Genomic DNA, 57,671 nt, shown 5'->3' on the forward strand with positions numbered 1-57,671 from the left:
TGGCCAAGATCGCACAGCAGCAGGACCGGGCGTTCCCGTTCCTCTTCATAGAGCTTGGTGTGGGGTGCCTGACGCCGTGCCGTTACGCGCCAATCGATGCTGCGGATATCGTCTCCCGGCTGGTACTGGCGGACTTCCGCGAAGGCCATGCCGCGGCCCCGTTGAGGGGACCGTTGCAGGCCCGCCTGCCGGGTGCGTACCGGCCGGGCGGAAGGTAGCTTCAGGGCCCTGGCATCCGCTTGCAGGCGGATCAGGTCGGGCAGACTGATATGTGTTACAGCGTCGATGTTGGCCATGGTGGCGTGGTCAATCTGTCGGGTCAGGAGTGAACATCAGGCGGTTACCGGCACCCTGTCGATCAGTCGCTGGATGACCGTATCGGCCGTCATGCCTTCGGCTTCCGCCTCGAAGGTCAACAGGATGCGGTGGCGAAGGACATCGAAGGCCATAGCCCGGACATCGTCCGGAGTCACGTAGTCACGACCATCCAGCCAGGCCAGCGCCCGTGAGCAGCGATCGAGGGCAATGGTGCCCCTTGGACTGGCGCCGAACGCCGTCCAACGTGCCAGTTCCGGGTCCAGACTAGCGGCATCCCGACTGGCCAGCACCAGAGCCAGAAGGTACTGCTCGACCGGTTCGGCCATGTAGATATCCGCCACTTCGCCCCGGGCCTCGAACACCTGCTCAGCGGTCAGTTGTATGTTTGCCTGCGGCTGGCCCTGGCGATAGTCATTGCGCGCCAGGTGCAGGATGGCTTTTTCGGCATCCGCGGACGGGTAATGAATCACCACGTGCATGAGGAATCGGTCGAGCTGGGCTTCGGGCAGCGGGTAGGTACCTTCCTGCTCAATGGGGTTCTGGGTGGCCATGACCATAAACAGGCGGTCGAGTGGGAAAGTGCGCAGGCCCACACTGACCTGGCGTTCTCCCATGGCTTCCAGCAATGCCGACTGGACTTTGGCCGGCGCCCGGTTGATTTCATCGGCCAGTACGAGGTTGTGGAAGATGGGCCCCCTCTGAAACTCAAACTGGCCCGTTTCGGCCCGGTATATCTCGCTGCCCGTCACATCGGAGGGCAAAAGATCCGGTGTGAACTGGATCCGGTGAAAGTCGCCGTCCAGATGATCGGCGAGCGCCTTGATCGCGGTGGTCTTTGCCAGACCGGGGGCACCCTCTACCAGCAGGTGTCCATCCGCAAGGAGCGCAATCAACAGCCGGTCCACCAGTTTTTCCTGCCCGATTATCCTTTTTGCCAACTGCGATCTGAGCTCACCGAACGTATTCTGTAACGACATTGGAAGTGACTGCTCCCACTCTTTTTGGGTTCATCAAAAGAACGTGTTTCGTCCGTAAGTAGTTGCCGCAGTTTTGGTGTCTGGCCGGCAAAAATCAAGGGTTTGACTATGCTTATGTGACGATACGACGATTACGTTTATTTCACACTAACCGAGGTCGACCATGAATGCGCTGACAGTGGCCAGCAAGGATCAGTTTTTTGAACAACTGGCTGATGCGTTCGCCCAGAAGATTGCCAAAACAGAGGCAAAGAAAATCAGCGAATTTGCGAAACAGCATTACGCCCATATTCCTCTCGAAGAGCTCGTTAGTCGACGATTTTCGGATACCTACGGTGCGGTGCTGGCCGCCTGGCAGTTTCTCCAGAAGCGAAGTGCCGAGGAATCCCCGGTCTCGGTGTTTAACCCGGACCTTGAAAGTGATGGTTGGCAGTCCACCCATACCGTCATTTTCATCCTGCACCCGAACATTCCCTTTCTGATCGATTCCCTGCGGATCGCGATCAACCAGCGGGAGATCGGTACCCACTCCATCCAGCACTCGATCCTGCAGGTGGAGAGGACTCAGGAAGGCAAACTGAGCAAGCTGCTCTCCAGCAGGAAAACCAACAAGGAGGCCGAGTACGAAGCCTTCATCGTACTCGAGATTGACCGTCACAGCGATCCGGCGGACCTGAGAGACCTTGAGGAAGCGCTTCAGACTGTCCTGCACGAGGTGCGGATCGCGGTGGCGGACTTCCCGGTTGTGACCAACAAGGTGACGGAAATCCTGGAGGAGCTGGACGACACCACGGCGGGCATCAGTGAGGAGGAAAAGGAGGAGGCGCGGTCCTTCCTGAACTGGCTGGTGCAGGATCATTTTACCTTCCTGGGTTATGACGAGTACGACTTTGCCAAGGACAAAAGCGGCATGGTGGTGCGACGGGTCGAGAACTCCGAGCTGGGTATCCTCAGGGTCAATAACGAACGACCGGACAGGGTCCGGTTGAACGAGTTGCCCCAGCGGACTCGCCATGAAATGACCCGCACCGACGACATCTTTATCTTCGCCAAGTCGGCACAGCGGTCCCGGGTGCACCGCCCGGCCTACCCGGATTACATCGCGGTGAAGAAGTTCAACAGCAAGGGCGAAGTGGTCGGCGAACGTCGTTTCCTCGGCCTCTACACGGCCCGGGTATACAACGAGCGCCCCGACGAGATTCCCTTGCTGAGGCGGAAGTACCAGAGTGTCATGAAGCGCTCGGGCTTTCTCCGGGACGATTACGCGGGCAAGGAACTGGAACAGATTCTGACGCTGTACCCGCGGGACGAACTGTTCCAGATCGAGAGCAATGAGTTGCTGAAGGTTGCCAAGAGCATCCTCTACATTCAGGAACGTCGGCGGATCGAGCTCTTTCTGCGGGAGGATGTCTATGGGCAGTTCGTGACCTGCCTCGCTTTCTTTCCCCGGGATATCTACAACACCGAGTTACGGCTCAAGGTCGAGCAGGTGCTGTTGGACCGGCTGGAAGCGGAAGACATTGAATTCGTGACCCATTTCTCCGAGTCGGTACTCGCCCGTGTGCAGTTCACGGTCCGGGTTCCCCAGGTGGAAAACCGCCAGCTTCCGATTTCCGAGATTCGGGAGAAGGTAATTGAGATGGCCCAGTCCTGGCGTGACGGACTGTACGAGGCGCTCAGCGAAGCCTACGGTGAAGAGGAGGGGAACGAGTTACACCGGCTCTGGGCCAGCGGTTTCCCGGCCAGTTACACAGATATGTTCTCACCGCGCCGTGCGGCCATTGACCTGGAGCATATCTCCCAGTCGGCCCGCTCCAATGATCTGGCGATGAGCTTCTATCGGGCGCTGGAAGAAAATGAGAGCACACTGCATTTCAAACTCTTCTTCCCCGACGAGCCGCTGCCCCTGTCCGATGTGATGCCGATTTTCGACAATCTCGGCTTCCGGGTGTTGGGTGAGCACCCGTTTGAGGTGGTGGACCGTCACGACAAGACGGTATGGATTCACGACTTCACCCTGCAGGCCCACACCGGGCGCGTGGTGGATATCCATCGTATCCGGCCGATCTTTGAAGATCTGTTCCGGCGTATCTGGTACGGCGAGGCCGAAAACGATGCCTTCAACCGGATGCTGCTGTCCTCTTACATGAGCTGGCGCGAGATTGCGTTGCTCAGGACCTATGCCCGTTACATGAGGCAGATCCGCTTCTCCAACAGTCAGACGTTTATCTCAAACACCCTGGTCAATCATGTTGATCTGACCCGGATGCTGCTGGATTACTTCGAAGTGCGATTCAATCCAGAGCGCTATCAGAGTGGCGGCAAGAGTGGAGCGGCCCAGCAGAAGCTGGAAATCGAGTTCAATGCCGGCCTGGACGAGGTGGAAAACCTCAGTGAAGACCGGGTCCTGAGGCTGTATCTGGAATTGATGCAGGCGACCCTTCGTACCAACTATTACCAGCCTGACGATCAGGGCGCCAACAAGTCCTATATCAGCGTCAAGTTCGATCCATCACGGATCCCGGACATGCCGTTACCCATGCCGATGTTCGAGATTTTCGTGTACTCGCCACGGGTTGAGGGCGTGCACCTGAGGGGCGGAAAGGTCGCCCGCGGGGGGCTGCGCTGGTCGGATCGGTTCGAGGATTATCGCACGGAGATCCTCGGGCTGGTGAAAGCGCAGCAGGTCAAGAACGCCGTGATTGTCCCGGTGGGGGCCAAGGGTGGCTTTGTCGCCAAACGCCTGCCAGATCCTTCTGATCGCGAAGCCTTCCAGGCCGAGGGTATCGAAGCCTACAAGACCTTTATCCGAGGGTTGCTGGATATCACCGATAACCTCGTGGAGGCCGGCATCCAGCCCCCCGAACGGGTCGTGCGGCACGATGAGGACGACCACTACCTGGTGGTTGCAGCGGATAAGGGTACGGCAACGTTCTCGGATATCGCCAACGGCCTGTCCGCTGAATACGGTTTCTGGATGGGTGACGCCTTTGCATCCGGCGGTAGCAACGGCTACGACCACAAGAAAATGGGCATCACGGCGCGTGGCGCCTGGGTGTCTGTCGAGCGACATTTCCGAGAGTTGGGTGTGAACCCTGCGCTGGATGAGTTCACGGCGATTGGTATCGGTGACATGGCCGGTGACGTGTTCGGCAACGGCATGCTGTGCTCCGAAAAGACCAAGCTCGTTGCGGCGTTTAACCACGTCCACATTTTCATTGACCCGACGCCGGATCCGGAACGGAGCTTCAAGGAACGGAAACGGTTGTTCGAGCTGCCCCGTTCCTCCTGGACCGACTACGACACCAAGCTGATCTCGAAAGGGGGTGGCGTTTTCAGTCGCAACGCCAAGTCGATTCCGCTCAGTCCGGAAATGAAGAAGCTGCTGGGGATCAAGTCGGACCGGGTTCCCCCAAACATGCTGATTTCCCATATCCTCAAGGCGCAGGTGGACCTGCTCTGGGTCGGTGGTATCGGCACCTACGTGAAGGGCGTCAGCGAAACCCATGCGGACGTCGGTGACAAGGCCAACGATAGCTTGCGGATTAACGGCGCCGAGCTGCGCTGCAAAGTGGTCGGTGAGGGCGGAAACCTGGGGCTTACCCAGCTCGGGCGTATTGAGTTCGCCCTGAGGGGCGGGCGCCTGAACACCGACTTCATCGACAACTCGGGCGGCGTTGACTGCTCGGACCATGAAGTTAACATGAAGATCCTGCTGAACCAGGCTGTTGCCATGGGGGATCTGACCGGCAAGCAACGCAATCTCATGCTGGAAGAAATGACCGACGAAGTTGCCGCGCTGGTGCTGAAGAACAACTACCGCCAAACCCAGGCGATCAGTATTGCCAGTGAGGACGCGGCGGTCCGGCTTGAAGAGTACCGCCGGCTGATGAACACCTTCGAAACCGAGGGCAAGCTCAACCGAGCGCTTGAATTCCTGCCCGACGATGAAACCCTGTCGGAGCGCAAGCTGGACAAGAAGGGGCTGACGCGCCCGGAATTGTCGGTGCTGATTTCCTATGTGAAAGGCGACCTGAAGCAAACGCTGATCGACAGCACATTGCCAGATGAGCCCCTCCTCGCCGGGGAGATGTATAAGGTCTTTCCTCGCGGGTTGACCCAGAAGTTCGCCAAGGAACTGGGCGAGCACCAGTTGAGACGCGAGATCATTGCGACCCAGATTGCCAACGACATGGTCAATCACATGGGTATCACTTTTGTCGAGAGGCTGAGCCAGTCCACAGGAGCCGACCCGGCTTCGATCGCCCTGGCCTGGATAATTGCCCGGGATGTGTTTCGGATCGATAACTGGTGGGACCGGATCGAGGAGCAGGACTTTAACGTTCCTGCCCAACTGCAGATGTCGCTGATGCAGGATCTGATGCGGCTGATGCGTCGTTCGGTCCGCTGGCTGCTGCGTAACCGTCGGGCCGAACTCAGCATCCAGAACCATATCGAACGGTTTGCGGACAGTGTCTGGGCAATCACGGCCAATCTGCCGGAATATCTCGGCGAGCAGGCTCGCACGGCCTGGGAAAAACGCCACATGGCACTTGTCGAGGCCGGTTTGTCCAAAGAGCTGGCATCGGTGGTGTCAGGTACCGACTACCTGTATTCATCGCTGGGCATCATTGAGGCCCAGGAAGCGACTGGAATGCCCCTGAAAACGGTAGCCAATCTCTATTATGAGGTCGGAGACCGGCTTGACCTGAACTGGTTCGCGCAAGCGATTGCTTCGCTCACTCCTGCGTCTCACTGGCAGGCACTGGCGAGGGAAAGTTTCCGTGAGGATCTCGAGTGGCAGCAACGGGCCTTGACCACCGGCGTGCTCCGGCTGGCGGAAAAAGCGGAAGATCTTCCGGCCTGCGTGGACGCCTGGCTGAACCGGCACACGGGAATGGTCCATCGGTGGAAATCCATGCTCGCGGAGCTCAAGGGTGTACGCGAACCCGAGTATGCGATGTTCTCCGTCGCACTGAGGGAATTGCTCGATCTGGCCCAGAGCACAACGCACTTGGGTCATCTTGAAGTCGAGCCTGAGACCAACTGAGTATTGATTTGTGTCAAGGATTACCGTTCAATCACAGGCTCCAAGCCATTGAGTGGGGGACATTTTGATGGGTCAGCTTGACCACCTTCTTGAAAAAAACCGGGAATGGGCCGACGGGATCAAAGCCGAAGACCCGAAGTTTTTTGATCGTCTGTCCAGCCAGCAGGCGCCTGACTACCTCTGGATTGGGTGTGCCGACAGCCGCGTGCCGGCCAACCAGATCGTGGACCTGATGCCGGGGGAGTTGTTTGTTCATCGGAACGTGGCCAACGTGGTTGTTCACACTGATTTCAACTGCCTCTCGGTGCTGCAGTTTGCGGTCGAGGTGCTGAAGGTCAAGCATGTGATGGTCGTCGGCCATTACGGTTGTGGTGGGGTGCGGGCCGCTCTGCTGAATGAGGGCTTTGGACTGATCAGCAACTGGCTGCGCCATGTCCAGGATGTTCGGGACCGGCACCAGTCAGTGCTTGATGACATCACCAGCGAACAGGATCGTGTTGACCGCCTGTGTGAGCTGAACGTTGTGGAGCAGGTTGGGCACGTGTGTCAGAACAGCATCGTGCAGGAAGCCTGGAAACGCGGGCAGCCTCTGACGGTACACGGGTTTGTTTACGATCTTGCGGACGGCATCCTGCGGGACATGGGGTTGTCCATCTCCAACGAGCAAGACCGTGAACGCATCCAGCAGAACAGTGTTGAGGAACTGGTGCTAAGGCCGGTCCGGGCCGGGCGCCAGAAAAAGGCATAGCGTCAATTGTAAAATGGCGTAAAAAATCGTGAAGGCCGTCACTTCTGAACCCGTGGCGTCATCACAGTTGGTCACCTCCCGTTTTGGTACATTGGTACCTGCAGTAAGCGAGGAGGTTGACCATGAAAGAACTGATGCAAAAAGCGCTGATTGCCCTGGCAAAGCGGAAGCCCGATAACCTCGAATCAGATGTCCGGACCGATGACCGCAAGGCATCCGGCCCTCGCCATGGCGAAGAATGGGGTATGTCTCCTGAGGACGCACTGCGGGTCGGAACCGTCGCTCGATACAAGTAACGCTCTCACAGTCGTTTCCTCCCGATCGGCCCTTTGATGCAGCCATTTCCGGCGAGACTCAGGGGCTGATTCCGGTTAGAGTATCCCGTTTCAAGAACCAGTCCCGGGATTTTTCTGCCAATGTCCGCCATGCCCAATTCCCATGAAGCCCTGATCCGGAACCGTTCCCGATTGAACGGCCGTGTTGCCCTGCTCGGCGCCAGCACCCCGGCGCTGCTGGCGGAGCTTCCATCCGGCGGCATGGCAATGAGTGAGCACGCCGGGCAGGCGGCTGCGCTGGCGACGCAAAATCACTGGCAGGTATGCTTTGGTTATGACGACCCTGAGCTGACGGCGTCAGGCTTTGACACGGTGGTGGTGTTCCTGCCGAAAGCCCGGGCAGAACTGGACCTGAGGCTGTCGCTGGCTCGGTGGCTGGCGGCACCCGGCGCCAGCCTGATCGTTATCGGCGAGAAGAAAGAAGGCATTGCCGGAGCCGTGAAGCAATTCAAGGCAATCGCCCCGGCAGCCACGAAAGTCGATAGCGCCCGGCATTGTCAGGTTTGGGCGGCCTCGGACCTCGCCCCCCTGCCGGATTTTGATCTGGCGGAGTGGATGGCGTGGAACACGGTCAGTCTCGCCGGCTGTTCAATCGATGTGTGCGGGCTACCTGGCATCTTCAGCCAGGGTGAGTTGGATGATGGAACGGCGCTATTGCTCGAAACCCTGGTCAGCTCGCCGCTCAAGGCTGAACGGTTGCTGGATTTTGCCTGTGGAGCAGGCGTGATTGGCGCATGGTATCAGGCCTGGCAGCGCGCGCAGGGGAATGCCCCGAGCATTGTGGATGGCGTGGACGTGCAGTCTCAGGCGGTGATTTGTGCCCGGGCGACCTATGAGCGCACCGGTGCCCAGGGGAACATCATGGCCTCGGATGGTCTGTCACAAGTGGAAGGGTTCTGGCCTGCTATCGTGACCAACCCGCCGTTTCATACCGGCGTGAAAACAGACACGTCGATGACAGAGAATTTCCTGCGCGAGGTCTCTCGCCACCTGAAGTCGCGGGGAGAGCTGAGGTTGGTTGCGAACAGTTTTTTGCCCTACGAATCCCTGATCAAGCGTTTTATTGGTCCGGTGGAGCGTCTTTATGAGGATCGACGTTTTACCGTTTACCGGGCGGTACGACGCTGAGCCGGTGCCTCTTCGTTTCTCGGGACGCTTAACGAAAAAAGCCCCTGGGGTGAGGGGCAAAAGGTTCGCGTCCAAAACAACGGAGCCAACCGGAAAAGGGATGTTGCGTGAACAGGTCCTAATCTAGGGATAATTTCTAGAATAATCAGCCTAGAATGTCGCGATTGTGAAAATCTTCGTTTTGGATGCCTGAAATGACAACTGCAGTGCTCGAATATCCAGAGGGGCGGCTCAGTCTGTCCCGTCCGGGTGGCGACCCGTCACTCCGGGCCTGGGATGCGGCGGATGAATTGTTGCTGGAGGAGGTTTTCCGGCGAGTGGATGCCGGCACTGAACCAAAAGTGCTTGTCGTTGATGATCAGTTTGGTGCCCTGGCTCTCGGCCTTCACCGGTACCAGCCGGACTTTCTCGCCGACAGCGCCACCCTTTTGGAAGCCCTGGCGCACAATGCCCGGATGAATCCCGGGGTATCTGCCAAGGCCACTGTCATGAGCTGGCTCGAGCCGCCAGAGACCAGCTACGACGCGGTTGTCCTGAGAATCCCCCGTCATGCGGATTACCTTGCCTGGCTCCTGCGTTGGGTAAATGGCGTTCTCAAGGATGACGGTCTGTTGTTCGCTGGCGGTATGATCAAGCACCTGCCCGACCGCAGCGTGGAAGTATTTGCCCAGGCCGTGGAGACGGAAATCGTGTGTCCCGCCCGGAAAAAAGCCCGGGTGGTGGTTTGTCGGCGGGGGGCGGCTGGGCTCGACCCCTGGCCGGGGACCTGGAAGGGCTACGGTCCCGACGACCTTGGTTTCACGGTTGCTGCACTGCCGGCGGTGTTTGCCCGGGAGAGGCTGGATATCGGCACACGGTTGTTGTTGCCCCATGTGAAAGCAACTGTGTCCGGTCTGGTATCAAATGCCCGGGTTCTGGACCTGGCCTGTGGCAACGGTGTCGTTGGTTTGAGTGCGTTGGCGGTGCGGCCGGAGATGGCGGTCACTTTCACTGATGTATCGAGCCAGGCCGTGCTCAGTGCTCGTCGTAACGTTTCCGCAGCATTTCCTGACAGTCCGGCAAGCTTCGAGCATGCGGATGGCATCGCCGGCTCCGCCGGGCTGTTCGATCTGATCCTGCTGAATCCACCTTTCCACGAGGGTGGGGTGGTTGGAGATCACGTTGCGCTTCGCCTGTTCGCCCAGGCAGCGAAACACCTTTCTCCCGGTGGTCGGCTTCTCATGGTCGGAAACCGTCATCTTGGCTACCATCGAAGTTTGCGCAGGTTTTTCCCGCAGGTTCGCCAACTGGACGCGAGCCCGAAGTTTGTCGTTCTGGAAGCAGGGCTTCAGTAGCGGGTCTCGTTCAGGGACTCATGGGCGGCTGATCGTAGCCCATGCGAGCGAGGGTATCGACGATGGTTTGGGTCTGGCTGTCGATTTCGATGTTGACCTCATCGCCCTCGGTTGCCTTGCCAAAGGTCGTTGCCCGAAGTGTCTCTGGTATCAGGTGCACGTTAAACCGGTTGCCCTGAACTTCGCCAATGGTAAGGCTGGCACCGTTGATGGCAATGTAGCCTTTGGGGAAAATATAGCGGGTCCACTCGTCGGGAACTTCAAACCAGAGCGTGACGTTATTTTCCGGTCGCAGGATTTCCACAATGGTTGCCGTGGTGTGAATGTGGCCAGACAGAAGGTGACCGCCGATTTCGTCGCCGATCCTTGCCGCCCGCTCGAAGTTTATTTCATCACCGGGTTCAAGCCTGCCGAGCGTGGTCAGCCGCAGGGTTTCCTGCATCGCGTCGAAGTACAGGGCGTTGCCGTCCTGGCGGGTGACAGTCAGGCAGGTGCCATTGATGGCGACTGAGGCCCCGATGGTAACTCCGCCCACCTTGTCGTCCGGCAACCGGATCACGAAGGTGTTCAGCCCGGGGGCCGTGGTGATCTCCTCGACGGTTGCTATGCCTTGAACAATACCTGTGAACATTTTCGGACCTCTTGCCGTAAGTGCCTGGTTACCTGCGGGGTGGGGCCAAGGATAGCGGGCGGTTACGCCATTGCCAAGTTGGTCCGATCGCGACTGCGGTTGTGACGCTGGCTCAAGAATGGCGGTAGACTGTCGATAACCAAATAGAGCCGCACGTTAGGGCTATTTTACCGCCCATTTTCCGGACAGTTGAGTATGGCTGAAAATCAGAGGACCGCACCGCCCGTTACAGACTCTGGCCAAGGGGCCGTATTGCGTCCGGGCCGGGCTGCCGATCCTCTACCATCGACGGTAAAGGATCCCGCCCAGTCTGCTACGCCCCCGGCAATGCCCGCCGGCGCTCCTGCACAGCCTTCTATCAAAGAGACGCCGCCAGTAGAGACCGCTCCCACTGACGACGAGAGTGCCGTCGATTCCGGCGATTCGGGGCACGGTGAGGCGTCGGATGACGGGGTCGAGCAGACAGTGGCCTATTCCAGGCAGCGCCAGCTCAGGCTGATGCTGCGCCAATGCGACCGGATCCTGCTGATGGACTTCGATCAACTGGCCATGACTGACTGGCCGGATAACTATACCCTGGCCGTTGCTCGCAGGCGGCGGGATCTCTGGCTGTTCACTGCGTTGGTGGCGGCCCTCGTATTCCTGAGCGGTCTGACCGGGTTTGTCCCGGCCTGGGTGGCCGGTACCGGCTTTGGTGCGTTCGTTATTATCCTTTTACTGGGTATTCCTTCGGTACGGCGTATCTATGCATCAAGTCCCTCCTATCTGGAGGTAGTGATGAAGCGTCAGCGTATGCTCCGGGATGCGCGAGCCCATGCTGCTCACCTGGAGGCCAGTGACGGCCTGATCTGGCAGTGTGCCCGCATGGCGGATTTCAATCCGGCTCTGAAGAACACCCGTTTCAGCAATTTGCTCCGGTTGTCCGAGCAACGGGTGTTGGCTCGCCGCCTGACACGGCGGGAGCATGTGCGCATGTATCTGATCTATCTGTTAGAGGCCGAAAAGGCCTACGAGCGCGTGCAGAAAGCGTTTTTCGAGGGGAATCAGCAGGCAATTGATCGTGGCTGGCAGGGTGTGGCCGCAGAGCCGGAGCCGAGAACTTGACATAAGTTGACTTCAAACGTATGTTTCAAACAGACGTTTGCTAGAGGCTTTGATAATAAAATGGCGCAGTCTGATACCGTTGACCGGATTCTTGATGCAGCCGAAGAGCTGTTTGCCGACCGAGGTTTTTCGGAGACCTCGCTTCGCATGATCACCAGTAAGGCTAAAGTAAACCTGGCCGCTGTCAATTACCACTTTGGCTCAAAGAATGCGCTCATCCATGCCGTATTCGCCCGTTTCCTGACACCGTTTTCAGCCACGCTGGAAAAAGCCTTTGATGAACTGGAGGACAGGTGTGAAGGGCAGCCGCCGACACTGAACCAGACTCTTTGGGCGTTGACCGAAAGCGCAGTCCGCATGCCGCAGCGCAACGAGAAGGGAATTTCCATCTTCATGCGCCTGCTCGGGCTAGCCTACACCCAGTCCCAGGGTCATTTGAGAAAGTTTCTCGAACAGGAATACGGCGATCCCTTCAGCCGGTTCATGCGCCTGCTTAAGGAAGCAACGCCTCAGTTGTCCGCAGTAGACCGGTACTGGCGTATTCAGTTCATGCTGGGTGCCACCGCCTTTACCATGTCCAGCAGCGACGCCCTCCGGGATATTCTGCAGAACAAATTGGGTGTGGAAACCACGGTGCAGGAAATTGCAGCCCGACTGGTGCCGTTCCTCGCTGCGGGCATGCAAGCCGAAGACACGATGCTGATCCCTCCCTCCGGAAGCAAGGTCTCGGTTGCCTGAGTTCTGTGCAGTCGGTTAGGCTTCCTTCTGGCACCAGCCCGAAGGGAGCTTAACCGGTTTGAGTTTCGACAGTACTACCGCCCCGCAAATCCATATCAGTCTGGATCGTCAGGTCCTGACCCTGGTCAATCGTACCGGCAAGCTGCTGGCCGAGTATCCGATCTCAACAGCCGTTAACGGCCCCGGTGAGCAGGACGGCAGCGGTTGCACGCCCCGTGGTGAACACTACATTCGCGCCAAGATCGGCGACAACCAGCCCATCTACACAGTATTCCGTGGCCGTCGGCCCACAGGTGAAATCCATTCCCCGGAACTGGCTGGCCAGAATCCGGGTCGGGACTGGATTCTGAGCCGAATCCTCTGGCTCTGCGGTCGCGAATCCGGTAAAAACCGCGGCCCCGGGGTCGATACTTTCCGCCGCTTCATATACATTCACGGCACGCCGGAGACCGAGCCCATGGGCGTACCCATGTCTCACGGCTGCGTTCGAATGCGCAATGTCCATGTCATTGACCTGTTTGAACGGGTAAGTGTCGGCACCACCGTTATCATCTATTAAGCCAGATTGAGCAGAGGGATCCGATGATCGGAGACGTAACAGCCATGGTTAACGGCTGGATTCAGAGTTTTGATCTGCTGTCCCAGGGTTGGCGTGTAGGGATTGTGGTTTTCGGGCTGGTCTTTGGCACGGCGACCGTCGCCTACATCGTCAGCCAGATAATCGGGGCATTGGAACACAAGTTCAGCAACACGAAGAACCTCTGGGACGATGCGGTTCTCCACGCCGCCCGCAAGCCCGCGGTGGCCTTCGTCTGGTTGCAGGGCGTTTACTGGGCGGCGGAAGTTGCTCACCGCTACTCGGACGCTCAGATCTTCAAGGCCAACGAGACGATCGTTGAGGTGGGCTTTATCTGGGTTTTCGTCTGGACGCTGCTCCGGCTCATCAAGGAGGGCGAGAAAATCCTGGTCTCCCCCCTGAAAATGAAAACGCCGATGGATTACACGACGGTGAATGCGGTGAGCAAGCTGTCTCGGGCCGTTGTTATCATCACCGCTGTACTGATCGCCATGCAGACCCTTGGCTACAGTGTCTCCGGGGTATTGGCATTCGGCGGCCTCGGCGGTGTTGCGGTCGGCTTTGCTGCCAAGGACCTGTTGGCGAACTTCTTCGGGGGGTTCATTATTCACCTCGATCGCCCTTTCAAGGTCGGCGACTGGGTCCGGTCTCCGGACCGGAACATTGAGGGGACCGTAGAGCACATCGGCTGGCGCCTGACGACGGTCCGAACGTTCGACCAGAGACCGCTGTATGTCCCCAATGCTGCGTTTACCACCATTGCCGTGGAAAACCCCTCCAGAATGAGCAATCGCCGTATCAGTGAAACTATTGGCATCCGCTACGCGGATGTCAGTCAGATGGCCGATATTGTCCGGGACATCAGGTCCATGCTGGAGAACAACGAAGAAATCGATACCAAGCAGACATTGATTGTGAACTTTGTGGCCTTCAACGCCTCTTCTCTGGATATCATGGTTTACACCTTCACCAAAACCACCCAGTGGGTCCATTTCCACGAGGTGAAGCAGAGCGTCCTGCTCAAGATCAGCGAGATTATCGAGGGGTACGGTGCCGAGGTGGCATTCCCGACACGGACCTTGCATTTGCCGGAGGGCGTCCGGTTGGCGGGGGCCAAAGAGGGCAATGACGACGGAGGCGACGACCAGGCTGAGAATAATGAGCCGGTGGCGCAGCGCAAAGCATCTGGGCGGTCACGCCAGACAGCGCGAGTCGGCGATCAGGAAGAAGCGGGAGACGCAGAATGAGCAAGGCAGCGGAGCAGTATCCTGTCGGGATCATTGGTGGCACCGGACTGACCACTCTCTCGGGGCTGGAGATCACCGGAGAGCGGCCCGTGGAAACGGTCTGGGGAGCCCCTTCGGCGCCCCTGGTTGAAGGCTCTCTGGGCGATCAGCCCGTGGTGTTTCTCTCCCGACACGGCAACCCGCACCGGATTCCGCCGCATCAGGTGAACTATCGCGCCAATCTGCAAGCGCTCTACGAAGCGGGCGTTCGCACCGTGGTGGGCGTGAATGCCGTTGGCGGTATTCATCCGGATATGGGGCCCGCGCACGTCGTGATTCCCGATCAGATCATCGACTATACCTGGGGTCGCCCGAGTACCTTCTTCGAGGGTGACCTTGAGGAAGTGACCCACATTGATTTCACCTGGCCCTACGATGCGGACGCACGCGAGACTCTGGTCGCGGCGGCGGCCTCGCTGGGTGTGTCATTCTCGGACTTTGGTGTGTATGGCGCAACGCAGGGGCCGCGGCTGGAGACGGCTGCTGAAATTCGACGAATGGAGCGTGATGGCTGCGACCTCGTGGGCATGACAGGAATGCCTGAGGCCGTTCTGGCAGCGGAGTTGGGGATGCGTTATGTCTGTCTGGGCCTGGTGGTGAACTGGGCCGCGGGCAAATCCGACCACATCATCACCATGGCCGAGATCGAAGAGGCCATCGACAAGGGCATGTCCAGCGTCAAGGGCATGCTTGAGATGTCGATGGCCGGCCTTGGAAAGCTTACTCCGACGCCTCAATCTTTTTAAAGAACACCAGCACGCCGATCGTGGGGGAGTCCAGGAAATGGATTTCCTCACTGCGCATGCGCCGGGTTTCCCGAATCCAGGTCAGCAATTCCACCGGTGGCGCCGACACGGTTGATTGCACGTCTCCCCCGGTTGCCAGTGATCCCAGATCGCTGCTTCCTGCACCGGTTCCATTGACGGTCCCGGCTGCTGGATCCGCTTGATTTCCTTCATCGGGTAGGGCTGACACGGACTGTGGTGCGTCGTTCTTTGAAAGTTGCCAGTGATTCAGATGCACACCCACATGCAGGTAGCGCTGGCGATCAATGGTGATGGTTCCTTCGATCTCACGGGTATTGGCTCCGTCCAGCCAGTCTCCGACAGCCACCCGCAGCGGCTGGCCCTCGTAGTCCGGGGGGAAAGCCTCGTACCAACCCGCTTCTACCAGTACCCGGTAACGACCACTGCGTTCGAGTCGCTGGGCAGCGCCGTGCAGGTACAACTCGCCTTTGGGTGCCAGGTCCAGTGAGGTTTCTGCTGTGCCATCCAGGCCTACCGCTCGGAGGATCTCTTCTGTGTCAGGTGTTGGCTCGACCTTCCGGTCGGCCATTCGCTCATTGACCGCTTCGGGTTGGACGATGCGTTCAAGAACCACCAGTTCCGCCCGATAGTAGTCGTCGGGGATGGTGCCAGTGTTGGTGCCCGCCTCCTGCGACTGTGCCGTCAGCGAAAATGTCAGCAGCAGGGCCGTGATTACTGTGCGTGCCGCAGAGCGGGCGCCGCAATTACCGTCATTCTGCAAGGGTATTACTCCAAGTGTGAATCGGGCGTTCATGAGGCGTTTGCAGCCGTTTTCGCGGGTGCCAGTTCGCCAAGCATTTCGGAAATGCCGTCGAGTTTACCACCGGTGGACGCGTCCTTCAGCCGAAAACGGAAGCTGTTGGCCCCTTCCAGTCGGTACTGGTCCGGTGAGGATTGCACTTTTTTAACCAGAACCAACGGGTCAACGGGCGTCGATCCGCCAAACTCGAGCCTTGCCCACTCCTTGCCGGCATCGACCTGCACAATGCCAAGCCCTTCGGCCTGCAGTCGCAACTCGGTCTGACGCATCAGGTTCTTGGTAGGTTCCGGTAACAATCCGAAGCGGTCAATCATCTCAACCTGAAGTTCTTTTAATGCTGCTTTGTTGTCGACGCTGGCAATACGCTTGTACAGCATCAGCCGGTTATGGACATCAGGCAGGTAGTCTTCGGGAACCAGCGCCGGAATCCGCAGGTTCATTTCCGTGCCGTGACTCAGTGGCAGGTCCGCATTCGGGGTCCGACCTTCACGGATGGCCTTCACCGCCTCGTCCAGCAGTTGCATGTAGAGCGTAAATCCGATGCTTTCAATCTGCCCGCTTTGCTCCTCGCCCAGCAGTTCCCCCGCGCCCCGGATCTCCAGATCATGGGTAGCGAGCATAAAGCCTGCGCCCAGGTCCTGGGATTCGGCAATGGCGTCCAGCCGCTTTTTCGCATCGGAGCTGATGGATCTCGGTGGAGGTGTCAGCAGGTAGGCGTAAGCCTGGTGGTGGGATCTGCCAACCCGGCCCCGGAGTTGATGCAGTTGGGCGAGGCCAAACTTGTCCGCGCGCTCGATGATGATGGTGTTGGCACTGGGGATGTCGATGCCGGTCTCGATGATGGTGCTGCACACCAGCACATTAAAGCGCTTGTGGTAGAAGTCCGACATGATCTGTTCGAGCACCCGCTCCCGCAGCTGGCCGTGGGCCACACCGACGCGGGCCTCGGGTATCAGACGACGCAGATCCTCAGCGGTCTTTTCGATGGTAGCAACATCGTTATGCAGGAAGTACACCTGACCGCCCCGGAGGATCTCCCGCAGGATGGCTTCCTTGACCATGGCGTCGTCCCGCTGGCGGACGAAGGTCTTCACTGACAGGCGTCGGGCCGGCGGGGTGGCAATGATCGACAGGTCCCGCAGGTGCCCCATGGCCATGTTCAGGGTGCGCGGGATTGGCGTGGCGGTCAGGGCCAGCATGTCGACTTCTGCCCGCAATGCTTTCAGTTTTTCTTTTTGCTGAACACCGAACCGGTGCTCCTCGTCGATAATCACCAGGCCGAGATTCTTGAACCTGACATCGCCCTGCAGCAGTTTGTGGGTGCCGATGACGATGTCCGCTTTGCCCGCTTCAATGGCCTCCAGAGCCTTGCTGGTCTGGCCGGAGCTGCGAAAACGACTGAGCAGCTCGACGTTGACGGCGGTATCGGAGAACCGGTCTCGGAATGACTCGTAGTGCTGCTGGGCCAGCAGTGTTGTCGGGACCAGTACAGCTACCTGCTTGCCGGAATAGGTGGCCATGAAGGCTGCCCGCATAGCGACCTCGGTCTTGCCGAAGCCAACGTCGCCGCACACCAGCCGGTCCATCGGGCGTTCGCTGGTCATGTCCTCGAAGACCGCCTGGATTGCGACTTCCTGGTCGGGCGTTTCCTCGAACGGGAAGTCCGCTGCAAAGGCCCGGTATGCCTCTTTCGGATCGTCAAAGCTGAAGCCCTTGCGGGCCTCGCGACGGGCGTAGACATCAAGAAGTTCCGCCGCGGTATCGCGAATTTTCTCCAGTGCTTTCTGTTTGGCGTGACTCCAGCGCTCGTTTCCAAGCTTGTGCAGTGGCGCATGGTCGGTATCGTTTCCGGCATAGCGGGAGATCAGGTGAAGGCTGGAGACCGGCACATAGAGGTTCGAGCCGCCGGCGTATTCCAGCTTCAGGAATTCGTTGGACTCGCCCTCGACGGTGATGGTCTCAAGGCCCTGGTACCGGCCAACGCCATGATCAATGTGCACCACCGGGGCACCAATTCGCAGTTCAGACAGATCCCGATACCCGGCGTCGTCCGCTTCGGTCGGTTTCTGCCGGCGCCGGCGCTGAAGAACCCGCTCGCCGAACAGGGCGGTCTCGGTAATCAGGGCAATGTGCCGTTCCGGAAGTGCCAGGCCTTGTTCCATCGGGGCAATGGTGATGCCCAGCGTGCACTGTTCGTCGTCCAGGAACGCCTGCCAGTTTTCACGGGTAACGGGCTTGAGCTGGTGGTCGCCGAGATTCTCAATCAGCGCTTCGCGGCGTCCTGATGATTCCGCACAGATCAGCACGCGGCCGGTGAACTCATTCAGGTAGCGTTTGAGTCGGCCCGCAGGGTCTGCCGCCCGTCCGTCCATGGCAACGTCCGGAAGACGTTCACTGGCGCAGTTTTCAGCGCCTGCGCCGGTTGCCGGCTCTTCCTGGGTAGTGACCCTTGGGAAGGCTTTCAGGTGGCCAAAGAGTTCATCCTGCTGCAGGAACAGGCGGGTCGGCGGCAGGATCGGCCGCATCCGGTCGTGGCGTCGGTCCTCATAGCGGTTGCGGGTTTCGGAGTCGAAGAGGCTAACCGCTTCGTTCAGGCTCTCGGCCGTAAAGACCTGGGTCTTGCCGGGCAGGTAGTCAAACAAGGTCGCCGTATCGTCGAAAAACAGCGGCAGGTAGTACTCGATACCCGGTGGTGTGATGGCGTTCGATACGTCTTTGTAGATGGGCGCATCTTTGTCGGCATCGGGAAACTGCTCAAACCAGCGGTTACGGAAGCCGGAACGGGCCTCCTTGTGCCACGGAAACTCGAAGGCCGGCAGCAGTTCTATTTGCTCGATTCGGTCGATGGACCTTTGGGTTTCCGGATCGAAAGTGCGCAGGGTTTCAATTTCGTCATCAAACAGGTCGATGCGATAGGGCAGGTTGGAGCCCATCGGATAGATGTCGAGAATTGCGCCTCGGACCGCATATTCGCCGTGCTCATAGACGTTCTCCGCATGGCGATAGCCGGCGGCTTCGAGTTGCAGGCGCCAGGTGTCGATATCCAGCGACTGGCCCACCTCGAGCAGTAAGGTGTTGCCCTGCAGGTAATTGACCGGCGGCAGTCTGTGCATCAGGGTCCGAGCCGGCACAACGAGCACGCCGTGACGGGTGGACGGCAGGCGGTGCAGGGTGCGAATGCGCCGCGAGGTGATGTCCTGATGAGGCGAGAACAGGTCGTAGGGCAGGGTTTCCCAATCGGGCAGCGACAGCAATTCCAGGCCGTCCCCGGTGATGGCAGCGCCTTCCTCGTCGGCCGGCAGGCCCAGGAAGAATCGCATTGCCTGCTCAAGTCGGATGGCATCGCTGGTGCTGCGAGTAATGACAAGCGTCAGTCCTCGGTGGGCACGGGCACTTTCGCAAATAGCCAAGGCGTCGCTGCTGCCATACAATTGTCCCCACGTACGGTGATCTGAGGGTTTATCCGGAAAGGCCGGAGCAATCAGCGCTTGGGGTGTTCTTGGTGTGGATGCACCTTGGCTCATGGGCAGTCAAGTTCTCCTGCTTTGGGTGACCGGGAGACGGCGAGGCGCGTATTCTAACGCCCGCGCGAAGTGGTGTCATGGTTGCGATGCCGGCCACGGGTTTCGGTTTTGGCGCTCGGCAGGTTGCTGTCGGTTGTGTTTACGAAGGTGTAATTAGTCCGTATTTGCCGTTCCGGTGTTTAAGTTGGATAATGTGCGCCCAAATTTCTTACCAGTGCTATACAGAGGTCCCAGCCGTGAGTCACGAACAGATCAATCAGCACCTGTCTAACTGGACGGAAAGAGAGTCTACTGCGGAAACCATGATTCCGTTGATTGGCCGTCTCTACCGCAAGAATAACGTGGTCACGTCCGTTTATGGTCGCGCCATTATCAACCAGTCCGTGATCGATATCATCCGTGCCCATCGCTTTGTTCGCCAGGTCGAAGACAGTGAGCTGTCCGTTCATGACACCCTGCCTATCCTGCAGGCCATGGATACCCTGGAACTGGGTCGTGCGCACGTTGATATTGGCAAGCTGGCGGTCAAGTTCAAAGAGGAGGGCGGCGATCTCGTCGAGTTCCTCAAGCGCGAAATCGGTCCGGTTGTAGGTCAGTACGCGGCCCAGTCCGAAGAAGACGCGAACAATGACACCAAGGACGTGGTGCTGTACGGCTTTGGGCGTATCGGCCGTCTGCTCGCCCGGATCCTGATCGAGAAGGCCGGCGGTGGCAACAATCTGCGTCTGCGGGCCATCGTGGTACGCAATGGTGGCGCCGAGAACGACCTGGAGAAGCGTGCCAGCCTCCTGCGCCGCGACTCTGTGCATGGGCCTTTTGATGGCACCATTACCGTCAACGAAGAAGAGTCGGCGCTGATCGCCAACGGCAACTACATCAAAGTGATCTACTCTGACGGTCCGGACAAGGTGGATTACACTCAGTATGGCATCAACAACGCCATCGTTATCGACAACACGGGCAAATGGCGCGACGAGGCCGGCCTGGGGCTGCACCTGAAGTCCAAAGGTGTGAGTCGGGTCATTCTGACCGCGCCGGGCAAGGGCGATATCAAGAACATCGTCTATGGCATCAACAACGACTGGATCACCGACGACGACAAGATTCTTTCCGCGGCGTCCTGCACGACCAACGCCATTACCCCGGTACTGAAGGCGATTGACGACGAATACGGTATTGAGGACGGCCACGTTGAGACGGTTCACTCCTACACCAACGACCAGAACCTCATCGATAACTACCACAAGGGCAGCCGTCGCGGCCGCAGTGCGCCCCTGAACATGGTTATCACCGAAACCGGCGCCGCCAAGGCGGTTGCCAAGGCGCTGCCCGAGCTCAAGGGCAAGCTGACCGGCAACGCGATCCGGGTTCCGACCCCGAACGTTTCCATGGCGATCCTCAACCTCAACCTGAAGAAGGATGTCGACGTTGAGGGTGTGAACGAGTACCTGCGCGACATGGCGCTGCATTCAGAGCTGCAGAAGCAAATTGACTTCGTGAACTCTCCGGAAGTGGTCTCCACCGACTTCGTCGGTTCCCGTCATGCGGGTGTGGTTGATGCCCAGGCGACCATCGCCGGTGGCAAGCGTCTCATCCTGTACGTATGGTACGACAACGAATTCGGTTATAGCGCCCAGGTCGTCCGTGTCGTGAACCAGATGGCGGGTGTGACTTACCCGATCTTCCCGAAACGTGCACGCGACTGATCGAAACGCGCTTTAGTTAGTGCGTAACGTCTGCAAAAACCCCGGTAACGAAAGTTGCCGGGGTTTTTGTTTGTGGAAACTGTGGCCTGCGGGGGTTTACGTTCGGGCACAAACCCGTTCCGGTTTCTGGTGGAAATAGGTTTCCTTAATCTCTATAATTGGCGCGATTTTGGGTATGTCTGGCACCCAGTTTCTCATCTTTTCCTGCATCGAAAGTCGGGCCGCTTTCAGGCGGTAACCGCTTTCGTTACTTTGGGGCGACCGTCTGGTGCAAACCGGAGAGGAAACCTGGGTCGCAGGGGCCGGGCGTTACTAATCCATAGAATAGTTTCTGATGATTGGATGAGGCTAATGATCAAGATCAAGAAAGGCCTGGATCTTCCCATCAGCGGCGCTCCCGAACAGACCATTACAGAGGGCAAACCCGTTCGCCACGTGGCGTTGATCGGTTTTGACTACAACGGCATGAAGCCGACGATGGCTGTGAAAGAAGGGGACCGCGTCAAGCGCGGCACGCTGCTGTTCACGGACAAGAAGACCGAAGGCGTTCGTTATACATCACCCGCTGCCGGCGTGGTGAAAGAAATCAACCGCGGTGAGCGTCGCGTGTTTCAGTCGGTTGTCATTGAAATCGATGGTGACGAGGCTGAGACCTTTGCCCGATACAACGACGCTGATCTTGCCGGTCTGGAGCGCCAGCAGGTAGTCGACAACCTGGTAGAATCCGGTCTGTGGACTGCGTTCAAGACCCGCCCCTACAGCAAAGTCCCTGTTATCGACAGCGCTCCCCATTCCATTTTCGTGTCGGTGATGGACACCAATCCGCTGGCTGCGGACCCGACCGTCATCATCGGTGAGAACAGCAAGGCGTTCGAGCAGGGGCTGACGATTCTGTCCAAGCTGACCGCAGGCAAGGTGTTCGTGACCGGTAAACCCGGTTCCGATGTCGCTGTTCCCAAGGCCGATAACATTGAAGTGCACCAGTTCGATGGTGTGCATCCGGCGGGGAACGTCGGCACCCACATTCATCACCTGGATCCGGTGTCCGGCAGCAAGACTGTCTGGTCCATCAATTACCAGGACGTGATCGACATCGCCAAGCTGTTCGAGACCGGTGAAGTGCCGGTTGAGCGCATTGTTGCCATTGCTGGCCCGAAGGCGCAAAAGCCGCGTCTGGTTCGCACCCGTCTCGGCGCCAGCCTGCCAGAACTGCTGGATGGCGAAGTTGCCACCGACTGCGAAGTCCGCGCTATCTCCGGTTCTGTCTTCGGCGGTCGCCGGGGGGACGGTCCCTGTGCATACCTGGGGCGCTTTGCCAACCAGGTGTCGGTGCTGGAAGAGGGCACCAAGCGTGAATTCATGGGCTGGCTCTCTCCGGGTCCCAACAAGTTCTCGGTGCTCAACATCTATCTGTCCAAGCTGACTGGCGGCAAACTGTTCAATTTCACCACCACCACCAACGGCAGCGAGCGCGCCATGGTGCCGGTTGGTGCCTATGAACAGATCATGCCTCTGGACATCCTCCCGACCCAGCTGCTCCGTTCGCTGATTGTTGGCGATACCGAAATGGCGCAGAAGCTCGGTGCCCTGGAGCTGGATGAAGAGGATCTGGCGCTGTGCACCTTCGTGTGCCCGGGTAAATATGAATACGGTCCGATTCTCCGCGAGAATCTGACCCGAATCGAGATCGAGGGCTAATACGATGGCTATCAGACAGTTTCTCGATGGAATCGAGCATCATTTTGAAAAAGGTGGCAAGTACGAGCGCTGGTATGCCTTGTACGAGGCCGTTGATACCATCTTCTACACACCGGGCAAGGTGACATCCACCACGGCCCACGTGCGCGACGGTGTTGACCTCAAGCGCATTATGATCACGGTGTGGTTGTGTACCTTCCCGGCGATGTTCTTCGGTATGTGGAACATCGGTTTTCAGGCCAACAGCTTCCTGGCGTCCAATCCGGATGCACTGGTTGGCGACGGCGGCCTGCGTACAGCCTTTATTCAGGCTCTGGCGGTCACAGGAGCCGGAGCGGGCCTCTGGGACAACTTCGTTTATGGTATGGCCTATTTCGTGCCTATCTACTTTGTGACGTTTGTTGTCGGTGGCTTCTGGGAGGTGCTGTTTGCCACCGTGCGTCGCCACGAGGTCAACGAAGGCTTTTTTGTCACATCGGTCCTGTTCGCGCTGATCTGCCCGCCCACCATTCCTTTGTGGCAGGTGGCCCTGGGTATTACCTTCGGTGTAGTGATTGGCAAGGAAGTTTTCGGCGGTACCGGCAAGAACTTCCTGAACCCGGCGCTGACCGGTCGTGCGTTCCTGTACTTCGCCTATCCTGCTCAGATTTCCGGTGATACCGTCTGGACTGCGGTTGACGGTTTCAGTGGTGCGACAGCATTGAGCTGGGCTGCCAGTGGTGGCCTGGACGCGCTGAAAGAGCAGATTGGCTGGATGCACGCGTTCATGGGCACCATTCAGGGCTCCATGGGTGAAACCTCCACGCTGGCGGTGCTGATCGGCGGTATCATCCTGTTGGTTATGAAAATTGCCAGCTACCGCATCGTTGGGGGTGTGCTGATTGGCATGATAGCGACCTCCCTTCTGTTCAACCTGGTCGGTTCGGACACTAACCCGATGTTTGCCATTCCGGCGCACTGGCACCTTGTCATGGGCGGCTTTGCCTTTGGCATGATGTTCATGGCCACCGATCCGGTCTCAGCGGCGATGACCAACACCGGCCGCTGGTGTTTCGGCATTCTGGTTGGCGTGATGACTGTGCTCATCCGTGTAGTTAACCCGGCGTTCCCGGAAGGCATCATGCTCGCCATCCTGTTCGCCAACCTGTTCGCGCCGCTGATGGATCACTACGTGGTTCAGGCCAACATCAAACGGAGGCTTGCTCGTGGCTAAAGCTAAAGAAACCGTCTCCAGAACGCTGATCGTTGCTCTGGTGTTGAGTATCGTGTTCTCCGTTGTGGTGTCCACCGCAGCGGTAATGCTCAAGCCGGCCCAGATCCAGAACCAGAACCTGGACATCAAGACCAACATCCTGTCGTCGGCCGGTATGCTGCCGCAGGGGTCGAGTGCACAGGAAATCGAAGAGCTGTTCGAGCGTTTCGAGGTTCGTCTGGTTGACCTGGATACCGGTGAGTACGTCGAACCGTCAGTGGTCGGCGTCAAGGACCCGATGAAGTACGACATGTACAAGGCCGCCTCGGATCCGGAGCTGTCCACGGACATCCCCTCCTCCGAAGATAAGGCCGGCATCAAGCGTCGCCCGAACATCGCCAAGGTCTATACCATGAGTGAAGATGGTAAGGTGACTCGTGTGGTGCTACCGATTCACGGTTACGGCCTGTGGTCTACCCTGTATGGTTTCATCTCGCTGGAAGGTGACCTGAATACTGTTGAAGGCCTGGGCTTCTATGCCCACGCGGAGACACCGGGTCTGGGTGGTGAAGTCGACAACCCACGCTGGAAAAAGCAGTGGGTAGGCAAGGAAGTCTATGATGGCGAGCTGACCGAGCCCCAGATTCGTCTGGTCAAAGGCGGCGTCAGCGCGGATGCAGCGGACAAAGAGCACAAGGTCGATGCACTCTCCGGTGCGACCCTGACCAGCCGTGGTGTTCAGCAGCTGGTTAACTACTGGATGAGTGACCGGGGCTATGCGCCGTTCCTGCAAAAACTTCGTGAAGGGGAGGTCTGATCATGGCAGATGCATCAGCCAAACAGGTTCTCTTCGAACCAATTTTTAGTAACAACCCCATTGCCTTGCAGATCCTCGGGATCTGTTCGGCGCTGGCCGTCACCACCAGCATGAACGTGACCATCGTCATGTGTCTTGCGGTTATTTCCGTAACGGCGTTCTCCAACCTGGCGGTGTCCCTGGTGCGGTCCCAGATTCCGGGCAGCATCCGGATCATCGTCCAGATGACGATCATCGCGTCGCTGGTGATTGTGGTTGATCAGATCCTTAAGGCCTACGCTTACGAGATCAGTAAGCAGTTGTCGGTCTTCGTTGGCCTGATCATTACCAACTGTATCGTTATGGGGCGGGCCGAAGGCTTTGCGATGAAGAATGGTCCATGGCTGAGCTTCCTCGACGGTATCGGTAACGGTCTGGGTTACTCCGTTCTTCTTCTGTTCGTGGCGTTCTTCCGGGAACTGCTGGGTGCCGGCTCTCTGTTTGGTGTGTCCCTGATGCCGACCGTAAACGAGGGTGGCTGGTACATTCCGAACGGTCTGCTGCTGCTCCCGCCGAGCGCGTTCTTCATCATTGGCCTGGCGATCTGGGGGCTTCGCACCTGGAAGCCGGAGCAGGTTGAAGACGCGGATTACAAGATGTCTCGCCACACCGCCAAGGAGGCCTTCTGATGGAACACTATATCAGTTTGATCGTTAAGGCCGTTTTCGTAGAGAACATGGCACTGGCCTTCTTCCTGGGGATGTGTACCTTCCTGGCGATCTCCAAGAAAATCGAGGCTGCTACCGGTCTCGGCATAGCCGTTGTGGTCGTGCTGACCGTCACCGTGCCGGTGAACAACCTGCTGTATAACAGCATCCTGCGTGAGGGCGCGCTGGATTGGGCTGGTCTGCCGAACGTTGATCTGAGCTTTCTCGGCTTGCTGACGTACATTGGTGTAATCGCGGCCATTGTCCAGATCATGGAAATGGTTCTGGACAAGTATATCCCGGCTCTCTACGCCGCCCTGGGTGTGTTCCTGCCCCTGATCACCGTGAACTGCGCCATTCTGGGTGCGTCACTGTTCATGGTCGAGCGGGACTATACCTTCGGCGAAAGCCTGGTGTACGGCTTTGGCGCCGGCCTGGGCTGGGCGCTGGCCATCATTGCGCTGGCCGGTATCCGCGAGAAGTTGAAGTACAGCGATGTTCCGGAAGGTCTTCGTGGCCTGGGTATCACCTTCATTACCGTAGGTCTGATGTCCCTGGGCTTCATGTCCTTTTCCGGCATCTCTCTGTAACTCACCCGGTGATTCGGTTTAACGAAAAGGCGAGACCATGAATACAGAAATTATTCTCGGCGTGGTCATGTTCACCGTTATCGTTCTGGCGCTGGTCGCAGTAATTCTTGCGGCCCGCTCCAGGCTGGTAAGCACCGGTGATGTGACTATTGAGATCAATGACGATCCCGAACACACCATGAAGACCGGTGCGGGCGGGAAACTGCTGGGTACCCTGGCCAACCAGGGCATCTTCCTGTCCTCAGCGTGTGGCGGCGGTGGTACCTGCGCCCAGTGCAAGTGTAAGGTTCTAGAGGGTGGCGGTGCGATGCTGCCTACGGAAAAGACGCACTTCACCAATCGCGAAGAAAAGGAAGGCTGGCGCCTGTCCTGCCAGGTTCCTGTAAAGCAGGACATGAAAATCGAGGTTCCTGAAGAGTTCTTCGGCGTCAAGAAGTGGGAATGCGAGGTTATCTCGAACCACAACGTGGCCACCTTCATCAAGGAGCTGGTGCTCAAGCTGCCTGAGGGCGAGGAAGTTGATTTCCGTGCTGGCGGCTACGTACAGCTTGAATGTCCTCCTTACGATATCAGCTTCAAGGATTTCGATATCGAAGAAGAGTTCCACGAGGATTGGGACAAGCACGACATCTGGCGCTACCGGGGTGTGAACAAGGAGGAGACCATTCGGGCTTACTCCATGGCGAACTATCCGGAAGAGAAAGGCGTACTCAAGTTTAATATCCGTATTGCCACGCCGCCTCCCGGTACTGATCATCCCCCCGGAATCATGTCGACCTACGTCTTCAACATGAAGCCGGGTGACAAGGTGACGGTGATGGGGCCGTTCGGTGAGTTCTTCGCCAAGAAGACCGACGCCGAGATGGTGTTCATCGGCGGTGGTGCCGGCATGGCACCCATGCGGTCGCACATCTTCGACCAGCTGAAGCGCCTGAATTCCAAGCGCAAGATCAGCTTCTGGTACGGTGCACGGAGCGTCCGCGAGATGTTCTACGTGGAAGACTTCGACATGCTCCAGGAAGAGAATGACAACTTCGAGTGGCATGTGGCGCTTTCGGACGCGCTTCCGGAAGACAACTGGGAAGGCCCGACTGGCTTCATCCACAACGTGCTTTACGAGAAGTACCTGAAGGACCACCCGGCTCCGGAAGACTGTGAGTTCTACATGTGCGGTCCCCCAATCATGAACGCATCCGTGATCAAGATGCTGAAAGATCTGGGTGTTGAAGACGAAAACATCATGCTGGATGACTTCGGGGGTTAATCAGCTCAGATGACATCCTGCATGCTTCGACCCGTCAGGGTAGCCCTGGCCAGCATTGTATTGGTGCTGGCCGCGGCCGCTCTGGCGGGTTGTTCGTTTGAGCCCGAAGAAAAGGTCTGGGAAATCTCCGGCCCGATATTTGGCACAAGTTATCACATCAATGTCTTATTGACCGAAGACCAGTCGCGGTTGGAGACTCTGGCAGCAGGGATCGAGACCGAGCTGGAGAAGGTTGATGCCTCCATGTCTACGTGGCGGGCGGATTCCGAGCTGTCGAAGTTCAATAGTGTGGACGACCAATCGACGTGGATTCCAATATCGGAGCCACTGCTTGAGGTCCTGAAGCGCGCTGACGAAGTGTCAGCGCTGACCGACGGAGCCTTCGATGTTACCGTCGGTCCGGTGGTGAATCTGTGGGGGTTTGGCCCGGAGGCGCGCCCCGAGCATGTGCCGTCCGATCAGGAACTGGAAGCCGTCCTGGCCGCGACTGGTCACGATAAGCTTGAGTTGAGGGAGTCGCCGCCGGCGGTACGAACCTCGGTACCCCAGTACATCGATTTGTCGGCTATTGCCAAAGGCTACGGGGTTGACGTCGTTTCCCGTTACCTCGACAGTGAAGGCATCGAAGCGTATCTGGTGGAAATTGGCGGTGAAGTCCGGGTTCGCGGACGTAAACCGGGCGGTGACGCCTGGCGCCTGGCGATAGAGCAGCCGATGTCGGAAGGGAGGCAGGTGAACCGCGTTATCGCGCTGGAGAACCGCGCCATGGCAACGTCTGGTGACTATCGTAACTATTACGAATCGGATGGTCGGCGTTATTCCCATACAATAGACCCGAAAACGGGTAAGCCGATAGCCCATAATCTGGCGTCGGTTACGGTAATCGCTGATAACTGCATGACAGCCGACGCCTTGGCGACCGGCTTTAACGTGATGGGTTACGAGCGGGCGGAAGCGCTTGCCACCAGGGAGAACATCCCGGCCTATTTCATCATTCGGACGGAAGACGGCTTTGAAACGCATCAGACGCCGGCGTTTTCGTCATTTGTTACTCAGTAAAGGGAGGGCAACATGGGTACCTTTCTTCTTGTTTTGTTTATCGTGGTCCTGCTGGTTGCGGCCATGTCCATCGGTGTGATTTTGGGTCGTAAACCGATCAGCGGTACCTGCGGCGGGATTGGAGCGCTGGGTATCAGTCAGTCCTGCGACATCTGCGGTGGCAACACCCAGAAATGCGAGGAGGAGAATCAGCGTGGCGCCAGCGAGGGCAAAACTGCTGACAGCCTTGCTTACGACGCCAGCGAGACCGGCAAGCACTGATACACGTTCAATAACTAAAAAATACCTTTCCACGACGTAGATAAGGAGTCACTGCGCGCATGGCAGAACATCATTACGACGTCGTCGTTATCGGCGCTGGGCCTTCCGGTGAAGGTGCGGCGATGAATGCGACGAAACACGGTAAACGTGTCGCTATCATCGAAGACAAGCCCACCGTCGGCGGTAACTGCACCCATTGGGGCACCATTCCTTCCAAGGCCCTGCGCCACTCGGTCAAGCAGATCATCACATTCAATACCAATCAGATGTTCCGCGATATCGGAGAGCCTCGCTGGTTCTCGTTCCCACGGGTACTTCAGAACGCCCAGAAGGTGATCGGAAAGCAGGTAAAGCTGAGAACCCAGTTTTACTCGCGGAACCGGGTAGATCTGATCAACGGTCGTGCCTCATTTCTCGATAGTCACCGGCTGGAAATCCGGGGCAACAAATCGGTTGAGACCCTGCATTTCAAGCAGGCGATCATTGCAACCGGCTCCCGCCCGTATCTGCCGCCTGACGTTGATTTCCGCCACCACCGGATTTACAACTCCGATACCATCCTGAACCTGTCCCACACACCACGGACGCTGATTATTTACGGTGCCGGTGTTATCGGATCGGAGTATGCCTCAATATTTGCCGGCCTGGGGGTCAAGGTTGATCTGATCAACCCGGGAAGCCGGTTGTTGTCCTTCCTGGATGATGAAATCTCCGATGCGCTCAGCTACCACCTGCGAAATAACGGTGTGCTCGTGCGGCACAACGAGCAGTACGAGAAGGTGGACGGCGATGATCACGGCGTCGTTCTGTCCCTGCAGTCGGGCAAGAAAATCAGGGCAGATGCCTTCCTCTGGTGTAATGGCCGCAGCGGCAACACCGAATCGCTCGGGCTCGACAACATTGGTCTGGTGCCAAATGGCCGTGGGCAATTGGCCGTGGATGAGCATTACCGGACCGAAGTGGAGAATGTCTACGCGGCGGGTGATGTGATCGGCTGGCCGAGCCTGGCCAGCGCCGCCTACGACCAGGGGCGGTCTGCGTCCTCAGACATCGTAAAGGACGAATATTTCCGGTTTGTCTCGGACGTACCCACCGGTATCTACACGATCCCGGAGATCAGTTCCGTTGGTAAAACCGAGCGTGAGTTGACCGAGGCCAAGGTTCCCTACGAAGTCGGCCAGGCCTTTTTCAAGGACCTGGCGCGGGCTCAGATCACCGGGGAAGCTGTCGGCATGCTGAAAATTCTGTTCCACCGTGAGAGCCGTGAAATCCTGGGCATCCACTGTTTCGGGGACCAGGCAGCAGAGATCGTTCACATCGGCCAGGCCATCATGAACCAGAAAGGGGATGCCAATTCCCTGAACTACTTCATCAATACTACGTTCAACTATCCGACTATGGCAGAAGCCTATCGGGTCGCGGCGCTGAACGGCCTGAACCGGATCTTCTGATCCGGGGTCAGCCTGCGGAGAGCGCTTCGCCGCCCGATAGGTTGTCTGCTTTAGAGGAGGGCAGGGATAGCAGCGCCCTGGCGCGGTTATCAAAGAATATCCGGGTGCTGGTCGGATAATCGGTGATGATACTGTCCACGCCCATCTCCTCCAGTTGCAGCATGTCGTGGATCCGGTTGACCGTCCAGGTAGAGACGTGCAGCTCCTTGCGGTGTGCATTTGCCACCAGTTCCTTCGAGCACAGCTTCCAGTTCAGGCACAGGTAGTCACAGCCGAGTCTCGTGGCGATATTCAGCGGCCGAGGGAACTTGCGCTCGGCCACCAGCCCGATCCGGATGCGCTTGTTCCGGCGCCGGATCTGCTTCAGGAACCAGGTGTCTGAAGAGGTTATGGCGGCCGTCTCGTAGAGGTCCCGGCGCTGGATGATCTCGGTGACACGGTTGCACAGGATATTCAGGCGGTGCCGGCTATCTTTTTTGACCTCGAGCTGGAGGTGCTGCAGATCATCGAACTGATCCAGCAGATCCTCGAGGGTGGGGATTCCGATCTTCCGGGGCCAGGAGCTGGTGTTGCGCCGGGCGTCCATATCCGCCAGCTCAGCAGCGGTGTAGCTGCTGACATCGCCTTTCTGGCCGGTAGTGCGGTCCACCGACAGATCGTGCACCAGCACCGGTTTACCATCTTTTGACAGGACCAGGTCCAGCTCAAAGTGGCGAATTCCGTGCCGGTAGGCATGGACGAAACCGGGCAGGGTATTTTCCGGAGCTTCTCCCTTGGCTCCTCTGTGTCCGTACACAATCATTCTGTGGCTTCACCTTTAAGGCGTTGGTAAATGGCTTGTCGTTTCTTCCAGGTGTCGTGGCAGAGCCGGATGTCCTCTAGGTAGGCGGGCAACTCGTTCATCAGAAGGGCCTGGGGTCCGTCTACCAGGGCTTTCTCGGGTTTGGGGTGGAAGTCCACCAGAACCATATTGGCCCCCGCAATGACTCCCTGCGCGGTGGCATGCATGACATCCAGCACGCCGTCCGGTGATTTCTCCCGACTGCCCACTGAGTGGGACGGATCAACGCACACTGGCATCCGGGTCAAGCGTTTCACTGCTGGCACATGGGCGAAGTCGACCATGTTCCGGTGGGGCTGGCCGGCTTCGGTTTTCATCCCCCTCAGGCAGAAAATGACGTTGGCGTTGCCTTCGCTTGCCAGGTATTCGGCGGCATTCAGGGATTCGTTCAGGGTAATCCCGAACCCACGCTTGAGCAGGACCGGGTAGGTGCTCTGGCGGCCGATTGCCTTGAGAAGTTCAAAATTCTGGGTGTTTCGCGTGCCAACCTGCAGCATGACTCCGGTCGGACGTCCGAGCTTTTCGAGGCAGGTATCGATTTCCTCAATATGGCTCTCATGGGTGATCTCCATGGCGACCACCTTGATGCCATGCTTGCCCGCTTTCTCGAAAACCCAGGGCAGGCAGCCTTTTCCGTGCCCCTGGAACGAGTAAGGATTGGTACGAGGCTTGTAGGCCCCCATCCGGGTACAGACTTCGCCATTGTCCTCCAAAGCCTGCATCATCATTTCCACATGCTCCGGAACATCGACTGCACACAGACCCGCAAACACGTTCAGGTTGGACTGACTGAACTCGACGCCATTGTAGGTAAAGCCGCTTTGGCGGCGATCATCCCGGTGGCGTCCGAGTATGCGGTAGTCATCGGAAATCCGGATCGCACGTTCGACGGCGGGCAGGGCCTCTATTTCTTCCTTGTCGAGGGATTTGGTATCCCCCAGCAGGTAGATCTCGGTCAGGCGCTGGCTGGCGCCCTGGATTTCATGGACCCGAACAGACACCCCCGGCAGGTTTTCCAGATAGTGCATGGTCTGGCGATAGGCATCGTCGTCCAGCGAGGTGTTGGGGTGAAGAATGGCTAACATGCTTTCTCCTTGTCTTAACCGGAACTCTCCGCCCGGTGCCGCGCCTGCATGTACTCCCGGTGATTAAGATGCAGCAGGTCTGCCATGCGGCGTATCAGGTGTTCTTCGTACTTGTCGATGCGGCCGTCCGCAAACGCCACCCGCCAGATACTCTCGAGCAGCACCTGCTTGGCATGCTGATTCAGGTGCTCATTGATCTGGCCGGTGAACTCGTACATGGAGGTCGCGTCTTCGGCATGGTCGAGGGCATCCTCAAGGATCGCCTCTGCCTCCTCCCGAGTTACCTGGTGCGCCTTTACTGCGCAGTCCACGATGGTCTGCAGTTCCCGCTCGTCCTCATTCTGGTCGATCCGGGAAAGCTGCACCATCAGCGCCGTGGCTGCAACCGCGAGCTGATGCGGGTCAGGTTCGGATGCTCCCGTCTCCGGGCCGGCAAACAACTTTTTCAGATGCTCTATCATGATGGGACAGCAAGGCTCCGTTCACATTGAATTCAGGCCGCTTTGGCCAACTGCCGGACGCGGTGTTCCAGTTCAATTTGGTCGGCGGTGAAGCGCCGGATACCGTCCGCGAGCTTCTCGGTTGCCATCGCGTCTTCGTTGGATTCCCAGCGGAACAGGCGCTCGTTGATGATGCCGGGCCGGTCCGGTGAGCTGGCACCCTCAGCCGACAGTTTGCGAGTCAGGTTGGTATTGTCGTCCTGCAGTTCCTGCAGGAGAGTCGGGCTGATCGTCAATCGATCACACCCTGCAAGCATTTCGATTTCGCCGATGTTGCGGAAACTCGCTCCCATGACCACTGTGCCGTAACCGTTGGCCTTGTAGTAATCGTAGATCCGAGAGACTGAAAGGACGCCCGGGTCTTCGGCAGCGGGGAAGCTGTCACGGCCGCTGTTGGCCAGGTGCCAATCCAGTATCCGGCCAACAAATGGCGAGATCAGGAAGGCGCCGGCCTGGGCGCAGGCAGCCGCCTGGATGAAGGAAAACAGCAGGGTCAGGTTACAGCGAATGCCTTCCTTTTCCAGTTGCTCGGCGGCACGAATACCTTCCCAGGTGGAAGCGATCTTGATCAGCACCCGGCTGGTATCGACGCCCTGCCTGTCGTAGAGGTCAACCAGACGGCGGGCCCGCTCCAGCGTGCCGGCCGTGTCGAAGGACAGCCGTGCGTCTACTTCGGTGGAGACCACGCCCGGAATCAGATTCAGGATCTCCCGTCCGGCCAGTACTGCCAGCGTATCGGTAGCGACGGTGAGCTGTTCGGCGTCGGAGCCGCCATGACGACGGGCTTCCGTAACTGCCTTGTCCAGCATGGGCCTGTAGGCATCGGATGCGGCCGCTTTCAGCAGCAAAGAAGGGTTGGTGGTGGCATCTTCCGGCCGCCACTTGGCAATGGCGTCGAGGTCGCCGGTATCGGCCACCACGGTAGTCATTGTCTTCAGTTGTTCAAGCTTGTTCGTCATTCGTCCTGTCGTCCCGGCTGATCTGTTATTGATGCATCCGACTCCCGGATGCTGGCTCTATGCCTACAATAACGGGCCGCTCTGACAGGAACAAGACAACAAAAGGTCTGGGGTTGATTAAGCTTCGGCAATGGCAGAGCGTTCCGGTTCCCTGACCTTCTCGAGCGCTGTCTGTATGACTTCCAGTCCGGCCCCGGGTTTGTGGGCATTTTCGCTGATGTAGCGCCGGAACTGACGGCCTCCGGGCACACCGTGGAACAGACCGAGCAGGTGGCGTGACATATGGGTGAGAAATACGCCGCGCTCAAGTTCACTCTCGATAAAGGGATACATGGCCCTGAGCGCCTCATGGCGAGAACGGCTTGGCGCGGCATCACCAAAGAACTCCGCGTCAACGCCCGCCAGTAGCCAGGGGTTGTGATAGGCCTCCCGGCCCAGCATCACGCCGTCAGTACGTTCAAGGTGCTCGTGACACTCGTCAAAGGTCTTGATGCCCCCGTTGATAATGATTTCGAGCTCCGGGTACGTTTCTTTCAGGCGGTAGACCCAGTCGTACTTGAGCGGTGGGATATCGCGATTCTCCTTGGGGCTCAGGCCTTCAAGGATCGCAATCCGGGCATGAACGATGAAAGTCCGGCAGCCTGCTGCCGCGACTTTTTCAATGAACTCGCAAAGGTCATCCCAGGATTCCCGGCCGTCAATACCGATGCGATGCTTGACCGTTACCGGAAGGCTGGTTGCTTCGATCATCGCACTCACGCCCTCGGCCACCTTGTCAGGGTGGCCCATCAGACATGCGCCAATCATGTTGTTCTGCACCCGGTCGCTGGGGCAGCCGACGTTCAAGTTTACCTCGTTAAATCCAAACTGCTCGGCCAGTTTCGCACAATGAGCGAGTTCGCCGGCATTGCTGCCACCCAGTTGCAGTGCCAATGGGTATTCCGCCGGATCGTGACGCAGGAACCGTTCGGTGTCGCCGTGGATCAGGGCGCCGGTAGTCACCATTTCCGTGTAGAGCAGGGTGTTGCGGCTCAGCAAGCGGGCCAGATACCGGTAATGACTTGTGGTCCAATCCATCATCGGGGCCACGCAGAAGCGGCGTGAGGGGCCGGAATTGTGAATAGCGCCGTCCAGTGATGGCGTTGCTGACATGTTGGTAACCTGTTTTCAGCTGATAAACAATATCTTGGGGGTTATTACGGTGATAATGCCTGTGTAGTTTAACAGGCTTGACCGACAGATTTCCGTAGGGCTTTGGCGAAACTGCCAGCTCTTGATCTTTATGAATCCCCGTTATGGTTCCCTCAACTACTATGAAGACGTATTTTCATAAGGGGCGAATCAAAATCGAGACAACCATGAATAACAATTGGCTTATCGGTGTTGACTTGGGTGGCACCAAAACCGAGGTCATCTTGATGGACCGGCAGAGTAAGGAACATTTCAGGAACCGCGTCCCCACCCCCGCAGATGATTACTCCGCTACTCTCGAAACCATACGCGTGCTGGTGCAGGAAGCCGAAGCCCAGGCAGGCTCAACCGCAATCCCCGTAGGCATGGGCATACCTGGCAGCGTTTCCGGTATTACCGGCTGCATAAAGAACAGCAACTCCACCTGGTTAAACGGTCAACCGATGCAGGAGCACCTCTGCAACCTATTGCAGCGGCCCGTCACCCTCACCAACGACGCCAACTGCCTGGCTCTCTCAGAGGCCACTGACGGAGCAGGGAAGAGCCACCACACCGTATTTGCAGCCATACTGGGAACGGGCTGTGGGGCAGGCATCAGCGTGAACGGCCAGATACTCACTGGCCCCAACGGCGTAGCCGGGGAGTGGGGGCATAACCCACTGGCCTGGACCTCACAGGCTGAACTGGAACAACGCCCATGCTTCTGCGGTCGCCGTGGCTGCAACGAAACCTTCGTCTCCGGAACGGGGCTATCGCTCACCCACCGACTGATCACCGGAAAACACCAGCCCGCCCGAAACCTCGTCGATCAGGCTCACAACGGGGACCATCAAGCCTGCGAAACAATGAACCAGTACCTGGAACACCTGGCTCGCGGCCTGGCGGCTGTGATCAATGTGTTGGACCCGGGCATTATTGTGCTGGGTGGGGGGATGAGTAACGCCGAGCCAATATACGAGGACTTGCCAGGTCGACTGTCTAAATATGTGTTCGGTGGCGAGTGCACAACCCCTATCAAGCGGGCGGTTCATGGGGATTCCAGTGGAGTTCGGGGAGCCGCTTGGTTGGGAGGGGAAAACCTTAGCTAAGTCTGGGAGACCTCCCTGAGCAACTTTGATCAATAACAAAAAAGGAAAAGTAACCTTGACCAAGTCCATTTTCATTACCGGAGCAGGTGCCGGAATCGGCCGGGAAACCGCACGTCTGTTCGCTTCAAAAGGCTGGTTTGTTGGCGCAGGGGATCTCGATCAACCGGCGCTTAACGACCTTCAGGCTGAACTGGGTGAGAGTGTATGCTCCATTCATGTTATGGATGTAACCGATGAAAAGGATGTCATTGGCGCCCTGTCGAAATTCGCAGATTGCACCGGTGGCACCATTGACGCGTTGCACAATAACGCGGGTATCTTAAGAGTTGGCCGCTTTGAATGCATTGATATCGCGGATCACAGGGCGGTGATTGAGATCAATGTGATTGGCCTGATGAATGTTTTGCAGGCAGCCTTCCCCTATTTGAAAGCCACGCCGGGTTCAGTGGTCGTTAATATGAGTTCGGCCTCGGCGGCTTATGGGACACCGGATTTCGCCTCATACTCGGCCAGTAAGCACGCCGTACGCGCCCTCACCGAGGCACTGGATATCGAATGGGAAGCGCATGGAATCCGGGTCTGCGATATTATGCCGCCGTTTGTCAAAACCGGTATGGTCGAAGCCAACGCCGGTGCGTCGCAGCTCTTCAGCAGCCTCGGCATCAACCTCAAGCCCGAGGACGTTGCCAGAGAGGTGTGGGAGCAGGTGCGTTCCCCGCGCCTGCATCGGCCCGTCTCGGCCCAATTCAAGGCACTCTGGCCGGTCGCGCGCTCGGCTCCGGCCTCGGTTACACGGGCGGTCCTGAAGAAGCTGCGTCAGGGCTGATGCTTCCGGTTTGTTTATGGGACGGGTGGCTGTCCATTTGTTATGCTGCATAGCTTGCTAATCACGGGGCGGCGCGAGCGTGGCTCCTGACTGCCTAGGAGTTCGCATTCATGCCGGTAATGGTTCAGGCGCTTGTTCCGGTTTTCGTCCTGATTTTGCTTGGCCACCTGTTTCGGCGCTGGGACTTTCCTGGCGGTGATTTCTGGCCCCGTGCAGAGCGCTTTACCTACTACGTTCTATTTCCTGCCATGCTGGTGTTCAAGCTGGGGCAGGCGCGGTTGCCGGCCTCCGCATACACCGACATTGCGCTCCTGATCTGCGCCATGCTGGTGGCCATGACGCTGGCGCTGAGCATTGCCCAGTGGTTCTGGAAATGGAGTGGGCCGGTGTTTTCCTCGGTTTTCCAGGGTGCTATCCGGTTCAATTCCTACGTTGGCCTTGCCGCCGGTGGCATGTTGCTGGGAGATGAGGGCCTGTCCCTCGCTGCCATTGCCGTCGCCATTATGGTGCCGTTGCTCAACCTCCTTTGCATCCTGATGTTTTCCTTGGTTGCCAGTCAGGATCGGGCCCGGTTCGGGCCGGTGATGAAGGCCATTGTCACCAATCCGCTAATTGTCGGATCGGTGATCGGTGTGGTCTGGAGCTTTTTCGAAATCGGATTCCACCCCCTGGTGGCGGGCATCCTGGCACCGCTCAGCAACCTGGCTCTGCCCATGGGGTTGATGACGGTGGGGGCAGGGTTGCAGATGAAGGCGCTCCGGGGGGCGTCGATGCCGTTCCTGGTGTCATCTGTTCTCAAGCTGTTCGCCTTTCCCCTGATGGCGGCGGGACTGGCCCTGATGCTGGGGCTGGACGGGTTGCTGGTGCAGGTGGTTATCTTGCTGGCGACGCTGCCCACCGCCACTTCAGCCTACATTCTGGCAAGGCAACTGGGTGGTGATGCGCCCCTGATGGCGGGCATCATCAGCGGCCAGACGCTGTTCGCCATGGCGTCCATTCCGCTAATGCTCGGTATTCTCTGGTAAACACTTCAACACGGCGTCGGCAATGCTGAGCTGGAAGTCCTGGTAACCCTTCGCGCTGACTTGAATGTCAGTCGCCAAGGGGTCCCAGGTGCTGAAGGTCACATCCAGGCCCCGCGTGATGGACGTCCACCACTGTTGGTTAAACTGCGGCTCGGTCAGCAGGCACGGATGCGTTGCTTCACGCAATTTGGTCTGAACCTGCGCCACGTGTCGGGCGCCGGGTGACAGCTCCGGATTGAGAGTGAGTACGTCGGCAAGCGGCAGTTCGTAGTGCTCGGCAAAGCGGGTGAATGCACTGTGGTAGGCGAACAGGCTGAGGTCATGTGCCGGTGCCAGCTTTTCCCGGATGGTGGCTTCCGTCTCGGCCAGACTCGCTTCGAAACGAGCCAGGTTTTTGTCCAGAATCTCCTGGTTAGCGCCGTCGAGCCCGGCAAGGGCCTGGTGGATCTGTTTCGCCATGTCCAGCGCCAGCATGGGGTCGAGCCAGATATGTGGGTCCTCACCGTCACCATGCTCGTGGGCATGGGTCTCTCCGGCTTGATCGTCCCCGTGCTCGTCGTGCCCGGCACTTTCTTTGGCATGAGCGTCATCCGCGGTCGTGAGGGCAACGGTGCGGTCCCGGAATTCGTCGCCATTCAGTATGCGGCTCAGAAAGCTTTCGACATCTGGTCCGACCCAGAAGATCACATCGGCATTTTCCAAAGCCCGGCGCTGGGAGGGTCGCATGCTGTAGGTATGGGGGCTGGAGCCGGCCTGAACCAGGGTGCTGGTGGTGACATCGTCCCCCGCAATTGCGTGGACCAGAAGCTCCACTGGTTTGATCGAGGTGACAACTTCAGTCGCGCTGATCCCGCCAGACAAGGTGAGTAGCAGGCCCGCGGCAAGGGTATTGAGCGCTTTGGTGTGGATTCGGAGCATGGCCGGAAGATCCTGTAGCAATAAAATAGAATGTTATAATGTTACATTAAAAGAAAGTGTGGTCCAACAGCTGCGTTGGTGTTGCCTGGTTTGGTTGTCGATACTGGGGAGTTATGCGAAATCCGGAGTGGGTCGGTATAATGCCGGGTTTATTAACGGCCACCGACATTTCAGGAAGGTTTCATGACAGTACGTACCCGAATTGCTCCATCACCCACCGGTGATCCTCACGTTGGTACCGCCTACGTGGCCCTGTTCAATCTCTGCTTTGCACGTCAGCACGGCGGTCAGTTCATCCTGCGTATCGAAGACACCGACCAGGCTCGCAGCACTGCCGAATCCGAGCGTGACATCCTTCAGGCACTGCGCTGGTTGGGGCTGAACTGGGACGAGGGCCCCGACGTCGGTGGTACCCATGGTCCGTATCGTCAGTCCGAGCGCAAGGACTCGTACAAGCAGTATGCGGAAGACCTGGTAACGGCAGGCCATGCCTTCTACTGCTTCCGCACGCCGGAAGAGCTGGAAGCCATTCGGGAAGAGCGCAAGGCTCAGGGTCTGAACCCTGGCATCAAGGGGGATCTGGAGTTGCCGGAAGAGGAGGTGAAGCGTCGCCTGGACGCGGGTGAAGCACACGTGATCCGGATGAAGGTTCCAGACGAGGGAATTTGTGAAATCCAGGACATGCTGCGCGGCACCATTGAAATCGACTGGGCGCAGGTCGATTGCCAGATCCTCCTGAAATCGGATGGCATGCCCACCTATCACCTCGCCAACGTGGTAGACGATCACAGAATGGGCATTACCCACGTGCTGCGTGGTGAGGAGTGGATCAACTCCGCCCCCAAGCACAAGCTGCTGTACCAGTACTTTGGCTGGGATATGCCGGAACTCTGCCATCTGCCGCTGCTGCGTAATCCGGACAAGAGCAAGCTGTCCAAGCGCAAGAATCCGACCAGTATCAATTTTTACGAGCGCATGGGATTCCTGCCGGAAGCTGTGACCAACTACCTCGGCCGCATGGGCTGGTCGATGCCGGATGAGCGCGAGAAATTCACGCTGGACGAAATGATTGAGAACTTCGATATCCAGCGCGTTTCCCTGGGCGGTCCGGTGTTCGACGTGGAGAAGCTGCGCTGGCTCAACGGCCAGTGGTTGCGTGACGAACTCACCGAAGAGCAGTTTATGGAGCGTATGCGCCAGTGGTGGTTCAACGAGGACGCCTTGAAAGCGCTGGTGCCGCACATCAAGGGCAGGGCAGAGGTATTCTCTGATGTTGCTCCGATGGCCAACTTCATGTTCTCCGGCATGCTGGATTTGAGCCCGGACGATTTTGCCCACAACAAGCTGGACGAGACGCAGATCAAGCGGGTCCTGCAGTTCACTCTGTGGAAGCTGGAAGCTCAGCGGCACTGGAGCAAGGAAAACATCTTCGCGGACATTAAATCCCTTGCCAAGGCCATGGAGCTGAAGATGGGGGACTTCATGTTCTCGATCTTCGTTGCCGTTGCCGGCACCCCGAATTCCTGGTCAGTTATGGACTCCATGGATCTGCTGGGTCCCGACATGACCCGTTCCCGTTTGCGCCATGCCCTGGAAGTGCTGGGTGGGTTTTCGAAGAAAGAGACCAAGAGGGTGGAGAAAGAGTACGCCGCATTGGGTGCTTAATAACCGCTTTGGCGAAGAAATGAACGGCTTGAGCAGGGATGTTCAGAAAACTTGAAAAAAGTGCGGTTCAGAGGTTGACGCCCATAGGGCGGATCCTTAATATACGCAGCCGTTGAGGGGCCATAGCTCAGCTGGGAGAGCGCAACACTGGCAGTGTTGAGGTCGGCGGTTCGATCCCGCCTGGCTCCACCAATTTCTAGTCCCCTTCGTCTAGTGGCCTAGGACTCCGCCCTTTCACGGCGGCAACAGGGGTTCGAACCCCCTAGGGGACGCCAATTCGGCTTGACGGTTTAGTCCACCGGATAGCCATCAAAAAAACCGCCTTCGGGCGGTTTTTTTGTGTCTGAAGAAAACACAGGCTAAGGCCCCAGGGATGCTTGGGGCTCAGTGCACCGGTGCTAGCGCGCGGCGATGGCCCCCTTGCCGACGCCCTCGTAGGCTTTGACCCGGATCGTGTCGGTTGGAAATTCCAGTTTCAGCTTGTCCGCGATATGGGCCGCGATCAATTCCACCGTCGTATCCGTATCCAGCATGTAAACTCGATCCTCGGGCAGCGTGAGCGCAAACTCGCCCTGGTTCGCCTCGTATTCGAAGGTGACATAGCGAACGCCGTCGTTGCCCACATGGCGCCTGACTACGTCTTCCTCGGAGCCCACGTAAATGTCGCGCCAAAGCTTGGACCAACGGCGTTCCAGATCGTGATCCCGATGGCCGTTCCGGTCGATCCGGATGGGAGAGCGATGGCCATGGGCAATTCGCTGGCAGTTGCCCAAATGCTTCTTAAGCCCGTGTACGTAATGATAGTAGGCGCCCTCAATTACCTCTTCCCGCAGATTGATCTCCACTGTCGTGACATTTGCGGGCAGGACCGCCTTGAGTTCGTGCTCCAGCAGGCTGGCAACCACAGACGGTACGACTCGCTCGGCCGAAAGCCAGACCACCGCCTCGTCCGGAGAGCGATGGATGATTTCGCTGCCGTCGGTCAGGGCCCAATGAAACGTGTCGGGTTCCTCCTCGTTCCAGGACAGGCCTTCGTATCCGCGGGGAACGACAAGCCGGTGGTCCACGCGCTCGTCAATGACCCGTTTGATGGTCCGCTTCACGTTGCTGAAGTCGAATACCATACCCTGATCATCAAGGTCGCCGCCCAGCACCACGTCCGCAATCCAGCTTTCGCCTACCAGGCCGCGAGTTGGCTCCAAGTATGCGAAATCAATGACGGTGAGGTTGTCCACAAAGAGGTGATTCATTGAAAGTCCGGGCGGGTATGGTTGAATGATGGCGGAATTCTAGCAAAAATCATTGAAACCGGCAGTCTGGTTCTGCTCCAGACTTCACGTAACTGACTAACGAGACGCTTATCATAAACTTCTCCCCGCGCGTAACCGATCAGGAATTTCCGACACTTATCCTTGCTGCAGGCGCCTCGAGCCGTTACGGGCGACCCAAAATGCTGCTTCCCCTGGCGGGACAGGAGGGGATTCTGCTGGACCGGGCCATCGAATTGGGGCGGGTCCTCAGTAAGGACGTCAGGGTCGTTTGTGGGGCCTGGTATCCGCTGATCCGGTTTCGCTGCTCCTCGCAACCGACCGCCTGGCTAAGATCACCGGACTGGCACCAGGGATTGTCAGCATCCCTGGCGACTGGCCTGGCCAGTTTGGGACCCAGAGCCCGGGGAGTCTTCGTTCTGCTGGCGGACCAGCCGCTGTTGGACGTCGATTCATTGAGGGCATTTGGCGAGGCCGCCAGGTTTGTACCAAACCAGCCAGTCGCTGCGGATTACGACGGTCGGCCCGGCGTGCCGGCGTATCTGCCACGATGGCTGTGGCCCGAGGTGATGGAACTGGAAGGTGATTGTGGCGCTGGCCAGTTACTGGCCAGCGTCCGGGCGACCCGGGTTGATATTCCCGGAGTCCACGAAGATGTGGACACCCCGGCGGACTGGCGGCAGATAAGGGTGAGACTCAGCCAAACAGGCCGGATAGCCAGGCAATCCCGACGCTGAATATTCCCAGGCTGACCGCCAGGCCCACCGTGTAGATCTTGGAGGATGCCGAGCGCTGCTGGGCGACGAAGAGATCAATGGTTCGCTGGGCGATATCCTCGGCAGTTTCCCGGGATATCTCATGGGCCTGCTGGATAGCCTCCGACTGAAGGGTTTGCCAGAACTCGGTGTCGATGGTCTGTACGCTGGTGATGTGGTCCTTCAGTTCGGCCATGTGGTCTGCGGTGAACCCGGAATTGCTTTTCAGTTCCCGCTTCAGGTCCGCCAGTTCGCGAGCCAGGTTGAGGTTTACTTCGGCAGCGACTTCGTCCCGGAGGTGCCTGGTGCGCTCCTCGACCAGGTTGGCCATGCCAGTCAGCCGCTCTTCTACGGCGTTCTCCTGCCGGCTTCGGGACTCATCCAGTGCCCGCTTCAGATGGTCAAATTGCTCGTCAAACAGCGAGCTGAGCAGTTCGTGCAGCCGGTTGTTGATGTGGGTTTTGACGGCGGAACGCGCAATCTGCTCGATCAGGTCGCCGGTCAGAGGCACCACATTCGATGAACTGCTGTCCGGAATGGCGACATCGTCTTCGGTTTTCATCGACAGTTCGACAGAGGCATCGTCGGGGATATTCAGCAGATCATCCTCCGGGTCGGTCTCAGCGCAATCGACATCCGGTGGCTCTGGCAGGGTGCCTTCGGTGACGTCACGGTTCAATTGCTCGAGAACCAGGGAAAGGCCTTCGGTCTGTGGCGGCTTGGTGAGGATGTTGTAAACGCCGAAGTTCTTGGCCTCTTCCATGAACGTTGGTGACTTCTTGGAGGTGCACATGATGATCGGGATGGCGGCGGTGTCAGGGTTGCCCTTGATTGCCTTGGTTGCTTCTACCCCGTTCATTCCGGGCATCAGATGATCCATGAAAATGACATCCGGGCGACCGGAGCCGTTCAGGAAATCCAGTGCTTCCTCGGCCGATCCTGCCATGTTCACTTCCATGTCACGACTTTCCAGCAGCTTGCTCAGGGCAAACCGTGCCACCTTGGAGTCGTCCACCAGCAGAGCGTTCTTGATCGCCATGTCACTACCTCAATCGTTTACTGCAAACGCGTATGTGATCGGGCTGATGCCAGTTACCAGCCTTCCAGTTTCGGGCATTGAGTGGCCCGATAGCTCTTGTCCCGATAGCAGACACCGGGTTCGGTTGTGCGGGCGGTGAAGATTTCACCGGCCGCCGTTGTCAGGCGGACCTTTCCGTAGGGCTCGCCGTGTCGGAAGGTTGCCTCGATGGAGCTGCCGTTGGGATTCAAAAGCAGGCCCTTGCCGTGGAACTTCCCTTCAATGTATTCGCCCTCGTACTTCTTGCCATCGGCAAAGACCTCGGCGCCGGTTCCGTGAAATTTACCATTGGAGAATTCGCCCTCGTAATGGCGGCCATCAGGGTAGGTCAGCGAACCGCGGCCATGGAACTCGTTGTCGCGGAAGGCTCCCACGTACAGCATGCCGTCCGCGGTGGTCAGAGAACCGTGGCCGTTCAGGTTCCCGTCTTTCCAGAAGCCGGTCAGGATGTCGCCATTGGCCTTGGTGAGCGTGCCCTTGCCGCCAAACCGGTTGGCGCTGAACTCCCCGGCGTAGCGCGCGCCATCGGCGCCGCGCCAGGTGCCTTCCCCGTCCCGCTGGCCTTCGCTCCAGGCGCCGTCGTAGCGGCTACCATCGGGATACCAGGCCGTGCCTTCGCCGTGGAATTTTCCGTCAACGAAGTGGCCCTCGTAGCGCAGTCCCTCTTTATCTTCGTAAGTGCCGTCTCCGGTTTTCACACCGCCGACCCAGGTTCCCTTGCGGTAATTGACGGTGGTGTAGGCCTCGAGCTTGCCCACCAGAGTCATCTCGCTGCCGGCCTCGAGGGCAACGTTCCGGCTCCAGTCCTTGAATCCGGGTTTACTGATGGTGACATCGTAACGGCCGGGTTCGAGTTCCAGATCGAGTCGGGTGGCGCCATACGTTTCGCCATTGATGGTTACGGTGTCACCCACCACATTTGAGCGTAGAACGAGGGTTCCCGTGGTCGGGGCCGGCTTGGCCGGCTCTGGTTCCGGTGTTGGCGGAACATCGGTCCGGGTTGCCATGGCCGCGGGTGGTTCCGCGACGGCCAGCACGGTTGTTTCCTCCGGCATAGGCGGCACGCTGAATGGCTCTGCCTCCACCTTCGGCCTGCGTGGCTGCTCGGTTGTTTCCGGCTCGGCTATGGTGGCAACCGTCTCGGTTTCGATTTGCTGGGACCCGGGCGCCTGGGCGGGCTCGGCAAAAACATGGGGTTGAGCCGCTTGGGGCTCGGGTTCGTCCGCCACCGTCTTTAGGGTCTGCTCAATGGCAGGAGGCTCTGCCGTCACCAGGGGCGTCCTGTCGTCCCGGACGGAGGCGAATCCGGCAGTAACCAGAAGCATCAGGGCCAGTGCGTTGATGAACAGAAGCGGTCTGAAATCGACCATGGTGGAACCTCTTGAACCTGCATTCTCAGAATTCTGTTTACCTCTGCATCTTAACCAGTGCGTGCAAACTTATGTAACAGAAAGTGTCTGAAGTTAACGAGAATGCAGGCCAAATCACACTTTGTCCGGAAGCTGGTCATGGTTGAGTTGTTCCCACGACCTCATGTACACATCGGCTTCATATTCATAGGGGGAGCGAAATGGGGTTAACACGAAGTCAAAGACCAGGAAAATAAAGCCGATCGACGCCCAGGCGATGGTCAGGGTGCTGATCGTGGTTGCCTGAACTTCGGGGTTGGAATTCGTGAAGTCCTGGAGCAGGGGGATCAGATCCGATGCCATGACCACCGGATTGAAGCTGGCGAGCACAAAGGGAATCCAGAAAGCGATAAAAATCGGGAAGAAGCCGAAGGACCACAAAATCCGCCGAAGCAGATAGATCGCAACTTCGCGCCAGAAACGTTGCCTGATTTCCGGAACCCTGCGGATGCGTTCGAGGTATCTCCGGCGTTCAGCCCAGTACACGGCCACTTCGGGGGCATCCACGGCCTTGGTGTGTGGTGAATAGGTGGTCATGAATTGGGGGGCTACCTTATCGCTTGTGGACTGTGCATGATAATCGATACTCCGTGTTACCCTACAAGTCTCTTATTGTTAAAGACAGGATAGTTCGAATGGCTTCAGAGATCGAGAACGCAGTCCATCCGGCGTTTGAAAAGCTTCGCAGTCACCGGATTGGCACCCTCAATCTGGACGTTGAGGAGTATCGTCACAAGAAGACCGGAGCCCGCCACCTGCATCTGGCAGCGGACAACGATGAGAACGTATTTTTCGTGGCGCTTCGGACCTTCCCCATGGATTCGACCGGCGTTGCCCACATTCTGGAGCACACTGCACTCTGTGGCAGTGAACGGTACCCGGTGCGTGACCCCTTCTTCATGATGATCCGTCGCTCACTGAACACCTTCATGAACGCGTTCACCAGCAGCGACTGGACTGCCTATCCGTTTGCCAGTATGAACCGGAAGGATTTCGACAACCTGCTGTCGGTGTATTTGGATTCGGTCTTTTTCTCCAAGCTGGACCAACTGGATTTCGCCCAGGAAGGCCATCGGCTGGAATTCGATACGCCGGATAATCCTGATACCGACCTGGTCTATCGTGGCGTGGTCTACAACGAAATGAAGGGGGCCATGAGTTCGCCTACCTCCCAGTTGTGGCAGAACCTCAGCAGTCACCTGTTTCCGACCACCACCTATCATTACAACAGTGGCGGCGAACCGGACCACATTGTCGATCTGAGTTACGACGACCTGGTGAGGTTCTATCGTCATCATTACCACCCCAGCAACGCCATTTTCGCCACGTACGGCAACATTCCGGCGAGCGAACACCATGAGCGTTTCGAGGAGCTGGCCCTGAAGCGATTTGACCGTCTGGACATCGAACTGCCGGTGCGGGACGAGAAGCGCATGTTTTCCCCGGTGAGGGTCGAGCAGGGTTATGCCGTGAATGAAGGTGAGGGCACCGAGAAGAAGACTCACATCGTTGTGGGTTGGTTGCTGGGCCACAGCTTCGATCTGCAGGAAAATCTCGAAGGTCAGCTACTGTCTGCCGTTCTGCTGGAGAACAGCGCGTCGCCGTTGATGCGGGCCCTGGAAACCACCGATCTCGGGCATGCGCCATCACCGATGTGTGGTCTGGAGGATTCCAACCGGGAGATGACCTTTGTTTGCGGCATCGAAGGCAGTGAACCGGAAAGACAGAAAGAGCTTGAGACGCTGATTGAGGGCACCTTGCTGAAGGTGGCCGAGGAAGGCGTCAGCGAGGAGCGCCTCGAGGCCATTTTGCACCAGCTCGAACTGCATCAGCGCGAGATCGCCGGAGATCAGTTCCCCTACGGCCTGCAGTTGATCATGAGCGCCATTGCACCGATGGTACACGGCGGTGATCCGGTGGAGTTGCTGGACCTTGAGCCGGTGCTGGAATCCCTGCGTGAGAAAATTCGGGATCCCCAGTATGTGCCGAACCTGATCCGCCGGAAACTGCTGGAGAATCCGCATAGGGTCACTCTGACCCTGCGCCCGGACGAAAAGCTTGAGAGCCATCGCCAGCAGGCCATCCGTGAGGCTCTGGCCCGTCGCAAGGCCGAGTTGACGGACGAGGAGATTCAGCAGATTGTCGAGCGTGCTGCGGCGCTGGAAAAGCGCCAGATGCGCAAGGACGACGACTCCATCCTGCCCAAGGTAGACCTGTCCGATGTGCCGCTGCAGATGCCGGAGCCGGAGTCCCGTTACGACGGCGACATCTCCGCCACGGTTTATTCCCGTGGCACCAACGGCCTGGTGTATGAGCAGGTTGTGGTGCCAGTGCCGGCGCTGACCGAGGAAGAGCTGTTGCTGGTGCCGTATTACACCACGCTGATCTCGGAAGTAGGGTGTGGCGATCTGGACTACCTGCAGATGCAGGATCGTATTTCGGCAGAATCCGGAGGCATTGGTGCTTCCTTCAGTGCCAAGGGAAAGGTCGACGATGTTCAGGATCTGTCCGGATACATTGTCTTCAATGGCAAGGCATTGGCCCGGAACCGGAGCGAACTGACGGCTTTGCTGCGGGACGTGTACACCAGTGCCCGTTTCGATGAGAAAGATCGCATTCGTGAAATCATTGCCCAGATTCGGACCCGACGGGAGCAAGCCGTAACCGGTAGCGGTCATGCCCTGGCAATGGGGGCGGCTGCCCAGGGTATGAGCCCGGGTGCCTGGTTGTCGTTTCGACTTGGCGGCCTCGCCGGTATTCGTGGAACCAAGCAGCTGGACCAGGCACTGAATGACCCGCAGGAGCTGGACGGACTGTGTGCGAAACTGTCGGCCTTGCATGACCGGATTCGCAATCAGAGTCGCGAATTCCTGATTGTTGGCGAGGAGGATCAGTTACCGGCGATGGTGGATGATCTCAAATCCTGCTGGCAGGGTGAAGCCGGTACCGAGATGTCTCCGTGGAAAATCGAACCGGTTAATTACACCACCCGCGAAGCGTGGTTGACCTCCACCCAGGTGAACTTCTGTGCCAAGGCCTACAGTACCGTTCCGGTGGACCACCCCGACGCTGCCGCACTGACGGTACTGGGGGGCTTCTTGCGCAACGGCTACCTGCATAGGGTCATTCGCGAGAAGGGAGGTGCCTATGGCGGCGGTGCCGGCCAGGATAGCGTGAATGGTACCTTCCGGTTTTTCTCCTATCGGGATCCCCGCCTGGCTGAAACCTTGGACGATTTTGATCGGGCACTGGAGTGGTTGCAGACCACCGACCACGATTACCAGGAGCTGGAAGAGTCCATCCTGGGCGTGATCGGCCAGTTGGACCGCCCGCGCTCCCCGGCCGGGGCCGCTCGTCACGCGTTCCACAACAAACTGTTCGGGCGCAGCCCGGAGCAGCGCGCCCGATTCCGCGAGCGCGTGCTGGCAGTGACACTGGATGATCTCAAACGAGTGGCCAGCACCTGGCTGATGCCGGAGAATGCCAGTATCGCGGTTGTCACCAGTCCCGAAAACCGCAAGGTTGCAGAGGAGCTCGGCCTGGCGATTGAGGAAATGTAACGCCGGGTATGGTGGCCGGTGTGATGAAAAAAGAGGGCCTTCGGGCCCTCTTTTTTGTGCATTAACCGGACTGCGTTAGCGGTTACGCTTGAGGCCGGTGGTCACCATGATGCGGGTTGAGATCTCCTCGACCGAATAGGCGGTGGTGTTGAGATACGGAATCCGTTCCCGCCGGTACATCAGCTCGATTTCCTCGATTTCATGCATGCACTGTTTCAGTGACGAGTACCGGGAATTCGGTCGGCGCTCGTTGCGGATGGTGGCGAGGCGCTCCGGTTCGATGGTCAGCCCGAAGATTTTCTGTTTATGGGGCTTCAGCGGCGCCGGCATCTGCTGATCTTCCAGATCCTCTTCGGTAATCGGGTAATTGGCCGCCTTGACCCCATACTGGAGCGCGAGGTACAGGCAGGTGGGGGTTTTGCCACTGCGCGAGGCCCCGACCAGGATCAGGTCCGCTTCATCGTAATGACGTATCCGCGCACCGTCGTCGTTGTCGAGGGCGAAATTGACTGCGTTGATGCGCCGCTCGTAGCTGCCTTCGTTATTGATGGAGTGAGACTTGCCGACGGTATAGGAAGAGGAGGACTGAAGCTCCTGCTCCAATGGGCTGAGGAAGGTCCCGAAAATGTCCACCATGAAGCCGTCTGCTGTGGCAATCACCTCCCGGATATCGCTGTTGACGATGGTGTCGAATACCAGTGGCGAGGCGTTGTCGGTTTCGGCGGCCTTGTTGATGCGCGTCACCATGTCCCGGGCCTTTTCCTCGTCGTCGATGTAAGGCACAGTCACGCGTTCAAATTCGATTTTCTCAAACTGGGCCAGCAGGCTGTGGCCGAGGGCCTCGGCGGTCAGACCGGTGCCGTCGGAAATGAAGAAAGCGGTGCGTTTCATGGTTTATCGTCCGGCTCCGTATTTGGCGGGTTCCCTAGGTAATTGCTGCAGGTTACAGTATCATACACGCCAAGTTCGAGACTCCGCAGTGGATATTGCCCGCTTTTGCCGCTAGATACCGCTGGCCCGGTTATGCTCTTTGCTTCACAGACTCAAGGGAGACGTGCTTTGGAAGATTACATTATCTGGTTTGATCACCTGGGAATGTCCGATGTTGACCGGGTGGGCGGAAAAAACGCCTCTCTCGGGGAAATGATCAGTAATCTCGCCAACGCAGGTGTTACCGTTCCCGGCGGTTTCGCCACGACAGCTCACGCTTATCGCGAATTCCTGGCCACCGATGGCCTGAAAGACAAGATCGACACTGCCCTCGACGCCCTCGACGTAAATGATGTCAACGAACTGGCCCGAGTGGGTGCCGAGATTCGTCAGTGGATCATTGATACCGATTTCCCGGATGTCTTGGAAAATGCGCTCGAAGAGGCCTACGCCAAGCTTCAGGCGGGCAATGAGCATATGGCCGTTGCGGTGCGATCTTCCGCGACCGCCGAAGACCTGCCCGATGCGTCGTTTGCCGGTCAGCAGGAAACCTTCCTGAACGTTGTTGGGCTGCAGCAGGTACGTACGTCTGTAAAAGAGGTGTTTGCCTCCTTGTTCAACGATCGGGCGATCTCCTACCGGGTTCATCATGGCTTCGATCACAAACTGGTAGCACTGTCTGCCGGTATCCAGAAAATGGTGCGCAGTGAGACGGCGGCCAGCGGCGTGATGTTCACGCTCGACACCGAATCCGGTTTCCGGGACGTGGTATTCGTTACCGCGTCCTACGGCCTGGGTGAAACTGTGGTTCAGGGCGCCGTGAACCCCGACGAATTCTACGTCCACAAGCCGACGCTGGCCGATGGACGGCCTGCCGTATTGCGTCGTAACCTCGGCAGCAAGGCCATTAAGATGGTGTACCACCCCAGCCCTGACGCCGGTGAGTTTGTCGAGACCGTGAAGGTTGAGCAGGAAGAGCGGAATCGCTTCTGTATCACCGATGCGGAAGTGGAAGAGTTGGCCAAGCAGGCCATGATCATCGAGAAGCACTATGAGCGTCCCATGGACATCGAATGGGCGAAAGACGGGGACGATGGCCGCATCTACATCGTTCAGGCCCGTCCGGAAACGGTCAAGAGCCGCTCCTCTGCCAATGTCATGGAGCGTTATCTGCTGAACGAAACCGGGAAGGTGTTGGTTGAAGGCCGCAGTATCGGACACAAGATCGGCAGCGGCCCGGTGAAGATTATCACCAGCATCAAAGAAATGGATCGAGTCCAGGCAGGTGACGTTCTGGTTACCGACATGACCGACCCTGACTGGGAACCGGTCATGAAGCGCGCGTCGGCCATCGTCACTGATCGCGGCGGTCGTACGTGCCACGCGGCCATCATCGCCCGCGAACTGGGTATCCCTGCGGTGGTCGGGTGCGGTGATGCCACCGAGCTTCTGAAAGACGGCCAGGAGGTCACGGTATCCTGTGCCGAAGGCGACACCGGTATGATTTACGAGGGTGCGCTGGACTTTGAGCTGCGTGAAAATACCGTCGATTCCATGCCCAATATTCCGTTCAAGATCATGATGAACGTGGGCAACCCGGACCGCGCTTTTGATTTCCAGGCACTGCCGAATGAAGGCGTTGGTCTGGCCCGCCTCGAATTCATCATCAACCGCATGATCGGTGTGCATCCGAAGGCGTTGCTGAACTTCGACGGCTTGCCTCGCGACATCAAGCAGACGGTTGAAAAGCGTATTTCTGGCTACAACTCGCCAGTGGATTTCTACGTGGACAAGCTGGTGGAGGGTATCTCCACTCTGGCCGCCGCCTTTGCACCCAAGAAAGTGATCGTCCGCCTGTCGGATTTCAAGTCCAACGAATACGCCAATCTGATCGGTGGAACGCTCTACGAGCCGGACGAAGAGAACCCGATGCTTGGTTTCCGGGGCGCATCGCGTTACATCTCCGAGACCTTCCGGGACTGTTTCGAGCTGGAGTGTCGGGCGCTGAAGAAGGTGCGTAACGAGATGGGCCTGACCAACGTGGAAGTCATGGTGCCGTTCGTGCGGACAGTGGGCGAAGCGGAGCAGGTCGTGAACCTGCTGGCCGAGAACGGTCTGAAGCGGGGCGAAAACGGCCTGCGCGTGATCATGATGTGCGAATTGCCGGCCAATGCCCTGTTAGCGGATCAGTTCCTGGAGCATTTCGATGGCTTCTCCATTGGCTCCAACGACCTGACCCAGCTTACCCTCGGCCTCGATCGGGATTCCGGTATCATCGCGCACCTGTTTGACGAGCGTAATGACGCGGTCAAGGCGCTGCTGTCCAACGCTATCCAGGCGTGCAAGAAGGCCGGCAAGTATATTGGCATCTGCGGCCAGGGGCCGTCGGATCACCCCGATTTGGCCAAGTGGCTGATGGACCAGGGCATCGATACCGTGTCGCTGAATCCGGACTCGGTGCTGGATACCTGGTTCTTCCTGGCCGACGAGAAGATCGACTGAGCCCATTGCAGGAATAAGGAGAGCGAGACGTGACAGAGATCATTACACCCGACCTGTGTGACGAGTTTCCCGAAGTCCAGGTCCTTGAACCTGGCTTCAATAACTACGGCGGCAACAAGGCGTTCGGGGGCGAAATCGTCACCGTGAAATGTTTTGAAGACAACTCAGTCGTGAAAGAGCAGGTGGGTCAGCCCGGCAATGGGCGGGTCATGGTTGTTGATGGCGGCGCGTCAAAGCGTCACGCTTTGCTTGGCGACATGCTGGCGGAGAAGGCCGCGAACAATGGCTGGGCGGGCCTGATCATTTACGGCTGTGTGCGGGACGTTGATGAAATCGGCAATACCGCCCTGGGCGTTCAGGCGCTGGGTACGCATCCGCGTAAGAGCGAAAAGCGTGGTCTGGGGGATCTGAATGTAGCGGTTACCTTTGGTGGGGTGACCTTCCATCCGGGTCACTACGTTTATGCCGACAACAACGGCATCATCGTTTCCGAGAAGCCTCTGGTCTGAGGCACTCAATGCGGCGGAGCACAGCAGCAACTGCGTTCCGCCCAGTTTTTGCTCAGCTTACCTCGTTAATGGTTGTGCCCAGCAGGTAACCCTCACGATCCTGTTCGCAGCGCAATACCTCGCAAACTGTTTCCAGTGGCGGGATCTGGTCGCCAGTAGGGTGGAGCAGCGTTTTCAGTTCTTCACCCACGGCCACCGGTCGCTTCACGAACAGCTGCATTCCAGCGGCGCTGAGGTCCCGGCAAATGCCGGTAAACTTCTCGCCATTGCTATCCGTCAACTCGATCTCTGAGTTCACCTGCATTCGGTGAAAGTCCCGCTTCTCCGAGTAATCCCGCATGGCATCAGGCCCAGTTGTCGGTTTTCCGTGTTGGTTTAAGCATCGGAATGATCAGCGCCAGGAGTACGCCCCCGAGAACGAGGCCTGCGCCAAGCAACATGAAATCCGATTCCTTGCCGGCTTCCAGACGCTCATTTTCCGCCGTCAGCACTTCCAGGTCATTGCGGATCCTTTGATTTTCTTCACGCAATTCCCGGTTACGGCGCTCCAGCTTGATTGAGTCCGCCGCGATACGCTTGATGCGTTGAAGCTCTTGCTGCAGCTCCTGAGAGCGATCCGACAGTGAGGACTCGGAACTCTGCAGGGAATTGCGTTCCTTGGTTACTTCGGAGAGTTGTTCCTTCACCTGCGACAGCTCGTTTCGGGTCTGCTCCAGTTCGCGATTCGCCCGCTGGAGGCGGTCAGCGGCAATCGGTGTGTCGCTCAGATACTGGCTGGAGACCCAGCCTTCGGTGCCCTTGGGAGTGCGTACGCGCGTGTAACCGGATTCTGTGGTTTCCAGTACCTCCAGCGGAGTCCCGCTCGGAACGGCATTTTCGATGATCCGGAACTGGGTGCCGGCCCCGGCTCGAACGGGCAGGTACAGCTGGTCATCAACCCAGACGGTTTTTGCCTGGGCAACTGCGACGGAAGACACAACAAACAGCACACTGATAAGAAGACGGAAAGGCGTCACTGGATACGATCCCTGAGTTAGACGGTTAAAAAGCAGTCATGAATCAAAGGCGCAATTTTGTCACAGATAATAGGCCATTCAAGCGGACCCGCATTACAATAAACTCATGCGGCTGGTGCCGGCAATTACGGCAGTACGGCCTTGAATGGTTTCACGGTCACTTTCTCGTAGACGCCGGCAGCAATGTAAGGGTCCGCATCGGCCCAGGCCTGGGCAGCTTCGAGGGAGTCAAATTCCGCGACGACCAGGCTGCCGCTGAAGCCGGCTTCACCGGGATCCGGGGTGTCGATCGCGGGATGAGGTCCTGCCACCAGCAGGCGGCCTTCGGCTTTTAGCGCTTCCAGGCGTTCAAGGTGTGCAGGCCGCGCAGACTGACGCATGGGCAGGCTGTTTTCGACGTCCTCGCTGATAATCGCGTAGTACATTCAGCTCTCCATTGTACCGATGGTTGCCGGGCGTAGGCCCGGCAACGGGATGTAATACAGAATCGGTGGCTGGCTGGTACACTGGTGAACAAACGGGTAAGACGACCAGCCAACTGATTCGGGATTTTCTGTGACTATACCGCAAGCCTCCGCTCTGTGCATTGATCTGCATTGCCACAGTACAGCCTCTGACGGAGCCCTGGAGCCTTCCGCACTGGTGAATCGAGCCGTGGAGCGTGGGGTAACCCATCTTTCACTGACCGACCATGACACGATTTCAGGTCTGTCAGAAGCTCGTACAGCTGCCAGTGAGCGAGGCCTGGTAGTGATTCCGGGCGTTGAGCTCTCCTGCCTCTGGAAGAGCCGTACCATTCACATTGTGGGTCTGGATTTTAATCCGGACGATGAGTCGTTTCTGGCAGCTTTGGAGCGTCAGAATGACAATCGGTGGGCGAGGGCGCGCATGATTGCCGACCGGTTGAGCAAGCTCAAAGTTCCAGATCTGTTTGACCGTGCCACGGCCGTTTCGGGCGGCGATGTGCCCGGTCGCCCCCATTTCGCTCAGGTTCTGGTTCAGGCGGACGTGGTCAGTAACACGGCTCAGGCCTTCAAGCGCCACCTTGGGAATGGAAAGCCCGGTGATGTCAAAGCCTACTGGCCGGAATTGGAGGAGGTAGTGGGCTGGATCAATGTAGCTGGCGGCATTGCCGTGTTGGCGCACCCGCGGAAGTATCAGCTGACAGCCACGAAACTGAGGGAACTGACGGCCGATTTCCGTCGCGCCGGCGGCCGGGCGATTGAAGTCTCGACGTCCGGTCAGTCCAGTGGAGATCTGGGTTTCCTGGCGGAACTGTGTCGCCGGGAGGGCCTACTGGCGTCCCAGGGTAGCGATTTTCATTTCCCGGGCGCGCCCTGGTGTGAGCTCGGAAAAATCATGAAAATGCCAGACGGGCTTGAGCCGGTCTGGCATCATTTCACAACGCCTGTGGAGTTTCCCGCGCCGGTCTAGTCCGGCGCGTGGAACAGCAGGTAAAGGTCGGTAAGAGAATCCGGAATGGCATCCGCCATCTGGCGTGACAGTTTGTCGCTGTTGCGGACCTTCTGGAAGTCCTCGTCGTCAAACAGTCCGGAGAGGGTGAGCATAGGCACGAGCAGATCGGCCGTCTCTTCCTCACTTGCTGTTTCCAGCCATTCGTCCTCATGCTCCAGGAATGTGTCCACGAACCCGGCGCACCAGTTTTCCAGCGCATTCATGGGGTCGCCATCTTCCGGTTCCGGAAGCTCGAGTGCCTGCCCCATATCCAGGGCATGAGCCATGTCCTCCGAGAGCTTTTTGACGCAGCGGGCGAAGACCTCTGGAACCTCGCCGCCGGGCACCGCCTGGGTGCCCGTGGCGAGGCGGAAGATGTCTTCCGCGCTCAACTCTGCCGGGCCGACGACACTGGCACAGACGACTCCATGCAGGCCGAAGAAGTCCAGGGCTTCGTCTCCCCAGGGTTCGGCAAACAGGATGTCTTCCAGCGCTTCGATGTCGGAATTGGATAGCATTCGTTAGTTACTCCCGGCTTTCTTGGCCTCTTCCGCGGCGCGTTGGCGCTTGCGGACTTCTCTTGGATCATTGTAGGCACGACCCGGGGTCACCGGAACATCAATGGCAGGTTGTTCCTGTGACTTGGCCTCGTCGGCATCGGCAGTTTCTGTTTTGCCCACTTTCTCGCCTTCCTGTTTTGACTCGGGTTCCGGCGTGGTCGTGGGTTTTGGCTCAGGAGCCCTGGTTTCGGGCGCCGTATGATCAGAAGCCTTCTGCTCAGGTTGGCTCTGCTGCTCAGGCGCTTTGGTTTCCGGAGACTCGGTGCCTGCCTTTGGCTTGGCCTCGGGTGCCGGCTTGGCCGGAGTCGACGGTTCAACGTCGGCCTGCTTTTCCGAAGGCGATGTTTGGGCCTTTGCTTCGGTTTCGGTCTTTGCTTCCGTCTTGGCAGGCGCGGCTTGCCCGGTCGTGGCGGCTGATTCGGCGTCCGCCTTGCCGGCTTTGGGGGCAGCGGCTTCTGCGGGTTTTGCCGACGGCTGATCAGTCTCTGCGGCCTTGCTCTTGATGGCGTCCGACTGGTCCTCTGACTTATCGGCCGACTTCGGCTTTCGGTCAGCACGGGCATTGGTGCCGGCCTCGGCTTTTGCCGATTCAGACTTCCCGGCTGGCACCTCTTTGGCAGTGGTTTCGCCACCCCTGGTCGCCTCGGTCTTTGCCTTAGGCTTGTCAGCCGCTTTTGGCTCAGCCGGCTTCTCCGTCCTGGCTTCTGCTGGTGTCTCCGGCTTGGTCTCTGCCGGTTTCTCAGCGCTGGCTTCTGCGGTTTTTTCAGCTTGCGCCGTGGTTGCTTGAGGCTCGGTTTTGGCCTGCTTCGGCTGATCGGCTTTTTCCGGCGTCGCCGCCTTGGCGCGATCGTTCGGGCGCTCCCCGGTTTGCTTCACGTCCGGCTTGCCAGTGGATTCCAGCGGTTGCTCAGGCTGGGTGTCCTTCTGATGCTTCTCGCTACGTTCGGCTTTACGTTCTGCCGGCGTTGAAGCAGGCGTTTCCGTTGGAGAACCATCACGGCTACGTTGGCGACGGGGCTTGCCACGCTTTTCGCCTCCGGCGCTCTTTTCGGCGCTGGCTGGCTTCTTCGCGGGACCCTGCTGCTGATCCTTCTGCTCGCGAGTCTCCTTCTGTTCGCGTTGGGGTTTGTTGCGCCCCTGGCCGCGGCCTCTGCCTTGGCCGTCTTTGCGACCTTCACCGCCTTTGCTGTCACCGGACTTGTCGGCGGCCGGTCGGCTCTGGTTGGGGCGGTTCTGATCGTCGCTACGGTTGCGTCCACGGCCGCGACTGTCGTCGCCACGGCTCGGCTGTCCACCCTGGCGCCGGTCGCTTCCGGTGCGATTGCCAGCTGAGCGCTGGTCGTCGCGGGCAACCCGGGATTTGCGGCGGTCCTGGCGACCCTGGTTCCGGCGATCTTCGCGCACGGCCCGGTTCTTGTCGCGGGTCTCAGTCGGTTGTTCGTCCTCACCGCCAAAGAAACCGGCGATTTTGCGACCCAGACGGCGGAAAAGTCCTTCTTCCTGAGCCTGAGGCTCGGCAGGCTTGGCGGCCGGCTTGGGTGCGGGGGCGCTCGGTTGGATTGCCTTGACCGCGGCCTGTTCGCGTGCCGGACGCTCGGGTGCCGGAGCCTCAAACACCTCTTCTTCACGCTCGCTGTATTCCTGGGCCACCTGGTGGCTGGAGATATGCTCAGGTGTGGTTTCATCGTCGCGCATGCGCAGGATTTCGAAGTGAGGTGTCTCCATGTGAGGCACCGGCACTACGACGACGCTGACTTCCTGGCGGGCTTCGATGTCGGCCAATTGCTTGCGCTTTTCGTTCAGCAGGAAGGTGGCCACGGACACCGGAACCACCGCCCGGACTTCGCCCGTCTTTTCCTTTGAGGATTCCTCGTAGATCAGGCGCATGATGCTCAGCGCCAGGGACTCGATCCCCCGGATGGTGCCCTGACCCTCGCAACGAGGGCAGACTTCACTTCGGGTCTCGCCGAGTGACGGGCGCAGGCGCTGTCGCGACATTTCCAGCAGGCCGAAGCGGGAAATCTTGCCAACCTGAACCCGGGCCCGGTCAATTTCCAGGGCTTCACGCATCTTCTGCTCGACTTCCCGCTGGTGTTTGGCCGGGGTCATGTCGATGAAGTCGATGACGATCAGGCCGCCCATATCGCGCAGGCGCAACTGGCGAGCAATCTCTTCTGCGGCCTCAAGGTTGGTCTGGAACGCTGTTTCCTCGATATCGTGCCCTTTGGTGGCACGGGAGGAGTTGATATCGATCGAGACCAGGGCCTCGGTTGGGTCGATGACAATGGAACCACCTGAGGGAAGCTTTACCTCCCGCTGGAAGGCGGTCTCGATCTGGCCTTCGATCTGGTAGCGACTGAACAGAGGGATCTCGTCCTTGTACAGTTTGATCTTGTTCTCGAAGGTCGGCATGACGGCGCGAACGAAGTTGAGGACATCTTCATACACCCCGTTGGCGTCGATCAGTACTTCGCCGATGTCCTGGCGAAGG

50 protein-coding genes and 2 tRNA genes (2 of these 52 only partly in view) are annotated in these 57,671 nt (G+C 58.3%); 31 read left to right on the forward strand and 21 right to left on the reverse strand.

The features are described from left to right. Both QQF73_RS07210 and QQF73_RS07215 read right to left on the reverse strand, forming a co-directional pair. On the reverse strand, nucleotides 1-296 hold the start of the coding sequence (locus tag QQF73_RS07210; protein WP_285367751.1) for a DUF58 domain-containing protein. The gene continues 649 nt to the left of window position 1, outside the view; the window shows 296 of its 945 coding nt (coding positions 1-296); its start codon is at nucleotides 294-296; its stop codon lies beyond the left edge, outside the window. Nucleotides 297-332: 36 nt separating this feature from the next. Next, complete coding sequence (locus QQF73_RS07215; protein WP_285367754.1) at nucleotides 333-1,295, reverse strand: AAA family ATPase; 963 nt, start codon at nucleotides 1,293-1,295, stop codon at nucleotides 333-335. Nucleotides 1,296-1,458: 163 nt separating this feature from the next. Between QQF73_RS07215 and QQF73_RS07220 the strand changes: the two genes are divergently transcribed. The 5 genes from QQF73_RS07220 to QQF73_RS07240 all read left to right on the forward strand — a co-directional run bounded on the left by QQF73_RS07220 (nucleotide 1,459) and on the right by QQF73_RS07240 (nucleotide 9,890). Beyond that, on the forward strand, nucleotides 1,459-6,345 hold the full coding sequence (locus tag QQF73_RS07220) for an NAD-glutamate dehydrogenase (protein ID WP_219866154.1): 4,887 nt from the start codon (nucleotides 1,459-1,461) through the stop codon (nucleotides 6,343-6,345). A gap of 67 nt (nucleotides 6,346-6,412) precedes the next feature. Beyond that, nucleotides 6,413-7,093, forward strand: a complete 681-nt coding sequence (gene can, locus QQF73_RS07225) for a carbonate dehydratase (protein ID WP_219866153.1) — start codon at nucleotides 6,413-6,415, stop codon at nucleotides 7,091-7,093. 122 nt (nucleotides 7,094-7,215) lie between these two features. Then, nucleotides 7,216-7,389: a hypothetical protein gene (locus QQF73_RS07230; RefSeq protein WP_219866152.1), complete on the forward strand. Its 174-nt coding sequence runs from the start codon at nucleotides 7,216-7,218 to the stop codon at nucleotides 7,387-7,389. A 120-nt stretch (nucleotides 7,390-7,509) separates the two neighbouring features. Then, a complete protein-coding gene (locus tag QQF73_RS07235) occupies nucleotides 7,510-8,556 on the forward strand; it encodes a methyltransferase (RefSeq protein WP_285367758.1) in 1,047 nt (348 codons plus the stop codon). 194 nt (nucleotides 8,557-8,750) lie between these two features. Continuing rightward, nucleotides 8,751-9,890 carry a class I SAM-dependent methyltransferase gene (locus QQF73_RS07240; protein ID WP_285367760.1) on the forward strand — a complete coding sequence of 380 codons (1,140 nt, stop codon included), beginning with the start codon at nucleotides 8,751-8,753 and terminating at the stop codon, nucleotides 9,888-9,890. A gap of 10 nt (nucleotides 9,891-9,900) precedes the next feature. Here QQF73_RS07240 and QQF73_RS07245 read toward each other — a convergent pair whose 3' ends face one another. Next, on the reverse strand, nucleotides 9,901-10,521 hold the full coding sequence (locus QQF73_RS07245; protein ID WP_285367762.1) for a riboflavin synthase subunit alpha: 621 nt from the start codon (nucleotides 10,519-10,521) through the stop codon (nucleotides 9,901-9,903). A gap of 195 nt (nucleotides 10,522-10,716) precedes the next feature. On the opposite strand from QQF73_RS07245, the gene QQF73_RS07250 reads away from it, so the two are divergent. Genes QQF73_RS07250 through QQF73_RS07270 form a run of 5 tightly spaced genes read left to right on the forward strand, consistent with a single transcriptional unit; the run spans nucleotide 10,717 to nucleotide 14,972 of the window. Next, nucleotides 10,717-11,625 (forward strand): hypothetical protein, encoded by a 909-nt coding sequence (locus QQF73_RS07250; protein WP_285367763.1) that lies wholly within the window; start codon nucleotides 10,717-10,719, stop codon nucleotides 11,623-11,625. Between the two features lie 60 nt (nucleotides 11,626-11,685). Next, the gene (locus tag QQF73_RS07255; RefSeq protein WP_219866147.1) at nucleotides 11,686-12,363 is read left to right on the forward strand and encodes a TetR/AcrR family transcriptional regulator; all 678 of its coding nucleotides are present in this window, start codon (nucleotides 11,686-11,688) and stop codon (nucleotides 12,361-12,363) included. Between the two features lie 58 nt (nucleotides 12,364-12,421). Next, nucleotides 12,422-12,922, forward strand: coding sequence for a L,D-transpeptidase (locus QQF73_RS07260; protein WP_219866146.1), 501 nt, complete (start codon nucleotides 12,422-12,424; stop codon nucleotides 12,920-12,922). Nucleotides 12,923-12,945: 23 nt separating this feature from the next. Next, the gene (locus QQF73_RS07265) at nucleotides 12,946-14,187 is read left to right on the forward strand and encodes a mechanosensitive ion channel family protein (RefSeq protein ID WP_219866145.1); all 1,242 of its coding nucleotides are present in this window, start codon (nucleotides 12,946-12,948) and stop codon (nucleotides 14,185-14,187) included. Next, nucleotides 14,184-14,972, forward strand: coding sequence for an S-methyl-5'-thioinosine phosphorylase (locus QQF73_RS07270; RefSeq protein ID WP_285367764.1), 789 nt, complete (start codon nucleotides 14,184-14,186; stop codon nucleotides 14,970-14,972). The genes QQF73_RS07265 and QQF73_RS07270 overlap by 4 nt, the downstream gene beginning before the upstream one ends. Here QQF73_RS07270 and QQF73_RS07275 read toward each other — a convergent pair. After that, a complete protein-coding gene (locus QQF73_RS07275) occupies nucleotides 14,947-15,753 on the reverse strand; it encodes a CsiV family protein (RefSeq protein WP_228743310.1) in 807 nt (268 codons plus the stop codon). The genes QQF73_RS07270 and QQF73_RS07275 overlap by 26 nt on opposite strands. Before the next feature lie 29 nt (nucleotides 15,754-15,782). Continuing rightward, entirely contained in the window at nucleotides 15,783-19,316 is a 3,534-nt protein-coding gene (mfd, locus tag QQF73_RS07280; protein WP_219866142.1) for a transcription-repair coupling factor, read from the reverse strand. Between the two features lie 236 nt (nucleotides 19,317-19,552). On the opposite strand from mfd, the gene QQF73_RS07285 reads away from it, so the two are divergent. The 10 genes from QQF73_RS07285 to sthA all read left to right on the forward strand — a co-directional run bounded on the left by QQF73_RS07285 (nucleotide 19,553) and on the right by sthA (nucleotide 30,040). Then, a complete protein-coding gene (locus tag QQF73_RS07285) occupies nucleotides 19,553-21,022 on the forward strand; it encodes a glyceraldehyde-3-phosphate dehydrogenase (RefSeq protein ID WP_219866141.1) in 1,470 nt (489 codons plus the stop codon). 351 nt (nucleotides 21,023-21,373) lie between these two features. Further along, nucleotides 21,374-22,720, forward strand: coding sequence for a Na(+)-translocating NADH-quinone reductase subunit A (locus tag QQF73_RS07290; RefSeq protein ID WP_219866140.1), 1,347 nt, complete (start codon nucleotides 21,374-21,376; stop codon nucleotides 22,718-22,720). A gap of 4 nt (nucleotides 22,721-22,724) precedes the next feature. Further along, nucleotides 22,725-23,933, forward strand: coding sequence for an NADH:ubiquinone reductase (Na(+)-transporting) subunit B (locus QQF73_RS07295; protein WP_219866139.1), 1,209 nt, complete (start codon nucleotides 22,725-22,727; stop codon nucleotides 23,931-23,933). After that, complete coding sequence (locus tag QQF73_RS07300; protein WP_219866138.1) at nucleotides 23,926-24,729, forward strand: Na(+)-translocating NADH-quinone reductase subunit C; 804 nt, start codon at nucleotides 23,926-23,928, stop codon at nucleotides 24,727-24,729. The genes QQF73_RS07295 and QQF73_RS07300 overlap by 8 nt, the downstream gene beginning before the upstream one ends. A 2-nt stretch (nucleotides 24,730-24,731) precedes the next feature. Next, complete coding sequence (locus tag QQF73_RS07305; protein WP_219866137.1) at nucleotides 24,732-25,397, forward strand: NADH:ubiquinone reductase (Na(+)-transporting) subunit D; 666 nt, start codon at nucleotides 24,732-24,734, stop codon at nucleotides 25,395-25,397. Then, nucleotides 25,397-26,005, forward strand: a complete 609-nt coding sequence (nqrE, locus tag QQF73_RS07310; protein ID WP_219866136.1) for an NADH:ubiquinone reductase (Na(+)-transporting) subunit E — start codon at nucleotides 25,397-25,399, stop codon at nucleotides 26,003-26,005. Before QQF73_RS07305 ends, nqrE begins: the two co-directional genes overlap by 1 nt. Nucleotides 26,006-26,042: 37 nt before the next feature. Then, entirely contained in the window at nucleotides 26,043-27,269 is a 1,227-nt protein-coding gene (gene nqrF, locus QQF73_RS07315; protein ID WP_218634827.1) for an NADH:ubiquinone reductase (Na(+)-transporting) subunit F, read from the forward strand. A 9-nt stretch (nucleotides 27,270-27,278) separates the two neighbouring features. Further along, complete coding sequence (locus tag QQF73_RS07320) at nucleotides 27,279-28,328, forward strand: FAD:protein FMN transferase (protein ID WP_285367766.1); 1,050 nt, start codon at nucleotides 27,279-27,281, stop codon at nucleotides 28,326-28,328. 12 nt (nucleotides 28,329-28,340) lie between these two features. After that, entirely contained in the window at nucleotides 28,341-28,589 is a 249-nt protein-coding gene (gene nqrM / locus QQF73_RS07325) for a (Na+)-NQR maturation NqrM (RefSeq protein WP_219866134.1), read from the forward strand. 59 nt (nucleotides 28,590-28,648) lie between these two features. Further along, a complete protein-coding gene (gene sthA / locus QQF73_RS07330; RefSeq protein ID WP_219866133.1) occupies nucleotides 28,649-30,040 on the forward strand; it encodes a Si-specific NAD(P)(+) transhydrogenase in 1,392 nt (463 codons plus the stop codon). A 7-nt stretch (nucleotides 30,041-30,047) separates the two neighbouring features. On the opposite strand, the gene QQF73_RS07335 is transcribed toward sthA, so the two are convergent. The 5 genes from QQF73_RS07335 to dusA form a co-directional block, all read right to left on the reverse strand. Continuing rightward, complete coding sequence (locus tag QQF73_RS07335; RefSeq protein ID WP_219866132.1) at nucleotides 30,048-30,842, reverse strand: glycerophosphodiester phosphodiesterase; 795 nt, start codon at nucleotides 30,840-30,842, stop codon at nucleotides 30,048-30,050. Then, the gene (locus QQF73_RS07340) at nucleotides 30,839-31,966 is read right to left on the reverse strand and encodes a 3-deoxy-7-phosphoheptulonate synthase (protein WP_219866131.1); all 1,128 of its coding nucleotides are present in this window, start codon (nucleotides 31,964-31,966) and stop codon (nucleotides 30,839-30,841) included. Before QQF73_RS07340 ends, QQF73_RS07335 begins: the two co-directional genes overlap by 4 nt. Nucleotides 31,967-31,980: 14 nt before the next feature. After that, nucleotides 31,981-32,427: a tellurite resistance TerB family protein gene (locus QQF73_RS07345; RefSeq protein ID WP_285367767.1), complete on the reverse strand. Its 447-nt coding sequence runs from the start codon at nucleotides 32,425-32,427 to the stop codon at nucleotides 31,981-31,983. Between the two features lie 32 nt (nucleotides 32,428-32,459). Then, nucleotides 32,460-33,425 (reverse strand): transaldolase, encoded by a 966-nt coding sequence (gene tal / locus QQF73_RS07350; RefSeq protein WP_285367768.1) that lies wholly within the window; start codon nucleotides 33,423-33,425, stop codon nucleotides 32,460-32,462. Between the two features lie 117 nt (nucleotides 33,426-33,542). Further along, the gene (gene dusA / locus QQF73_RS07355; protein WP_285367769.1) at nucleotides 33,543-34,577 is read right to left on the reverse strand and encodes a tRNA dihydrouridine(20/20a) synthase DusA; all 1,035 of its coding nucleotides are present in this window, start codon (nucleotides 34,575-34,577) and stop codon (nucleotides 33,543-33,545) included. Between the two features lie 206 nt (nucleotides 34,578-34,783). Between dusA and QQF73_RS07360 the strand changes: the two genes are divergently transcribed. From QQF73_RS07360 to QQF73_RS07370, 3 genes are all read left to right on the forward strand, one after another. Further along, a complete protein-coding gene (locus QQF73_RS07360) occupies nucleotides 34,784-35,704 on the forward strand; it encodes an ROK family protein (RefSeq protein ID WP_219866127.1) in 921 nt (306 codons plus the stop codon). A 55-nt stretch (nucleotides 35,705-35,759) separates the two neighbouring features. After that, nucleotides 35,760-36,530 carry an SDR family oxidoreductase gene (locus tag QQF73_RS07365; RefSeq protein WP_219866126.1) on the forward strand — a complete coding sequence of 257 codons (771 nt, stop codon included), beginning with the start codon at nucleotides 35,760-35,762 and terminating at the stop codon, nucleotides 36,528-36,530. A 110-nt stretch (nucleotides 36,531-36,640) separates the two neighbouring features. Continuing rightward, complete coding sequence (locus tag QQF73_RS07370) at nucleotides 36,641-37,555, forward strand: AEC family transporter (RefSeq protein ID WP_285367770.1); 915 nt, start codon at nucleotides 36,641-36,643, stop codon at nucleotides 37,553-37,555. On the opposite strand, the gene QQF73_RS07375 is transcribed toward QQF73_RS07370, so the two are convergent. Continuing rightward, on the reverse strand, nucleotides 37,532-38,473 hold the full coding sequence (locus QQF73_RS07375) for a zinc ABC transporter substrate-binding protein (RefSeq protein ID WP_285367771.1): 942 nt from the start codon (nucleotides 38,471-38,473) through the stop codon (nucleotides 37,532-37,534). The two genes, QQF73_RS07370 and QQF73_RS07375, sit on opposite strands and share 24 nt — an antisense overlap. Nucleotides 38,474-38,656: 183 nt before the next feature. Here QQF73_RS07375 and gltX point away from each other — a divergent pair, with 183 nt between their 5' ends. The 3 genes from gltX (at nucleotide 38,657) to QQF73_RS07390 (ending at nucleotide 40,413) form a co-directional block, all read left to right on the forward strand. Beyond that, a complete protein-coding gene (gene gltX, locus QQF73_RS07380) occupies nucleotides 38,657-40,138 on the forward strand; it encodes a glutamate--tRNA ligase (protein WP_219866123.1) in 1,482 nt (493 codons plus the stop codon). 116 nt (nucleotides 40,139-40,254) lie between these two features. Further along, nucleotides 40,255-40,330 (forward strand) — tRNA-Ala (locus tag QQF73_RS07385). Between the two features lie 7 nt (nucleotides 40,331-40,337). After that, nucleotides 40,338-40,413: transfer RNA gene (locus QQF73_RS07390), tRNA-Glu, on the forward strand. A gap of 123 nt (nucleotides 40,414-40,536) precedes the next feature. On the opposite strand, the gene QQF73_RS07395 is transcribed toward QQF73_RS07390, so the two are convergent. Then, the gene (locus QQF73_RS07395; RefSeq protein WP_219866122.1) at nucleotides 40,537-41,388 is read right to left on the reverse strand and encodes a 6-carboxytetrahydropterin synthase; all 852 of its coding nucleotides are present in this window, start codon (nucleotides 41,386-41,388) and stop codon (nucleotides 40,537-40,539) included. Between the two features lie 158 nt (nucleotides 41,389-41,546). On the opposite strand from QQF73_RS07395, the gene QQF73_RS07400 reads away from it, so the two are divergent. After that, entirely contained in the window at nucleotides 41,547-42,143 is a 597-nt protein-coding gene (locus tag QQF73_RS07400) for a nucleotidyltransferase family protein (protein WP_425607955.1), read from the forward strand. Here the strand turns inward: QQF73_RS07400 and QQF73_RS07405 are convergent. From QQF73_RS07405 to QQF73_RS07415, 3 genes are all read right to left on the reverse strand, one after another. Next, on the reverse strand, nucleotides 42,103-43,200 hold the full coding sequence (locus QQF73_RS07405) for a response regulator (RefSeq protein ID WP_285367774.1): 1,098 nt from the start codon (nucleotides 43,198-43,200) through the stop codon (nucleotides 42,103-42,105). The genes QQF73_RS07400 and QQF73_RS07405 overlap by 41 nt on opposite strands. 53 nt (nucleotides 43,201-43,253) lie before the next feature. After that, nucleotides 43,254-44,609 (reverse strand): PEGA domain-containing protein, encoded by a 1,356-nt coding sequence (locus QQF73_RS07410; protein WP_285367776.1) that lies wholly within the window; start codon nucleotides 44,607-44,609, stop codon nucleotides 43,254-43,256. Between the two features lie 114 nt (nucleotides 44,610-44,723). Beyond that, nucleotides 44,724-45,185 (reverse strand): hypothetical protein, encoded by a 462-nt coding sequence (locus QQF73_RS07415; RefSeq protein ID WP_219866119.1) that lies wholly within the window; start codon nucleotides 45,183-45,185, stop codon nucleotides 44,724-44,726. 98 nt (nucleotides 45,186-45,283) lie between these two features. On the opposite strand from QQF73_RS07415, the gene QQF73_RS07420 reads away from it, so the two are divergent. Continuing rightward, on the forward strand, nucleotides 45,284-48,208 hold the full coding sequence (locus tag QQF73_RS07420; protein WP_219866118.1) for an insulinase family protein: 2,925 nt from the start codon (nucleotides 45,284-45,286) through the stop codon (nucleotides 48,206-48,208). 75 nt (nucleotides 48,209-48,283) lie between these two features. On the opposite strand, the gene ppsR is transcribed toward QQF73_RS07420, so the two are convergent. Next, nucleotides 48,284-49,099, reverse strand: a complete 816-nt coding sequence (gene ppsR / locus QQF73_RS07425) for a posphoenolpyruvate synthetase regulatory kinase/phosphorylase PpsR (protein ID WP_219866117.1) — start codon at nucleotides 49,097-49,099, stop codon at nucleotides 48,284-48,286. A 132-nt stretch (nucleotides 49,100-49,231) separates the two neighbouring features. Here ppsR and ppsA point away from each other — a divergent pair, with 132 nt between their 5' ends. Then, the gene (ppsA, locus tag QQF73_RS07430; RefSeq protein ID WP_425607951.1) at nucleotides 49,232-51,640 is read left to right on the forward strand and encodes a phosphoenolpyruvate synthase; all 2,409 of its coding nucleotides are present in this window, start codon (nucleotides 49,232-49,234) and stop codon (nucleotides 51,638-51,640) included. 29 nt (nucleotides 51,641-51,669) lie between these two features. After that, nucleotides 51,670-52,149, forward strand: a complete 480-nt coding sequence (gene rraA / locus QQF73_RS07435; protein WP_219866115.1) for a ribonuclease E activity regulator RraA — start codon at nucleotides 51,670-51,672, stop codon at nucleotides 52,147-52,149. A gap of 52 nt (nucleotides 52,150-52,201) precedes the next feature. Here the strand turns inward: rraA and QQF73_RS07440 are convergent, their stop codons facing one another. The 3 genes from QQF73_RS07440 to QQF73_RS07450 form a co-directional block, all read right to left on the reverse strand. After that, entirely contained in the window at nucleotides 52,202-52,489 is a 288-nt protein-coding gene (locus QQF73_RS07440) for a PilZ domain-containing protein (RefSeq protein WP_219866114.1), read from the reverse strand. A gap of 4 nt (nucleotides 52,490-52,493) precedes the next feature. Then, nucleotides 52,494-53,165 (reverse strand): TIGR04211 family SH3 domain-containing protein, encoded by a 672-nt coding sequence (locus QQF73_RS07445; RefSeq protein ID WP_219866113.1) that lies wholly within the window; start codon nucleotides 53,163-53,165, stop codon nucleotides 52,494-52,496. A gap of 125 nt (nucleotides 53,166-53,290) precedes the next feature. Then, nucleotides 53,291-53,590, reverse strand: coding sequence for a YciI family protein (locus QQF73_RS07450; RefSeq protein WP_219866112.1), 300 nt, complete (start codon nucleotides 53,588-53,590; stop codon nucleotides 53,291-53,293). A gap of 130 nt (nucleotides 53,591-53,720) precedes the next feature. Between QQF73_RS07450 and QQF73_RS07455 the strand changes: the two genes are divergently transcribed. Further along, a complete protein-coding gene (locus QQF73_RS07455; RefSeq protein WP_219866111.1) occupies nucleotides 53,721-54,599 on the forward strand; it encodes a PHP domain-containing protein in 879 nt (292 codons plus the stop codon). Here the strand turns inward: QQF73_RS07455 and QQF73_RS07460 are convergent. Both QQF73_RS07460 and rne read right to left on the reverse strand, forming a co-directional pair. Next, nucleotides 54,596-55,138, reverse strand: a complete 543-nt coding sequence (locus tag QQF73_RS07460) for a YecA/YgfB family protein (RefSeq protein ID WP_285367784.1) — start codon at nucleotides 55,136-55,138, stop codon at nucleotides 54,596-54,598. The two genes, QQF73_RS07455 and QQF73_RS07460, sit on opposite strands and share 4 nt — an antisense overlap. A 3-nt stretch (nucleotides 55,139-55,141) precedes the next feature. Continuing rightward, a protein-coding gene (gene rne / locus QQF73_RS07465) for a ribonuclease E (protein WP_285367785.1) crosses the window boundary here: on the reverse strand, nucleotides 55,142-57,671 show its 3' portion. The gene runs 665 nt beyond the window's last position; only the last 2,530 of its 3,195 coding nucleotides appear in the window; its start codon lies off the right edge, out of view; it ends in the stop codon at nucleotides 55,142-55,144.

The organism is Marinobacter albus, assembly GCF_030238305.1.
GTDB classification, from domain to species: domain Bacteria; phylum Pseudomonadota; class Gammaproteobacteria; order Pseudomonadales; family Oleiphilaceae; genus Marinobacter; species Marinobacter albus.

Coding starts and splice junctions, on each gene's coding strand:
- QQF73_RS07215 (WP_285367754.1), bottom strand. CDS start 1,295: ATGTCGTTACAGAATACGTTCGGTGAGCTCAGATCGCAGTTGGCAAAA.
- QQF73_RS07220 (WP_219866154.1), top strand. CDS start 1,459: ATGAATGCGCTGACAGTGGCCAGCAAGGATCAGTTTTTTGAACAACTG.
- can (WP_219866153.1), top strand. CDS start 6,413: ATGGGTCAGCTTGACCACCTTCTTGAAAAAAACCGGGAATGGGCCGAC.
- QQF73_RS07230 (WP_219866152.1), top strand. CDS start 7,216: ATGAAAGAACTGATGCAAAAAGCGCTGATTGCCCTGGCAAAGCGGAAG.
- QQF73_RS07235 (WP_285367758.1), top strand. CDS start 7,510: ATGTCCGCCATGCCCAATTCCCATGAAGCCCTGATCCGGAACCGTTCC.
- QQF73_RS07240 (WP_285367760.1), top strand. CDS start 8,751: ATGACAACTGCAGTGCTCGAATATCCAGAGGGGCGGCTCAGTCTGTCC.
- QQF73_RS07245 (WP_285367762.1), bottom strand. CDS start 10,521: ATGTTCACAGGTATTGTTCAAGGCATAGCAACCGTCGAGGAGATCACC.
- QQF73_RS07250 (WP_285367763.1), top strand. CDS start 10,717: ATGGCTGAAAATCAGAGGACCGCACCGCCCGTTACAGACTCTGGCCAA.
- QQF73_RS07255 (WP_219866147.1), top strand. CDS start 11,686: ATGGCGCAGTCTGATACCGTTGACCGGATTCTTGATGCAGCCGAAGAG.
- QQF73_RS07265 (WP_219866145.1), top strand. CDS start 12,946: ATGATCGGAGACGTAACAGCCATGGTTAACGGCTGGATTCAGAGTTTT.
- QQF73_RS07270 (WP_285367764.1), top strand. CDS start 14,184: ATGAGCAAGGCAGCGGAGCAGTATCCTGTCGGGATCATTGGTGGCACC.
- mfd (WP_219866142.1), bottom strand. CDS start 19,316: ATGAGCCAAGGTGCATCCACACCAAGAACACCCCAAGCGCTGATTGCT.
- QQF73_RS07290 (WP_219866140.1), top strand. CDS start 21,374: ATGATCAAGATCAAGAAAGGCCTGGATCTTCCCATCAGCGGCGCTCCC.
- QQF73_RS07295 (WP_219866139.1), top strand. CDS start 22,725: ATGGCTATCAGACAGTTTCTCGATGGAATCGAGCATCATTTTGAAAAA.
- QQF73_RS07305 (WP_219866137.1), top strand. CDS start 24,732: ATGGCAGATGCATCAGCCAAACAGGTTCTCTTCGAACCAATTTTTAGT.
- nqrE (WP_219866136.1), top strand. CDS start 25,397: ATGGAACACTATATCAGTTTGATCGTTAAGGCCGTTTTCGTAGAGAAC.
- nqrF (WP_218634827.1), top strand. CDS start 26,043: ATGAATACAGAAATTATTCTCGGCGTGGTCATGTTCACCGTTATCGTT.
- QQF73_RS07320 (WP_285367766.1), top strand. CDS start 27,279: ATGACATCCTGCATGCTTCGACCCGTCAGGGTAGCCCTGGCCAGCATT.
- nqrM (WP_219866134.1), top strand. CDS start 28,341: ATGGGTACCTTTCTTCTTGTTTTGTTTATCGTGGTCCTGCTGGTTGCG.
- sthA (WP_219866133.1), top strand. CDS start 28,649: ATGGCAGAACATCATTACGACGTCGTCGTTATCGGCGCTGGGCCTTCC.
- QQF73_RS07335 (WP_219866132.1), bottom strand. CDS start 30,842: ATGATTGTGTACGGACACAGAGGAGCCAAGGGAGAAGCTCCGGAAAAT.
- QQF73_RS07340 (WP_219866131.1), bottom strand. CDS start 31,966: ATGTTAGCCATTCTTCACCCCAACACCTCGCTGGACGACGATGCCTAT.
- QQF73_RS07345 (WP_285367767.1), bottom strand. CDS start 32,427: ATGATAGAGCATCTGAAAAAGTTGTTTGCCGGCCCGGAGACGGGAGCA.
- tal (WP_285367768.1), bottom strand. CDS start 33,425: ATGACGAACAAGCTTGAACAACTGAAGACAATGACTACCGTGGTGGCC.
- dusA (WP_285367769.1), bottom strand. CDS start 34,577: ATGTCAGCAACGCCATCACTGGACGGCGCTATTCACAATTCCGGCCCC.
- QQF73_RS07360 (WP_219866127.1), top strand. CDS start 34,784: ATGAATAACAATTGGCTTATCGGTGTTGACTTGGGTGGCACCAAAACC.
- QQF73_RS07370 (WP_285367770.1), top strand. CDS start 36,641: ATGCCGGTAATGGTTCAGGCGCTTGTTCCGGTTTTCGTCCTGATTTTG.
- QQF73_RS07375 (WP_285367771.1), bottom strand. CDS start 38,473: ATGCTCCGAATCCACACCAAAGCGCTCAATACCCTTGCCGCGGGCCTG.
- gltX (WP_219866123.1), top strand. CDS start 38,657: ATGACAGTACGTACCCGAATTGCTCCATCACCCACCGGTGATCCTCAC.
- QQF73_RS07395 (WP_219866122.1), bottom strand. CDS start 41,388: ATGAATCACCTCTTTGTGGACAACCTCACCGTCATTGATTTCGCATAC.
- QQF73_RS07405 (WP_285367774.1), bottom strand. CDS start 43,200: ATGGCGATCAAGAACGCTCTGCTGGTGGACGACTCCAAGGTGGCACGG.
- QQF73_RS07410 (WP_285367776.1), bottom strand. CDS start 44,609: ATGGTCGATTTCAGACCGCTTCTGTTCATCAACGCACTGGCCCTGATG.
- QQF73_RS07415 (WP_219866119.1), bottom strand. CDS start 45,185: ATGACCACCTATTCACCACACACCAAGGCCGTGGATGCCCCCGAAGTG.
- QQF73_RS07420 (WP_219866118.1), top strand. CDS start 45,284: ATGGCTTCAGAGATCGAGAACGCAGTCCATCCGGCGTTTGAAAAGCTT.
- ppsR (WP_219866117.1), bottom strand. CDS start 49,099: ATGAAACGCACCGCTTTCTTCATTTCCGACGGCACCGGTCTGACCGCC.
- ppsA (WP_425607951.1), top strand. CDS start 49,232: ATGCTCTTTGCTTCACAGACTCAAGGGAGACGTGCTTTGGAAGATTAC.
- QQF73_RS07440 (WP_219866114.1), bottom strand. CDS start 52,489: ATGCGGGATTACTCGGAGAAGCGGGACTTTCACCGAATGCAGGTGAAC.
- QQF73_RS07450 (WP_219866112.1), bottom strand. CDS start 53,590: ATGTACTACGCGATTATCAGCGAGGACGTCGAAAACAGCCTGCCCATG.
- QQF73_RS07460 (WP_285367784.1), bottom strand. CDS start 55,138: ATGCTATCCAATTCCGACATCGAAGCGCTGGAAGACATCCTGTTTGCC.